The organism is Streptomyces sp. NPDC046805 (assembly GCF_040645355.1).
Taxonomy (GTDB): Bacteria; Actinomycetota; Actinomycetes; order Streptomycetales; family Streptomycetaceae; genus Streptomyces.
Map to the genome: position 1 here is coordinate 1 of NZ_JBEYYC010000009.1, position 56,422 is coordinate 56,422.

A 56,422-nucleotide genomic window follows, 5' to 3' on the forward strand; every position below is an offset into this window, starting at 1 on the left:
CCAGGCCCCGACTCCCCGGAAGGCGAGGGTGGTGGGGAGTTCGAGGCCGCAGCGGCGAGCGGGGGCCGTCCTCCCGCCCGGGGGCGCCCCCGGGCCACGCGGCATGATCTACGCGTCCGCTCACACGACGCGGATGGAGTTGCCCTCCACCGTGATGTGCTTCGCGGGCAGCGGCTTCATCGCCGGACCGTGGGCCACTGAGCCGTCGGCGACGCGGAACTTGCTGCCGTGGCAGGGGCAGTCGATCGTGCCGTCGGCGACCCTGGCCACCGTGCAGCCCTCATGGGTGCAGATCGCGGAGAAGGCCTTGAACTCGCCCTTCTTCGGCTGCGTGACCACGATCTTCTGCACCTTGAAGATCTTGCCGCCGCCGACCGGGATGTCGGCCGTGCTCGTCAGCGCCCGCCCGGCCGGTGCGCCCGGGGACTTGGTCGGGGAGGCGGCCGCAGTCGGGGACGCGGCGGAGCCGGAGCTCTTGCCGCTGTTGCTGCACCCCATGCAGCCGACGGCGAGCGTCGCGACACCCGTCGCGAGAACCGTGCGACGCGTCGAGCTGTTGGTCATGTCGTCACTCCGAACGTAACGAAAGGAAACGTAAGGGAAGAAAAGCCGTGTTCACGCGCATCTTGGCATCGAAGCCGTGCGGGACGAAGGAACCGGGATCTTGGCGTCACCGGGTCGGCCGTCCGGCCCCGACGGGCGGGCCGCCGTCTCAGCGGGTGGGTGTCGCGCGCCCGGTCCGCGGGCTCTGACTACGCTGGACGCACCAAAGCCGACAACAGTCGACACGCACGTCAGCAAGGAGCAACGCAGTGGCGGTACGAGCGGTCCGGGGGGCCGTCCAACTGGAACGGGACGAGGCCGGCCATATGGACGAGCAGGTCGGGGCCCTGCTCACCGCCGTCCTGGAGCGGAACGGGCTGATCACGGACGACCTGATCAGCATCTGGTTCACGGCCACGCCGGACCTGCACAGCGACTTCCCGGCGGCCGCCGCGCGCAAGCTGGGCATCGTCGACGTACCGCTGATCTGCGCCCAGGAGCTGGACATCGAGGGCGCCATGCCCCGCGTCGTCCGCGTCCTCGCGCATGTCGAGTCGGACCGGTCCCGCGCCGACATGGCCCATGTCTACCTCGGTGCCGCGGCCGTCCTGCGCAAGGACATCGCCCAGTGAGGACCGCACTCGTCATCGGTACGGGGCTCATCGGCACGTCCGCCGCCCTCGCCCTGTCGCAGCGGGGCGTGATCGTCCACCTCGCCGACCACGACCCCGAGCAGGCCCGCACGGCGGCCGCGCTGGGCGCCGGCACCGACGAGGCCCCGGAGGGGCCCGTCGACCTCGCGATCGTCGCCGCCCCGCCCGCCCACGTGGCCGGTGTCCTCGCGGACGCCATGCGCCGGGGCGTGGCCCGCGGCTACATCGACGTGGCCAGCGTCAAGGGCGGCCCGCGCCGCGAGCTGGAGGCGCTCGGCCTGGACCTCTCGTCGTACATCGGCACGCACCCCATGTCGGGCCGCGAGAAGTCCGGCCCGCTCGCCGCGAGCGCCGACCTGTTCGAGGGCCGCCCCTGGGTGCTGACGCCCACCCGGGACACCGACACCGAGGTGCTGAACCTCGCCCTGGAGCTGGTCTCGCACTGCCGGGCCGTGCCGGTCGTCATGGACGCCGACGCCCACGACCGCGCCGTCGCCCTCGTCTCGCACATGCCCCACCTCGTCTCCAGCATGGTCGCCGCGCGCCTGGAGAACGCCGAGGAGGCGGCCGTACGGCTGTGCGGGCAGGGCATCCGGGACGTGACCCGGATCGCCGCCTCCGACCCCCGGATGTGGATCGACATCCTGTCCGCGAACCCGGGTCCGGTCGCCGACCTCCTCGCGGACGTCTCCACCGACCTCGACGAGACCGTCCGCGCCCTGCGCGCGCTGCAGTCCTCCGACGAGTCCAAGCGGCGCGAGGGCGGCGCAGGCATCGAGGACGTGCTGCGCCGGGGCAACGCGGGGCAGATCCGCGTCCCGGGCAAGCACGGCAGCGCTCCGCGTGTGTACGAGACGGTCGCCGTCCTCATCGACGACCAGCCGGGCCAGTTGGCCCGCATCTTCGCCGACGCCGGGGTGGCCGGGGTCAATATCGAGGACGTACGCATCGAGCACGCGACCGGTCAGCAGGCCGGCCTGGTGCAGCTCATGGTGGAGCCGAAGACGGCCCCGGTCCTGAGCGCCGCGCTGCGGGATCGGGGCTGGGCACTGCGGCAGTGACGGGTCGGGGAGAGGTCAGGGACTCCGGCCGGGAGAGGTCGGGGAGAGGTCAGGGGCTCCGGCCGTGATGAGGGCTCGCGGGAGCCAGTAACCTTGTGCGGGGCGCACGTGCGCCCCGCATCCCACCCACCACCCTTCACCAGGAAGGTGTCCTCCGTGGAAAACGGCGCCGCCCGGACCGCCCTGCCCGTGATTGTCGCGATCGACGGCCCCTCCGGCACGGGCAAGTCGAGCACGTCGAAGGCCGTGGCCGCGCAGCTCGGCCTGAGCTACCTGGACACCGGGGCCCAGTACCGGGCGATCACCTGGTGGATGGTGAACAACGGGATCGACCTGGACGACCCGACCGCGATCGCCGCCGTGGCCGGCAAGCCGGAGATCATCTCGGGCACCGACCCGTCCGCCCCGACGATCACCGTCGACGGCACCGACGTGGCCGGCCCGATCCGCACCCAGGAGGTCACCTCCAAGGTCAGCGCCGTCAGCGCGGTGGCCGAGGTGCGCGCCCGGATCACCGAGCTGCAGCGCACGCTGGCCGCCTCCGCCGAGACCGGCATCGTCGTCGAGGGCCGTGACATCGGTACGACCGTGCTGCCCGACGCCGACCTGAAGATCTTCCTCACCGCCTCGCCGGAGGCCCGCGCGGCCCGCCGCAGCGGCGAGCTCAAGGGCACCGACGTGCACGCCACCCGCGAGGCGCTGATCAAGCGGGACGCGGCCGACTCCAGCCGCAAGACCTCGCCGCTCGCCAAGGCGGACGACGCGGTCGAGGTCGACACCTCCGAGCTCACGCTGCCGCAGGTCATCGAGTGCGTCGTCACCCTCGTCGAGGAGAAGCGGGCCGGTAAGTGACCATGCCTTCCGCTCCGTCGGAAAGAGGCGCCGAGGTCGGGCGGCGCATCGGCGTCGGCCTGATGTACGGGCTGTGGAGGCCGCGCGTGCTCGGCGCCTGGAAGGTGCCCGCGAGCGGCCCGGCGATCCTCGCCGTCAACCACTCCCACAACATAGACGGCCCGATGGTCATGGGCGTGGCGCCCCGGCCGACGCACTTCCTGATCAAGAAGGAGGCGTTCGTCGGGCCCCTCGACCCCTTCCTGCAGGGCATCGGCCAGCTGAAGGTGGACCGCAACGGCACCGACCGCACCGCCGTCACCCGGGCGCTCGGCGTCCTGGAGGACGGCGGCGTCCTCGGTATCTTCCCCGAGGGCACCCGGGGCGAGGGCGACTTCGCCTCGCTGCGCGCCGGGCTCGCGTACTTCGCGGTGCGCAGCGGCGCGCCGATCGTGCCGGTGGCGGTGCTGGGAAGCTCCGAGCGGCAGGGGCGGTTGATAAAGGCGCTGCCCCCGCTGCGCTCCCGCGTCGACGTCGTCTTCGGCGACCCGTTCGAGGCGGGCGACGGAAGCGGGCGGCGTACGCGCAGGGCACTGGACGAGGCGACCGAGCGCATACAGAAGCAGCTCACCGCCCACCTGGAAGACGCCAGGCGCCTCACCGGGCGTTAGGCGACACTTGAGTAGTGGATCACCGTATGTGCGGTGCTCCACCGATCACCACGATGAACGACGAGGTACGGACTTCATGAACGAGCAGAACCAGCCCGACGGCTCGGCCGAGCACGAGTACGACCACGGGGCGCTCGGCGACGCCGAGTACGCGGAGTTCATGGAGCTCGCCGCCGAAGAGGGCTTCGACATCGAGGACGTCGAGGGCGCCATCGAGGCGGCGGGTCATGGCCCGCTGCCCGTGCTGGCCGTCGTCGGCCGCCCCAACGTCGGCAAGTCGACCCTGGTCAACCGGATCATCGGCCGCCGCGAAGCGGTCGTCGAGGACAAGCCGGGCGTCACCCGCGACCGTGTGACCTACGAGGCCGAGTGGGCGGGCCGCCGCTTCAAGGTCGTCGACACCGGCGGCTGGGAGCAGGACGTCCTCGGCATCGACGCCTCCGTGGCCGCGCAGGCCGAGTACGCGATCGAGGCGGCCGACGCGGTCGTCTTCGTCGTCGACGCCAAGGTCGGCGCGACCGACACAGACGAGGCGGTCGTACGCCTGCTGCGCAAGGCCGGCAAGCCCGTCGTCCTGGCCGCCAACAAGGTCGACGGCCCGAGCGGCGAGGCCGACGCGTCCTACCTGTGGTCCCTCGGTCTCGGCGAGCCGCACCCCGTCTCCGCCCTGCACGGCCGCGGCACCGGCGACATGCTGGACGCCGTCCTGGAGGCGCTGCCTCAGGCCCCGGCGCAGACCTTCGGCGCGGCCGTCGGCGGCCCGCGCCGCATCGCGCTGATCGGCCGCCCGAACGTCGGCAAGTCCTCGCTGCTGAACAAGGTGGCCGGCGAGGAGCGCGTCGTCGTCAACGAACTGGCGGGCACCACCCGCGACCCGGTCGACGAGCTCATCGAACTCGGCGGAGTGACCTGGAAGTTCGTCGACACGGCCGGTATCCGCAAGCGCGTCCACCTCCAGCAGGGCGCCGACTACTACGCCTCCCTGCGCACGGCCGCGGCCGTCGAGAAGGCCGAGGTCGCCGTCATCCTGCTGGACGCCACCGAGAACATCTCGGTGCAGGACCAGCGCATCATCACCATGGCCGTCGAGGCGGGCCGCGCGGTGGTGGTCGCGTACAACAAGTGGGACACCCTCGACGAGGAGCGCCGCTACTACCTGGAGCGGGAGATCGAGACCGAGCTCGGCCAGGTCGCCTGGGCGCCCCGCGTCAACGTCTCGGCGCGCACCGGCCGCCACATGGAGAAGCTGGTCCCGGCGATCGAGACGGCCCTCGCCGGCTGGGAGACCCGCGTCCCCACCGGCCGCCTGAACGCCTTCCTCGGCGAGCTGATCGCCGCCCACCCGCACCCGGTCCGGGGCGGTAAGCAGCCGCGCATCCTGTTCGGCACGCAGGCCGGCACCAAGCCCCCGCGGTTCGTCCTCTTCGCCTCCGGCTTCATCGAGGCGGGCTACCGGCGCTTCATCGAGCGCCGCCTGCGCGAGGAGTTCGGCTTCGAGGGCACCCCGATCCACATCTCGGTGCGGGTGCGCGAGAAGCGCGGCGCGAAGAAGAAGTAGAGCCGGTACGACGTGAAGGGGCGGCCCCTGCCGAGGGGCCGCCCCTTCACGTCGTCGTCACCTCGTCCGCCGTACGTCACGCCCCCCGACGCGGGGCGGGCGGCAGCGCCGGGAGGACGTGGTGCATCCCGGTGTCCTGCCGCCCGAGTGTCCCGACCCGGTGCCACTGCGGCAGCTGCCCGGTGCCGTAGCGCGCGCTGTTCGCGCCCGCGCTGTACGCGCTGTACGAGTTCGAGCCGTACAACCCCGCGCCGTACGACCCCGCGTGCGTGCCGGTGCTGTGCGGGGCGTACCCGAAGGCCGTGAACTCCAGCTCCTCCTCGCCGCTGCGGTCGCCCGGCAGGGTCCGGAAGGCCTTGACCCACTCCGCCTTGAGCATGTCGTAGATCGGCGTGGCCGAGGGCGTGTTCCGGGAGTCCTGTGCCGTCCGGGCGGACGGCACGGCGGAGAAGGGGAGCCGGCGGGGAGGAACGTCGTATGCGTGCACGTATGTCCAAACGACCCCGCCCTCAAAGGGATGCGGTTGCGGGGCACCCCGTTGCGGCATGCCGTGCACGCCCTCAGGTGCCCGCGAGCGGCAGCGTGGCCGCGACCAGCATCCCGCCCGCGGCCGCCCGGTCCAGCGCGTCCCGCAGCAGGTCCTCCCTCGGCTGCCGCCCGATGGAGCCGACCGGCGCCGCGAACATGAGCACCTGCTGGTGCTTGTTGGCGGCCGCCCGCCAGCTGTCGGTGACCTGCAGCGGCTGGTGCGCCTGCCACCAGGCCACCGGCTGACCGCCGTCCGCCCCGGGCTGGAGCACCGCGTGGAGCTGACCGACGGCCAGCAGGACCGACCAGCCGTGCAGCACCGGAGGCGCCGCGGCCAGTGCGGTCACCGGCATGAACCCCTGCTCGATGAGCAGCGGCAGGAAGTCGTCGCCGCTCCCCATCGTGCCGGGGCGCACGATCGGCGCGGTCGGCTCCACGACGAGCGCCGGGTGCAACTCCCCGGCGATCAGGACGAGTCCGCTGGTCACCCCGAGCACGGCCTGCTGGGGCACGGCCGTCTGCGGCGCCCCGCCGCCGGCGGCGTCGCCGTTGATGGAGCGGACCGCGCCCTGCAGTTGCTCCTCGGTGACCTGAACGACCTGCGAGGGCAGGCAGCCGGCGTGGGCGAAGGCGAGGACGGCGGTCTCGTCCCCGATGAACAGGACGGTGCTGGTGCGCTCCTGCTCGGAGTCGCCCGGGGTACGGCACGACGTGCAGTCGTAACTGCCCGGGGCGTTCTCTCCGGCGAGCAGCCGGTCGGCTTCTTCGTCGCCGATCTCGGCGCGTACGGCGTCGCTGACGTCGAGCATGCGCGGCACGGTGGCTCCCTCGGGATGCGGTGCGGTGCGACCGGGTGGCTCCCGGCCCATGAGCCCCGGGGTTCCGGGCTCATGAAGGAGACAACGGGCGAGCTGTGGCGGGAGTCACGCATCGAACAGATCGGAATCGAACTGTCCGTCGCCCAGGGTCATCTGCGGCGCGGAATCGGTTACACCATGTCAACTCCTCGGAAAGTAATGGCATTTGACCCGGTGAAGTGAGTCACAGATCGACTGAGCGCCTGGTCGACAAATCGTGAAATCAGCGAATCAAACGGGTGACCGAAACGCGTTGATACCCGCGGTAACACCCAACTGGCCTGGAATGACAGGGCGTTGGTTGATATCAGCCCCCTCCGCTCTTTAGATTCCTCCGCCGTGTGCAACGAGCACCGCTCGGGAACGTCCGCCCGCCGCACCAGGCAAGCACGATCGCAGCACCGGCTCAGGCGGACGGGACGGAGCGCGACGACCGCGACCATGCGCGGGACGTCGCGCCCCGGCCTGGGGGACCCCGAGTCAGTGGAGAGGGATTTCCATGTCCGAATGTGCCGATACCACCCGCGACTTCGCCAGCGACACCGCCTGCGCCGACACCGCCCGCGACGCGTCCCGTGACGGCCGCGCCCGCAGGACGCGTACGGCAGCGGTCCTCGCCGGCGCTGCACTGCTCGCCCCGCTCGGACTGCTGGCCGCGACCGGCAGCGCCGCGGCGGCGGACAGCGGGGTGTGGGACCGCATCGCCCAGTGCGAGAGCGGCGGCAACTGGCACATCAACACCGGCAACGGCTACTACGGCGGACTGCAGTTCTCCGCCGGAACCTGGCGCGCGTACGGCGGCTCCGCCTACGCCGCGACGGCCGACGGGGCCACCAGGTCCCAGCAGATCGCCGTCGCCGCCCAGGTCCAGCGCGCCCAGGGCTGGGGCGCATGGCCGGTCTGCTCGGGGCGGGCCGGAGCATCCGGCGCCGCACCCGGGGCCGCCTCCGGTACGGCGGCCACGCACAGGACGTCGACACCGGCCAAGTCACCGTCCAAGGCGGCCCCGTCGCATCCGGCGAAGGCGCCGCAGCGCACGACGGCCCACGCCGACCGGGGCGCCTCCCGAGGCGACTACACCGTCCGTGAGGGCGACACGCTGAGCGGCATCGCCACCCGGCACGGGACCACCTGGCAGCGGGTCTACGCCGTCAACAAGTCCGTCATCGGCGGTGATCCCGACCTGATCGTGCCCGGCCAGCGCCTCGCGCTCTGATCCGCACGAGTCCCGCACGAGCCCCGCCCGGCCGCCCGGCCCGGCGGGGCTCGTCCTTGCCGTGACCGGCGATGCCGTATCCGGCGATGTCGCATCCGGTGATCAGGCCGGCTCGGGACCGGCCGGCTCGGGCTCCGGCGCGGGCCGGGCCGCCTCCAGCGCCGCGTACTCGGGATGGTGCAGGTCGAACGCCGGGGACTCGGAGCGGATCCGGGGCAGCGTGATGAAGTTGTGCCGGGGCGGCGGACACGAGGTCGCCCACTCCAGCGAGCGGCCGAAGCCCCAGGGGTCGTCGGTCTCGACCTTCTCGCCGTACTTGGCGGTCTTCCAGACGTTGTAGAGGAACGGCAGCGTCGACAGGCCGAGCAGGAAGGCGCCGATCGTCGAGACGGTGTTCAGCGCCGTGAAGCCGTCCGCGGCCAGATAGTCGGCGTACCGGCGCGGCATGCCCTCGGCCCCCAGCCAGTGCTGCACCAGGAACGTGGTGTGGAAGCCGACGAAGAGCGTCCAGAACTGGATCTTCCCGAGCCGCTCGTCGAGCATCTTGCCCGTGAACTTCGGCCACCAGAAGTAGAAGCCGGCGAAGATCGCGAAGACGACCGTACCGAAGACGACGTAGTGGAAGTGGGCGACCACGAAGTACGTGTCCGTGACGTGGAAGTCGATCGGCGGCGACGCCAGGATCACTCCGGTCAGCCCACCGAACAGGAACGTCACCAGGAAGCCGCAGGACCACAGCATCGGCGTCTCGAAGGACAGCGACCCCTTGATCATGGTCCCGGTCCAGTTGAAGAACTTCACGCCCGTCGGCACCGCGATCAGGAACGACATGAAGGAGAAGTACGGCAGCAGCACCGCGCCCGTGGCGAACATGTGGTAGGCCCACACCACGACCGACAGGCCGGTGATCGCCATCGTCGCGGCGACCAGCGTCAGATAGCCGAAGACCGGTTTCCGGCTGAAGACCGGCAGGATCTCCGTGATGATCCCGAAGAACGGCAGCGCGATGATGTACACCTCGGGATGCCCGAAGAACCAGAACAGGTGCTGCCACAGCAGCCCTCCGCCGTTGGCCGCGTCGAACACGTGCGAGCCGAACCGCCGGTCCGCCTCCAGCACCAGCAGCGCGGCCGCGAGCACCGGGAACGCCAGCAGGATCAGGATCGACGTGAACAGCGTGTTCCACGTGAAGATCGGCATCCGGAACATCGTCATGCCCGGGGCGCGCATCCCGATGATCGTGGTGATGAAGTTGACCGCGCCGAGGATGGTCCCGAAGCCGGCCAGCGCCAGCCCCATGATCCACAGGTCGGGGCCCACGCCGGGGGAGTGGGCGCCGTCGTTGAGCGGCGCGTAGGCGAACCAGCCGAAGGCGGCGGGACCCTCGGGCACCGCCAGCGAGCCCAGCACGATCAGGCCGCCGAACAGGAACAGCCAGTACGACAGCATGTTCAGCCGCGGGAACGCGACGTCCGGGGCGCCGATCTGGAGCGGCATCAGCTCGTTGGCGAAGCCCGCGAAGCTCGGCGTCGCGAACAGCAGCAGCATGATCGTGCCGTGCATGGTGAACAGCTGGTTGAACTGGTGGTTGTCGACGAGCTGCAGCCCGGGACGCGCGAGTTCGGCGCGCATCAGCAGCGCCATGACCCCGCCGGCCAGGAAGAAGACGAACGAGGTGATCAGATAGAGGTGGCCGATCTTCTTGTGGTCGGTGGTGGTGAGCCAGTCCACCACCAGCCGGCCCTGCCGGTGGCCCCGCGCGGGCCGCTGTGCCGCGTCCACGGTCTCGGTCCCCATCGCTCGCTCGCCCCTCCGCTTCTCGCGCCCGGCTCCGCCGCCCCTCGCGGCCTGCCTGCCCGCGGCACGCCGGCCCGCGAGCTCACGCCATGATGCTCGCGTCGGCCTCCGCTCCGACAGGGGGCGTCGGGACGTTCTGTGCCGGAGCCATGAAATTCCTGTCCGGCGTCTGTTCCGGTCGATGCCGGGTGGATTCGGAATGGAATGGGCGCCCGGAACCGTACGCGATCGTTCCTTCCGGCGCTTTCCGCCGGATTGTTCGAAGGGCCTGTCGGGGGTCTGTCCGGTACACGGGAATTACGTTCGAAAGCGCCGGTAAGGCGCGCGGATACATTCGTATGCGTGACGGATTTCCGCCGAAACGACTGTCGAGGTCCTGTGACAGAAGTGTGACCGGAGGGGGACGCGTGCCCTCGGTGACCGCCCACTTCCGTGGCCGTCGGCTGGGGCCTAGCGTGGCCGCATGGCATCGATACCGACTCCGCCCGCGGAGCCCCAGGACAGCCCGGCCGGGTACGTCGGCCTCGACGCGGCGGACGCCGAGCGGCTCGCGCGGGAGCGCGGATGGTCGACGGTGCGGTCGCTGCCGCCGGGCGCGATCATCACGATGGAGTACCGGACGGGGCGGCTGAACTTCGAGGTGCGCGACGGCCGGGTGGCCCGCGCCTGGAAGGGCTGAGCGACGACGGCCGAGCGGCCGACGGCCGAGGGACGACGAAGGCCCCGCTCCTGGAACCCGAGGGATCCAGGAGCCGGGGCCTTCGTCGCCGTGCGGGGGTGGTGGTGCGTACCGGCCCCGCCGACGTGGTCGCCGTCGGCCGCCCGTCAGGGGCGGGCCGCCGGGGCGGGGCCGCGCGGGACGCGGTCCGCGTGCGGTGGGCGGCGGCTGCCGGCCGGGGTGACCGGGCTGCGCTCCGAGCGGGTCGTGTGCGGGCCCGGCGCCAGGTGGATCGGCGCCCGGGGCGAGCGGACCGAGGCGACCGGCTCGGGCGCCGGGTCGGCGGGGGCGGAGCGCGGCTTGAGCACCACCGGGACCGGGGCGGTCGGCGTGGCCGCGGGGACTCCTCCGGGCCGAGCGGGTTCGAGCGCGGGAGCGGGGACCATGCGGCCGCGGCGGGCGCGCCAGCCATCGCGCAGGTCGAAGAGCGCGGTCTCGATCCTGGCGATCACCGGCTCGACCCACGGCAGCGCCAGCAGGATCAGCAGTCCCGCGGCCCAGCCCAGCAACACGTCGCTCAGCCAGTGCGTACCGAGGTAGACGGTGGTGAGACCGACGCCGAGCGACGTCACCGCCGACAGCGCGGACAGCCAGCGGCGGGCGCGCGGCGTGGAGGCCAGATAGGCCAGGATGCCCCAGGTCACCACCGCGTTGGCGGTGTGGCCGCTGGGGAATATATCGCCGCCCAGGACCATCTCGTTGGCGCCGATCGTGGTGGCGTAGTGCGGTCCGAGCCGCCCCATGCCGAGCTTGGCGGCGCCGACCGTGATGTTCAGCAGCAGAAGCGAGGCGCCGAGGGTCAGCAGCGGGCGGAGGGTGTGCTGCCGCCAGGAGCGCCAGCCCAGCCACGCCGCGACCATCACGGCGGTGGGGCCGCGCTGGCCGAGCACCACGTAGTAGTCGAGGAAAGCGTGGATCTGCGGCCACTGCTGGTACGGCCGGAAGAACATGACCTGCCAGTCGAGCCGGACCAGCCACGAAGTGGTGACCACGGCCCACACGATGGCGACGTAGAAAGCCAGGGTCGCGGAGAACAGCACGACCCGGTGGCGGCTCATCTTCGGCACATCGATGTGGGCCGGTCGTTCCGGCTCACGGTCCAGCCTGGCGAACACCCGGTCCAGACGGGTGAGGTTTCGTTCGGTACGCACCCAATGGACGTTACAGCGAGTGAGCTCGCGCTCTGGTCGAATCAGGGGCTTTGTGATGACGATGTGATGTGGGAAACCTCTCAGAAGGGTCGGCATTACCGGGAAATCGGCAATCCCCGGCGGGCGTCCGCGCCAATTCCTTTGATCATTCCGGTTGGCGATTTTATGCCACTTATGAATTCGTTCACCGAATGATGGGGCTGAATTACCCGGGCGCTCATCGATCGCCCGGCGGCGATCACGGTGGACCGGAGCCGTTCAGCCAGAACGCGCCGTAGACCGCCGAAGCCACCGCGACACCGACCGTGACCAGCACGGATCTGGACGTGCGCAGGCGTGCGAGGGCCAGCGCGAGCGGCAGCAGCAGAGGGAAGGCCGGCAGCAGCAGACGCGGTTTCGACCCGAAGTAACTCGACGCGCACAGGGCGAGCGCGGTGACGACTCCCGTGTACACCAGCAGCGGAAGCGTCTGACGCTGCCGTATGCCCGTCACGTACAGGCGGATCACCAGGACGACCCCGATGATCAGTGCCACTCCGGTGAGGGCCGACGGAATTGACGTGAACTTGTCGGCGATGAAGCGGGCGAAGGCGTACCCGCCGTCGAAGCCGTTGCGCCAGCCCGCCTGCACGTCCAGATAGCCGAGCGGGCCCTTGCCGGTGCGCCGGCCGACCCACAGGACATAGGCGGCGGTGCCGAGGGGAGCGATGAGCATCCCGAGGGCCCGGCGCCAGGGCGGGGCGGCCGGGGCGGGGGAGAGGGAGGGGGCGCGTGTGGAGCTCCACGCGCCGGTCGGTGCCGGCACGCGCCCGTCGTGGGCCTCGTCGGCCGGATCGGGGGCGCGTCCGTCGCTGCGCGCGCCCGGTGAAGCGGCCACGCGCCGATCTCGCACGAACGGGGCAGTGCCCGCCACCCACACCGCCGCGGCCACGGCGAGGCCCACCGGCCGGGTCAGCCCCGCCAGCGCGGCCAGTGTTCCCGCGGTCAGCCACCGGCCGGTCAGCACCGCGTACAGCGACCAGGCGGCCAGCGCCGTGAACAGTGACTCGCTGTACGCCATCGACTGCACGATCCCCACGGGCAGCACGGCCCACAGCAGGACGGCGCACATCCCCACCCGGCCGCCGTACACGTGCTCCGCGACCGCGAAGATCCCTCCGGCCGCGGCGAGCGAGGCGAGCAGGCTGACCGCGAAACCGGCGTCGGCGTACGACAGCGGCGTCAGCGCGTGCAGCAGCCGCTCCAGCCAGGGCAGCAACGGGAAGAAGGCCAGGTTGGAGTGGACGTCGCCGTTCGGCAGCCGCACCTCGTAGCCGTAGCCCAGGTCGGCGACCCGTGTGTACCAGAGCGCGTCCCAGCGGGCGGTGAGCAGCGTGTACGCGTTCTTGCCGCGCGCCGCGCTCCACACCGCCAGCACCACCAGACCCAGGGCGCGCACGGCCGCGTACCCGAGCAGGGCCGGGGCCGCACGGCGCGGCAGGGGGAGGGCGCGGGTCGGTGGCACGCGCGTCACGAGATCGGTCACGGGCTCGATTATCGACCGGGCGCGAAGCCTGACCGCCCGCCGGAACGTGGTCAAGGGGAGGGGAAGTGGTGTACACCACATGGGTTCCCTGAGGAGTCTGAGAGGTCCACCACGTGCCCGGGGAGCGAACTCGCGTACGCTGACGTGTCACTCGCGCTGGTACGGCGCGGGCCGGAGCCGCCCCGCTGCTCCGGCTACGACGGGGAAATTCCCACCCCGCCGGTTCGCCGCACGCGAGGGAAAGTCTGGGAGGTACGTACATGTCCGGGACGACCGCGGCCGCCATTCGGCTGCGCCGTCGGCCGGCCGGAGCCGGTGCCAACCGCTGGGTCGTCCTCGTCGTCCTCTGCGTCAGCCTGCTGCTCGTCGCCGTCGACGCCACCGTGCTGCACGTGGCGGTACCCGCCGTCAGCGAGGACCTCAAGCCCAGCGCGATAGAACTGCTCTGGATCGTCGACATCTATCCACTGGTCTGCGCGTCGCTGCTGATCCTGTTCGGCACGCTCGGCGACCGGGTGGGCCGCAGACGCATTCTGCTGCTCGGTTACGCCCTGTTCGGCGTCGCGTCCGCGGTGGCGGCCCTCTCCACCAGTGGCGAGATGCTGGTCCTCGCGCGCGCGATGCTCGGCGTCGGCGGCGCGATGATCATGCCCGCCACGCTGTCGATCCTGCGCCAGGTCTTTCCCGACCGGCGGGAGCGCGCGCTGGCCATCGGCGTCTGGAGCGCGGTGGCCGCGGTGGGAGCCGCGGTCGGTCCGCTGCTCGGCGGCCTCCTGCTGGAGCACTTCTGGTGGGGCTCCGTCTTCCTGGTCAACATCCCGCTGATGCTGGTGAGCCTGCCGGTCGGCCGTCTTCTGCTGCCCGAGTCGACGGGCGAGCGCGACGGTCCCTGGGACGTGGTCGGTGCGCTGATGGCGGCGGCCGGACTGTTCGGTGTCGTGTTCGGCGTCAAGCGGTTCGGCGGCGGCGAGCCGGTGCTGAGCGTGCTCACGCTGCTGCCGCTGGTGGCGGGCGCGGTGCTGCTCTGGCTGTTCGTACGCCGTCAGCGGCGCCGTCGGTTCCCCCTCATCGACCTCGGGATGTTCGCGCGTCCCGCCTTCACCACGTCGGTGGGCTGCATCGTGCTGGCGATGCTCGCGCTCGTGGGCCTCGAACTGATCGCTGCGCAGTATCTGCAGCTGGTGCTCGGGCTGTCGCCGCTGGCGACGGGCCTGCGGCTGCTGCCCCTGACCCTCGCGGCGATGGCCTCGGGCCTGACGGGCGCGCGGATGCTGCGCAGCCTCGGGCCGCGGCGCATGGTCTGCTTCGGCTTCTGTCTGACCGCCGTGGCCGTGCTGACGCTGACGGCGATGGGTGACGCCGACAACACGCTCCTGATGCTCTCCGGCTTCGTGCTGCTCGGCTTCGGTCTCGAGACCACGCTCTTCGGAGCGTACGAGTCGATGCTGAGCGAGGCGTCGACCGAGCGCGCGGGCGGGGCGGCGGCGATCGGCGAGACGTCGTACCAGCTGGGCGCCGGCATCGGCATCGCCCTGCTCGGCAGCGTGATGAACGCGGCCTACGCCCCCCGGCTCCACTCCGTCCCCGGGGTGCCCGCGTCGGCCTCCGCGTCGGCGGGGCATTCGCTCGGGGAGGCCTACGAGGTCGCCGGATGGCTCGGCGGCCCGGCCGGCGCCGCGCTGCGCCAGGTGGCCCGGGACTCCTTCGTGCACGGCCTGCACGTGACGCTGTTCGTGAGCGCGGGCCTGCTGCTGCTCGGGGCCGTGATGGCGCTGCGCCTGCCGCGCGTGATGCAGTGCGAGGAGCCCGCGGTGGTGGAGCTGCCCGCGCCCCGGGAGGTCGAGGTCACGGAGTCCCGCGTCTCGGCGTAGCCCGGCTCGCCGGGGTGGGTCTGGACGTGCGGCACACTGCGCCGTAACGTCAGCGGCGATGACGTAACTAGCGCTGCTAGTTTTCAGCGTGCAAGCGTGCCGGAGGGTGTCCGAATGTCTGCGTCCGCGTCCGCGAAGTCCTCGAAGGTGCCCCCGTTCGATCCCGGCGACCCGCTCGGCATCGACGACCTGCTCGATCCCGAGGACCTGGCCATCCGCGGCACCGTGCGCGCCTGGGCGGCGGACCGCGTCCTGCCGTACGTCGCCGAGTGGTACGAGAGCGGCGAGCTGCCCGGTATCCGGGAGCTCGCCCGCGAACTCGGCGGCATCGGGGCCCTCGGCATGTCGCTCACCGGGTACGGCTGTGCCGGGGCCTCCGCCGTGCAGTACGGGCTCGCCTGCCTCGAACTCGAGGCCGCCGACTCCGGCATCCGGTCCCTCGTCTCCGTGCAGGGCTCCCTCGCCATGTACGCCATCCATCGCTTCGGCAGCGAGGAGCAGAAGCAGGCGTGGCTGCCGCGCATGGCCGCCGGCGAGGTCATCGGCTGCTTCGGGCTCACCGAGCCCGACCACGGCTCCGACCCGGCCGCCATGCGCACCTACGCCAAGCGGGACGGCGGCGACTGGGTGCTGAACGGGCGGAAGATGTGGATCACCAACGGGTCGGTCGCGGGCGTCGCCGTCGTGTGGGCGCAGACGGAGGACGGGATCCGGGGGTTTGTCGTGCCCACGGATGCGCCCGGTTTCTCCGCGCCCGAGATCAAGCACAAGTGGTCCCTGCGGGCCAGCGTGACGAGTGAGCTGATTCTCGATGACGTACGACTGCCCGCCGATGCAGTCCTGCCCGAGGTCGTGGGGCTGCGTGGTCCGCTGAGCTGTCTGTCACACGCTCGGTACGGCATCGTGTGGGGAGCCATGGGCGCGGCCCGCAGCTGCTTCGAGGCCGCGGTGGAATACGCGAAGACGCGGGAGCAGTTCGGGCGGCCCATCGGGGGATTCCAGCTCACCCAGGCCAAACTCGCCGACATGGCGGTCGAACTGCACAAGGGAATTCTGCTCGCCCATCACCTGGGGCGGCGCATGGACGCCGGCCGCCTGCGTCCCGAGCAGGTCAGCTTCGGCAAGCTCAACAACGTACGGGAGGCCATCGAGATCTGCCGTACGGCGCGGACCATTCTGGGGGCCAACGGGATTTCCCTGGAATATCCCGTGATGCGGCACGCGACCAACCTCGAATCGGTGCTCACCTACGAGGGCACCGTCGAGATGCATCAGCTCGTGCTGGGCAAGGCGCTCACCGGACTCGACGCCTTCCGGTAGACCCTGCGGGGAGGCAGGGCCGCGGTGAGCGGCCCTGCCTCAGCTCTGGTTGAAGAAGCCGTCCGAGCGATGGGCGGACGCGTCGCCGTTGACGATCTCGGTGTCGGCGGGGGACAGCAGGAACACCCGGGTGGACACCCGGTCGATCGAGCCGCGCAGGCCGAAGATGAGCCCGGCCGCGAAGTCGACGACGCGCTTGGCGTCGGAGGCCTCCATGGCCGTGAGGTTCATGATGACCGGGACTCCCTCCCGGAACAGCTCGCCGATGACGCGCGCGTCCCGGAAGCTGTCCGGGGTGACCGTGCCGATGCGGCGGCCCTTCTCCTCGGCCGTGTCCGAGGCCACCTTGACCCGCGGGTCGGTGACCCAGGCATCCCCGGGGTCGGTCCCTTCGGAGTAGTCGTCGTCGTAGTAGCGCTCGTCATCGTTGTCGTCGACGAGGCCAAGCCAGGCACTCGCCTTGCGTACCGATCCCATGGACGCCTCCTCTCACAGCGGTCTTTCATCCTTTCCACATCTATGGTCTTCCATGATGTGGATGGCGCGCCAAGTGAATAGACGCCGCACGGGGGGTTTGTGACGGTACTGGTGCGCGGCTGGTACGTCGAGAGCCCGGGCGCCCCAAGGGTCGTACCGCGTACGGCTGCTGACTGTGAGTGAAATATGATTCTTCTCGGCGTACGGGTGATGAATGGTGCGTCTGAGTGACCCGGGTCTGATGGTTTGTCAGTTCATCTGTGTCGGTGGCGAATCCCTCGGCGCGGCTCGGGTGCAATCGCGCACAGCTCACACACAGTTCGGGCATTGCCCGCTCACAGGTGCGCGGCCGAAAGGCCCCCTTGCGCCGACCGGCCGTTCGGCCGAATACTCCCCCTCAGCGCTTGTCAGGGGCACGACGTGTTCGAAATCCGGACGCCGCACGTGTTTCTGACTGCGCCTCACGGGCCCCGACCCCACGGGGGCCCCCGACTTCCCGGGAGGGAACGAAAAGTGAGGATCAAGCGCACCATCCCCAGCAGCGGTCTCGCGAGACGGACTCGGCTGATCGCCGTGGCCACCGGCCTCGTGGCCGCAGCCGCGTTCGCCGTCCCCACCGCGAACGCGAGTGACGCCCAGACGTTCAGCGCCAGCCGGCTCGCCAAGGCGAGCGACTCCGTCCGCGCGGCCGACATTCCCGGCACGGCCTGGGCGGTCGACAGCAAGACCCACCGCGTCCTCGTCACCGTCGACAGCACGGTCTCCCCGGCCGAGATCGCCAAGATGAAGCGGCAGGCGGGTGCCGACGCCGGCGCCCTCACCATCCGGCACACACCGGGCAAGTTCAACAAGCTGATCTCCGGCGGCGACGCCATCTATGCGAGTAGCTGGCGCTGCTCGCTCGGCTTCAACGTCCAGGACTCCGCGGGCACCTACTACTTCCTGACCGCCGGTCACTGCACCGACGGCGCGGGCACCTGGTGGTCGAGCTCGTCGCACACGACCACGCTCGGCACCACCGCCGGCTCCTCCTTCCCGGGCAACGACTACGGCATCGTGCGCTACACCAACAGCTCGGTGACCAAGTCCGGCACGGTCGGCAGCCAGGACATCACCAGCGCGTCCACGCCGTCCGTGGGTACGTCCGTCACCCGGCGCGGCTCCACGACGGGCATCCACAGCGGCGTCGTCCAGGCGCTCAACGCGACCGTCAACTACGGGGGCGGCGATATCGTCTCCGGTCTCATCCAGACCAACGTCTGCGCCGAGCCCGGCGACTCCGGCGGTCCGCTGTACGGCGGCACCCGGGCGTACGGTCTGACGTCCGGTGGCAGCGGCAACTGCACCTCCGGCGGTACGACCTTCTTCCAGCCGGTCACCGAGGCGCTGAGCGCCTACGGGGTTCACGTCTACTGACGGCGTTCGCACATGAGTTACGGGTCCCCCGCACGCAACCCGCGTGCGGGGGCTTCCTGCTTGCCGGGTGACGGAGCAGATGGAGGAAACGCCTGCGGCGCTGCAACTGCGGCTGCTGCAGACGGTGGTGGCGGTCGCCGCCGAGAAGAACTCGACCCTCGTGCTGCCGTTTCCGGTGGAGCTGCTGCGGTTCCTGGAAAAGGCGCAGCAGCAACTGCCGTCGGTGGGCGAAGGGGCGAGTTCAGGACAGGGCTAGAAGTCGCTGTCGGCCTCGGAGTTACTCGTACGTAGTGTTTGCAGTGCGAATCGTTCGAGGCCGGGCGGCGGGCGGTTGACGGCGAAGGGGGCGGGTGATGCCGGCGTACGCGCGTCCTGAAGTCGACCTTGTGTGCTCCCTGTGGACCTCGGAATAGTAGGCGCCCGTCAACCATCCTTCCGGTCCGCCAGGCCCCCACAGCCTGTCGGGTCGACCCCCCACAGGAGGACGTGAGTTGAAGCATCGACGCATATCCGGGCGGCGGGCTGCCGTGGCCGGTGCGGGCGTTGCCGCACTGGTCGCCGCGGGCGTCACCTTCCAGAGTGCGAACGCCAGTGAGCCATCGAGGAACGCGGCGCCCGACGTCCTGTCGGCTCCCGCGGCTGGAAAGCTCGCCTCCACGCTCGTGAAGGACCTCGGCGGCGACGCGGCGGGCTCGTACTACGACCCGCAGGCGAAGAACCTCGTCGTCAACGTGCTCGACAGGAACGCGGCGGACACCGTCGAGGCGGCCGGGGCCAAGGCCAGAGTCGTGGCCAACTCCCTTGCCGCGCTGGACGGCGCCCGTACGACGCTGAAGGAGGACGCGACCATACCCGGCACCTCGTGGGCGACCGACCCGGTCACCAACAAGGTGCTCGTCACCGCCGATCGCACGGTCTCGAAGGCCGAGTGGGCCAAGCTCGGCAAGGTGGTCGACGGGCTGGGCGGCACGGCCGAACTCCAGCGGTCGAAGGGGGAGTTCGAGCCCTTCGTCGCGGGCGGTGACGCGATCACCGGCTCGGGTGGGCGCTGCTCGCTCGGCTTCAACGTGGTCAAGGGCGGGCAGCCGTACTTCCTGACGGCCGGGCACTGCACCCAGGCCATCTCCAGTTGGTCGGACTCGTCCGGCAGCGTGATCGGGAAGAACGAGCAGTCCAGCTTCCCGGACAATGACTTCGGGCTGGTCAAGTACACGGCGAGTGTGGATCACCCGAGCGAGGTCGACCTCTACAACGGGTCCGCACAGGCGATCACGGGTGCGGCCGACGCCACCGTCGGCATGAAGGTCACCCGCAGCGGGTCGACCACGCATGTGCACTCCGGCACGGTCACCGGTCTGAACGCCACCGTGAACTACTCGGAGGGTACGGTCAGCGGGCTCATCCAGACCGATGTGTGCGCCGAGCCCGGTGACAGCGGTGGCTCGCTGTTCTCGGGTGACAAGGCGGTCGGCCTGACCTCGGGTGGCAGCGGTGACTGCTCCTCCGGTGGGGAGACCTTCTTCCAGCCTGTGACGGAGGCGCTGTCGGCTACCGGGGCCTCGATCGGGTGACCTGATCTGACCTGGTTCGGCCTGATCGACTTCAGTCCCGCCCCGCGCGCGCGGGGCGGGGCTTTTTTATGCCTGCGGCGGCTCCGTGCTGTGCTTCGTGGCTTGTGTCGCGCCTGCGGTGCGTCGTGGGTGGGTCGGGGCGGCATCGGGGGTGTCCGTCCTCGGTCCGGCGCACTGTCTCTTCAAGAGGTGCCCTGTGTTTCCGCCGGCCGCTGCGGGCGGACACCCCCGCCACGTCTCCTGCCCGCCGTACGCGGGTGCGGGCCGTCGGTGGCGGTTGTGATGGCGGTCCGTTTGCGCGTTTGTGCAGGTGAGAGGCCTGCGTGGCGGTGTCGCACAAGTGTTCGGGAATGGGGGTATGGTGGGGGTGAGGTAGTTGGGAACTGGTGTTCGAGAGGCTGTACGGGAGGTGTGTGTGCCTGGGTTCGCGCATCTGCACACCGTCTCCGGGTTCTCCCTGCGGTACGGCGCCTCGCATCCGGAGCGGCTGGCCGAGCGCGCCTCGGAGCGGGGTATGGATGCCCTCGCCCTCACCGATCGCGACACGCTCGCCGGCGCGGTTCGCTTTGCCAAGGCCTGTGCGACGGCGGGTGTCCGGCCTCTGTTCGGGGTGGAGCTGGCGGTCGGCGGGACGGTGGGGCGGCGGGAGGACGACTCCGTGCGGAGGGAAAGGCGTCGTACCCCTGTACGCGGTGGTGCCTTTCTTGACGAGTCGGCTCCCCGTGTGACCTTCCTCGCCCGTGACGGGGGGCGCGGGTGGGCGGATCTGTGTCGCCTGGTCAGTGCTGCTCATGCCGGGGACGGCACGCCCTTGCTGTCGTGGGCCGACAACCACGGTGAAGGGGTCACCGCCCTGCTCGGTCCCGGCTCGGATGTCGGCCTTGCTCTTGCGGCGGGGCGTCCGGACCGTGCCGCCAGGCTTCTTGTTCCCTGGCGTGAGGTCTACGGCGATGCCCTGCGGCTGGAGGTCGTCTGGCATGGCCGTTCGGGGACGGGGCCCGGCTCTCTCAGGCTGGCCGCTCGGACCGTCGGTTTTGCTGTCGAGCAGCGGGTTCGGCCGGTGCTCAGCAATGCTGTTCGGTACGCCGATCCTGGGCAGGGGCGCGTTGTCGATGTTCTGGATGCCGCGCGTCGCCTGGTGCCGATCGACCCGCGCAAGGAGCTGGACTCCGGTGAGGCCTGGCTGAAGGATGCGGGCGCTATGCGGCACGTTGCCGAGCGAGTGGTGGAGGCCGCGGGTTATCGGCGCGACACCGCCCATCGGCTGCTGGAGCAGACGGGGGCCACTGCCGCCGAATGTGTGGTCGACCCCGAGGACGACCTCGGTATGGGGGCCGTCCACTTCCCTGAGCCGCATCTTGTGGGCGCCGGTCACCGTACTGCCCAGCGGGCGCTGGCCTCGCGGGCGGCGGCGGGGATGGTGTTGCGCGGGTACGACAGGCGGCGCGTGTACTGGGAGCGGATGCATCAGGAACTGGACATCATCGCTCACCATGGATTCGCTTCTTATTTTTTGACGGTTGCTCAAGTTGTCGATGATGTACGGGAGATGGGGATTCGCGTTGCCGCGCGGGGGTCCGGTGCGGGATCTCTCGTCAATCATCTTCTGGGTATCGCGCATGCCGATCCGGTCGAACATGGGCTGTTGATGGAGCGCTTCCTGTCCAAGGAGCGGGTTGTGCTGCCGGATATCGACATTGATGTGGAGTCCGCGCGTCGGCTGGAGGTTTATCGGGCCATCATCGGGCGGTTCGGGGCCGAGCGGGTCGCCACCGTTTCCATGCCGGAGACCTATCGGGTGCGGCATGCCATTCGGGATGTGGGGGCCGCCCTGTCCATGGACCCGGCGGAGATCGACCGTATCGCCAAGTCCTTTCCGCATATCCGGGCGCGTGATGCCCGTGCGGCGCTGGAGGAGCTGCCCGAGCTGAAGCAGCTCGCGGGGGAGGGGGAGCGGTACGGCAGGTTGTGGGAGCTCGTCGAGGCCCTTGACGCTCTGCCGCGTGGCGTCGCGATGCATCCCTGCGGGGTGCTTCTTTCCGATGCCTCACTGCTCTCCCGTACGCCGGTCGTGCCGACCAGCGGGGAGGGGCTGCCCATGTCGCAGTTCGACAAGGAGGACGTGGAGGATCTCGGGCTGCTCAAGCTCGATGTGCTGGGCGTGCGGATGCAGTCGGCGATGGCGCATGCGGTCGCCGAGGTGGAGCGGGCCACGGGAGAGCGGATCGACTTGGACGGGGTGGCCGAGGGGGATCCGGCTACGTATCGGCTCATTCGGTCTGCCGAGACGTTGGGGTGCTTCCAGATCGAGTCGCCGGGGCAGCGGGATCTGGTCGGGCGGCTCCAGCCTGCCGATTTTCATGATCTCGTCGTTGATATCTCGCTGTTCCGGCCGGGGCCGGTCGCCGCCGACATGGTGCGGCCGTTCATCGAGGCGCGGCACGGGCGGGCGCCTGTTCGTTATCCGCATCCGGATGTGGAAGGGCCGCTGCGCGAGACGTACGGGGTCGTTGTCTTTCATGAGCAGATCATCGACATCGTCGCCATCATGACCGGCTGCGGGAGGGGCGAGGCCGATCGGGTGCGGCGTGGGCTGTCCGATCCGGAGTCGCAGGGGCGGATCCGGGTCTGGTTCGCGCAGCGGGCGGAGACGCGCGGGTACGACGCAGAAACGATTCGGCGGACCTGGGAGATCATTGAGGCGTTCGGTAGTTACGGGTTCTGCAAGGCGCACGCGGTCGCCTTCGCCGTGCCGACGTACCAGTCGGCATGGTTGAAGGCGCATCATCCGGCCGCCTTCTATGCCGGGCTGCTCACGCATGACCCGGGGATGTATCCGAAGCGACTGCTGCTGGCGGATGCGCGGCGGCGTGGGGTGCCGATCCTGCCGTTGGATGTGAACCGGTCGGCGGTCGATCATCGAATCGAACTGGTGTCTGAGTCGCCCGCGGTGTGGGGGCTCCGGCTGGCTCTCGCCGATGTGCACGGCATCAGCGAGGCCGAGGCGGCGCGGATCGCGGACGGGCAGCCGTACGCCTCGCTGCTGGACTTCTGGGAGCGGGCGCGGCCGAGTCGTCCGCTGGCCGGACGGCTTGCGCAGGTGGGTGCGTTGGACGCGTTCGGGGCCAATCGTCGTGATCTGCAGCTGCACTTGACCGAGCTGCACCGGGGTGCCCGGGGCGCGGGCGGTGGCCAACTGCCGCTGGGCGGGGGGCGGAAGACGGCCTCCGCCGGGCTGCCGGATCTGTCCTCCGCCGAGCGGCTCAGTGCCGAGCTGGGCGTGCTGGCCATGGATGCCTCGCGCAACCTGATGGACGATCACCGGGAGTTCCTGGAGGAGTTGGGCGCCTGGTCGGCGCGGCGGCTGCGTGAGGCGAGGCACGGTGAGACGGTGCTGGTCGCGGGGGCCAAGGTGGCCACCCAGACTCCGCCGATCCGCTCCGGGAAGCGGGTCATCTTCACCACGCTGGACGACGGGACGGGCCTGGTCGACCTCGCCTTCTTCGACGACTCCCATGATGCGTGCGCGCACACGGTTTTCCACTCCTGGTTGCTGCTGGTGCGTGGGGTGGTGCAGCGGCGCGGCCCGCGCAGCCTCAGCGTGGTGGGCGCCGTTGCGTGGAACCTCGCCGAACTCGTCGAGCTCCGTGCGGAAGGGGGCCTCGGTGAGGTGGCGGCGCGGCTGGCGGAGCCGGTGCGGGAGGGCGGGGACGGCGATCCGACGCACGGCCGTCGCATCCACATGCCCACCGGATACGCGATGCACCCGTGGGCCGATCTGCGGCCTGCGGGTCAAGAGCCTTCACAAGTACGGAAGTTGTGGCACCAGAGTCCGGGGAGTGCGGGATGACCATCCTCTGCGTACGTTTCCAGCTGCCTCCGCTGCACGAGGGCGCCCTGCCGGGGCTGCTCGGCCTGCTGGAGGAGTTCACCCCGGTCGTCGAGGCGCTGCCTCCGGACGGGGCGCTGGCCGATCTGCGCGGGGCCGAGCGCTACTTCGGGCGCAGCGCCGTCGAGTTGGCGGCCGTGATCCGCGTCCGCGCCCTCGCGCTGTACGGCGTCGACTGCGTGATCGGCGCCGGGCCCGGCCCGATGCTGGCCCGCGTAGCGCTGCGCGACGCCCGGCCCGGGGTGACGTGCGCGGTGCCCGAAGCGCCGGACGCGATCGCGGAGTTCCTCGCGGGGAAGCCCGTCGTCGCGCTCCCCGGCGTGGGGAAGGCCACCGCCCGGATCCTGTGTGAGTACGGCCTCGACACCCTGGGCCGGGTCGCCGCCGCGCCGCTCTCCACGCTTCAGCGCCTGGTCGGCGCGAAGGCGGGCCGTGAGGTGTACGAGAAGGCGAACGGCGTGGACAGGGGACGGGTCGTGCCGAATGCCGTCTCCCGCTCCCTGTCCGTCGAACGCCCCTTCTCCTTGGACGAGTTGGACCCCTCCTGCCATCGTCGCGCCATGCTCTCCGCCGCCGGCGAACTGGGCGCCCGGCTGCGCTCCCTGGAGAAGGTCTGCCGCACCCTGACCCTCACCGTGCGCTACGCCGACCGCTCCTCGACCACCCGCACCCGCACGCTCACCGAACCGACCGCGCACTCCGCCGCACTGACGAAGGAGGCGTACGGCATGTACGAGTCCCTCGGTCTGCAACGCGCCCGGGTCCGCGCGCTCACCCTGCGAGCCGAGGGCCTCGCCGCAGCCGAACACGCCTCCCACCAGCTCACCTTCGACCCCGTGGACGAGAAGGTCCGCCGCATCGAGGAGGTGGCGGACCGGGCACGGGCGAAGTTCGGTCCGCGGGCGGTGATGCCGGGGGCGCTGGCCGCGTGACACCTCTCCCGAGGCGTGGGGCGAAGCGGTAGGGGAGGGTGAAATGGGCGTGTTGCGTGGGTGTTTGGTGTGCGTCTGACCTACGGTCCGGTCAGGCCTTCGTGGTGAAGATTCGGCGGGGCTGGTGATTGTTACCGGAAGTTTTTACTGACGCGTAACTTCACAGGCGCGCTACTCGCCCGTAACTTGACAGATGAACAGCATCCCGTGATCCGGATCGCAGGGCGCAAGGCCGCAAACCCCCCTCCCTTGAGCCGCAAGGAGATCACCCGATGCTGCCTTGGAAACGTGTGTTAAGACCCCTCGCCGCGCTGCTGTTGGTCGGTGCCATCGCCCTCGTGCCGGCCGCCACCGCCTCCGCCGCCCCGACCAGCGGCTGGAACGACTACTCCTGCCGGCCGTCCGGTGAGCATCCCCGTCCCGTCGTACTGGTTCACGGCACGTTCGGGAACTCGGTCGACAACTGGCTCACCCTCGCGCCGTATCTGAAGGATCGCGGGTACTGCGTCTTCTCCCTGGACTACGGGCAGTTGCCCGGCGTCCCCGTCTTCAACGGCCTCGGGCCCGTCGACAAGTCGGCCGGGCAGTTGTCGGCCTTCGTCGACAAGGTGCTCTCCACGACCGGAGCGGCCAAGGTCGACATGGTCGGGCACTCGCAGGGCGGCATGATGCCCCGCTACTACCTGAAGTTCCTCGGCGGAGCCGCCAAGGTGAACGACCTCGTCGGCCTCGCCCCCAGCAACCACGGCACCGACCTGAACGGCCTGACCAACCTGCTGCCGTACTTCCCCGGCGCCGAGGACCTGCTCAAGGCCACCACCCCGGCCCTCGCCGACCAGATCGCCGGATCCCCCTTCCTCACCAGGCTCAACGCGGGCGGCGACACCGTCCCCGGGGTGCACTACACGGTCATCGCCACCAAGTACGACGAGGTGGCCACGCCGTACACCAGCCAGTTCCTCAGCGGTTCGGACGTCCATAACGTCCTGCTGCAGGACCTGTGCCCGCTCGACCTCTCCGAGCACGTGGCGATCGGGACCTTCGACCGGATCGCCTTCCACGAAGTGGCCAACGCGCTCGACCCGGCGCACGCCACGCCCACCACCTGTGGGTCGGTGTTCCACTGAGCCGGTTCCCGACACGACCCGGGGCCTGTCCGGCCTGAGCCACCGGACGGGCCCCGCGGTCGTGGGATGAGCGGCGGGGGCAGTACCAAGAAACCTTGAAATCCCCTGCTGGGGGCGGATCGCAGAGATCCTTAGGGTCCGCTTAAGCCCGTGCTCAGACTGCGATCAGGTGGGTACTGTGCCCGGCATGACGAACGAGGACGCCGCCGCGATCCGCGCGGCCGTCGCCGCCGACGTGCCCGCCGTGAAGACGGTGACCGACGCGGCGTACCGCCACTACATCGAGCGCATCGGTGTGGTGCCGCAGCCCATGGAGGCGGACCACACGGCGAACGTGGCGGACGGGAAGGTCTTCGTGACCGGGGCGCCCGTGATCGGGCTCGTGGTGATCGAGGCGTTTCCCGACCATCTCTTCCTCGACAGCATCGCCGTCCGTCCCGACGCGCACGGCAGCGGCGTCGGACGACGGCTGCTGCGGTTCGTGGACGCACACGCGCGTGCCCTGGGACTGGCCGAGGTCAGGCTCTATACGAACGCGATGATGTGGGAGAACCAGAAGGTCTACCCGAGGTACGGCTACGAGGTGGTGGAGCGGCGCGTGGACGGGCCGTACGACCGCATCCACTACAGCAAGCGGCTGGACTGACGGGCGGCGGTGGACCGTCGGTGGTCGCCCATCGATTGTCAGTGGTGGCTGTCACTCTGAGGGCATGGCGAACGAGAACGACTTCACCGCCGCCGTGAGCGTCGACTGGGACGCCGCGGCCGGCTCCTTCGACGACGAGCCCGACCACGGGCTGCGCGCCCCCGCGGTGCGCGCGGCCTGGGCGGACAGACTCGCGGCGTGGCTGCCCGCACGCCCTGTCGACGTCCTCGATCTCGGCTGCGGCACCGGCAGCCTCTCGCTGCTCGCCGCAGAGAAGGGGCATCGCGTCACCGGCGTCGACCTGTCCCGGCCCATGGTGGAGCTGGCCCGCGCCAAGCTCGAACTCGCCGGACGCGGCGCGGTGTTCCTCGTCGGGGACGCGGCCATGCCGCCGGTGGGAGAGCAGCGATTCGACGTCGTGCTCGTACGGCATCTGCTGTGGACGCTGGCCGATCCCGCCCGTGTCCTGCGGTACTGGCGGGGGCTGCTGCGGCCGGGGGGACGGCTCGTCCTGGTCGAGGGCGTGTGGGGGACGGTCAGCCCGGTCGGGATATCCGCGGACCGGCTCACCGCCCTCCTCGCGCCGCTCGCCGGGCACGTGTGCGTGGAGCGGTTGTCGGACGACGCGCTGCTGTGGGGGCGGAGCGTGGACGACGAGCGGTACGCGGTGGTCGCGACCGTGTGAGACGCGCCGACGCGTCACGCGAGCAGCGCTTCGAAGCCGGTCCCGCGGGCCAGTTCCTCCAGCTCGTCCAGCGCTGCCACCGCGGCTGCCGCCGCCCGCGGGTCCCGCTCCGCCAGGCCGCTCTCCGCGAACTCGTCCTCGTCCAGGCGCCGTACGTCCCTGCCGTCGGCCGAGCGCCACAGGTCCAGGTCGAGGTCCTCTACGACCAGCTCCGAGCCGGAGAGGGTGGCGGGGCGGGTGATGTCGCAGTACCAGCCCTTGACGGTGCCGTCGGCGGCGCGGACCTCCTTCACGGAGTACCAGCGGTCGCGCCAGTAGTACTCGGTGAAGACGTCACCGGGTTCGAAGCGTACGAAGCCGAAGTCACGGACGCCGCCGCCTGCCCACGGTGCGCGTACGGCGATCCGCGTGCCGTCGTCGCTCAGCAGCGCGCTGCCGTAACGGATCTTCGTACGGCCGCCCTTGACGAGGACGACCTCCAGGTCGCGTGTCGGCTCAGCCGAGTTCGCGGACATAGCGCACCTCCGTTCCGCAGATCTCGTATCCGAGCCACTTGTTCACCGCGAGCATCGGGCCGTTGCCGGTGTCGTTGCCCGTGAGCGCCTCCGTGTAGCCGGCGGCGCGGGCGCGGTGCAGGGTGGCGTTCTTCGCGAGCTTGGCCAGACCGCGGCCGCGGAAGGTGCGGGCGGTGCCGGTCATGGCGGTGGCGAGGGGGGCAGCTCCGGAGCGAGGAAGGGTGCCGTCGTCGGTCCACGCCACGCTGAAGGCGGCCGGGCGGCCGTCGACCAGGGCGACCGAGGTCAGCTCCCGGTCGAGGAGCGGGTGCTTCCAGTTCTCCTCCACCCAGGCCTCGTAGTCCGTGAACGCGGTGTCCACGTCGCTCGGTTCGTCCGACATCGTCTCCGCGTCCAGCGCGAACAGCGGGCGCGGATCGTCCGCGAAGTCGGCGCCGGTGCGCAGTTCGACGCCGCGCGGAGGCGTCTGCAAGGGAGGCAGTGCGCCCTGGGTCAGGTCCCGGCGGAGGAAGTGGGCGGAGCGGGCCGCCCGGTAGCCGCGTCGCTCGGCGAAGTCGCGGTTGGCCGGCTCGTCCAGCACCCAGGCGAACAGTTTCGTCGCTCCGTGCTCGGCCAGGTGCTCCTCGCAGGCACGGACGAGGGCGTCGCCGGCGCCGCGGCCGGTCCGGTCCGGGTGGACGTAGATGTTGAGGTAGCCCTGGCCCGGCTCGGGGCTGTCATGGACGAGGCCGATCTGGGCGGTGCCGATCACCTCGCCGTCCCGCTCCGCGACCAGGCACCGGGAGCGGGCCTGCGGGGGCGTGTGGACGAGGCGGTGGAGGATGGCGGACGGCGTCCACAGGATGTAGGGGAGGGCCAGGCGGCGGACGTGGGCGAAGGCCTCCACGTCGGCCGGGACCTCGGGGCGGAGGTCGCGCACGGTCACTGTCATGAAGGCGCACGTTACGGCGGGAGAAGCGACGGATGCCTCCCATTTTCCGGCGGGTGCGGGACAATCGCCGCGTGACCTTGAAGATCCACATCGATGACAGTGCTCCGCCGTTCGAACAGGTGCGGGCCCAGATCTCCGAGCAGGCCCGGTCCGGGACGCTGCCGGTGGGATACCGGCTGCCGACCGTGCGGGGGCTCGCCGAGTCGCTGGGCCTGGCGGCGAACACGGTGGCCAAGGCGTACCGCGCGCTGGAGACGGACGGCGTGATCGAGACGAGGGGGCGCAACGGAACGTTCGTGGCTGCCGCCGGCTCGGCCGCCGAGCGGGAAGCGGCCTCGGCCGCGCAGGCCTACGCCGAGCGCGTCCGGCGGCTCGGGCTGGACGAGGACGCGGCCCTCGCCGCCGTACGGGACGCCCTGCGCGCGGCCTACGAGGAGAGCTGACCGGGCCTCGGTACGCCCCATCGCGGCGCGGGCACCTCAGCGCTGTGCGGCGAGTTCGGGAATGCGCGTCACCGTCAGCCCCGCCTTCTCCGCCGTCCTGCCGAAGGCCGCCGCGTCCTTCACCGCGCCCCCGCGCGCGTCGTTGTTGAAGTAGGCGTACACGTCGTCGGCGTCGGACCAGGTGGTCGCGATCCGGTCGACCCAGGACTCCAGGGCCCGCGTGCCGTAGCGCGGCCAGGGCCGGGCGCCGCCCTCGTGGAAGCGGACGTACCCCCAGTCCGTGGTGCGCCACAGCGGGGTGACGGGGCGGCTCTTGACGTCGGCCCAGCACAGGGCCGCGTCCCGGGAGGCCAGGACGTCACGGGTCTCCCGCGTCCACCAGGAGTCGTGCCGCGGCTCCACCGCGACCCGCGTCCCGGACGGGAAGCAGGCGAGGCAGGCGTCCAGGAGGGGCGGGTCGGCGCGCAGCGTCGGCGGGAGCTGGAGGAGGATCGGGCCCAGGTGGGGGCCGAGGCCCACCGCGTGGGACATCAGGCGGTGCACCGGCTCCTCGGGATCACGCAGACGCTTGATGTGGCTGAGATAGCGGCTCGCCTTCACCGCCACCACGAAGCCGTCCGGCAGCCGCTCGGCCCAGGCCTCGAAGTTCTCCCGGGTCGGCAGCCGGTAGAACGCGTTGTTCAGCTCCACCGTGGCGAAATGCCGCGCGTACTCCTCCAGCCACAGCCGCATCGGACATCCGGCGGGGTAGAGGACGCCCCGCCAGGACTTGTACTGCCACCCCGACGTGCCGACGAACAGGGTCATACATCCATGAAAGCACGCTCACCCGGCATGCTCACGACTCACAGATACAGCCCCGCGTCCGCCTCGTCCCGCGCCCCCGGCACCGACGTCGGCGACGTGCCCCGGCGCAGCGCGTACAGCTCCGCCAGCGTCGCGCCCTCGCGGGCCACGCCCTCCTCCGTGCCCAGCCAGTCCACGGCCTCCCGCCGGGTCAGCGGGCCCACCTCGATCCGGGCCAGGCAGCGGCCGGGGCGCACCACGGCGGGGTGGAGGCGCTCCAGGTCCTCGTTGGTGGTGACCCCGACGAGGACGTTGCGGCCCTGGCCGAGCAGGCCGTCGGTGAGGTTGAGCAGGCGGGACAGGGCCTGGCCCGCCGTGTGCTTGGCCTCGCCCCGGATCAGTTCGTCGCAGTCCTCGAGGAGCAGCAGCCGCCAGCGGCCGTTGCCCGTCGAGTCGTCCTCGCCGATCGCGATGTCCATGAGATAGCCCACGTCGGAGAAGAGGCGCTCGGGGTCGAGCACGCAGTCCACCTGGCACCAGTCGCGCCAGGAGCGGGCGAGCGTGCGCAGGGCCGAGGTCTTGCCGGTGCCCGGCGGGCCGTGCAGCAGCAGGAGGCGGCCGGCGATGTCCTGTGGGGTCGTCTTCATCAGGCGGTCCATCGCATCCGCCACCGGTGCCGTGTAGTTGGACCGCACCTCGTCCCAGGTGCCCGCCGAGATCTGGCGGGTCGTGCGGTACGGGCCGCGTCTCGGGGACACGTACCAGAAGCCCATCGTCACGTTCTCCGGCTGCGGCTCCGGCTCGTCCGCCGCGCCGTCCGTCGCCGCGTTCAGCACCTCCGCGGCGAGTTCGGCGGTGGTCGCGGTCACGGTGACGTCGGCGCCCCGGTTCCAGCGGGAGACCAGCAGGGTCCAGCCGTCGCCCTCCGCGAGCGTCGCACTGCGGTCGTCGTCACGGGCCACGCGCAGCACACGGGCGCCCCGCGGCAGCAGGGTCGCGCCGGAACGCACCCGCTCGATGTTGAGGGCGTGCGCGTACGGCTGCTCGCCCGTCGCGAACCGGCCGAGGAACAGCGCGTCGACGACGTCGGACGGCGAGTCGGAGTCGTCGACGTGGAGCCGGATCGGCAGAGCGTCGTGTGGGTTCGCAGACATGCCGTAATGATCTGTCACGCGGACGCCCGGCGCACCCGGTTTCCGCAGTGCGCGCGGAGTGTCGCCTGTGTCCTGTGCTTCCGCTGTGCCCGGCCGCGCCCCATCCGCACCTGTTACGAACCTGTGTGCCTTCGACACCTGCCCGGCGGTCGACCTCCGCCGCCACTGTCGTCCTTGACGGGACGTCATGGGTGGGTATCGGAAACTCGGCGGTGGCGGCGGCTCTCAGGTCTCTCCCCGGGCCCGGTCTCGCCCGCTCGGCGCCGTCCGACGAAGGTGTCTTGATACGTATGGTCCGCATGGGCGACTTTGCCCTTCAAAGTACCGGATGCTGGGTCTCGATGTCGCGCAGCTCCACCGAGACCGCCAAGACGCCTGATTGACGATGTATCTGATTGCGCCATGAACGCCCAGTTGGGAGACGGTGGGCCCTGCGGCGACCGATCTCGTCGAGTCCTAAAAAGTTTTGACATGGACACTTCCCATCAACGCGCGTAGTTGCTACCACAGTTGTGGCAGAGATCCTGCTAAAGGGAGGTTCCATGAGACGTTTCCGACTCTCGGCATGCGTGACCTCGCTCCTCCTCGCCGCCGGCCTCACCCTCACCGGGGCGGCCTCGGCGCAGGCCGCAACAGGCCCCTATGTGTCGCTCGGTGACTCCTACGCCTCCGGTGTGGGGGCGGGTAACTACATCAACGACGGCACCAGTTGCGACCGCAGCACCAATGCGCACCCGTACCTGTGGAAGAACGCACACGGCCCGTCGTCGTTCGCCTTCAACGCCTGCTCGGGCGCCACGACGGACGATGTGCTCGCCAACCAGCTCGGCTCGCTCAACTCCTCGACGAGCCTTGTCTCGGTCACCATCGGAGGCAACGACGCCGGCTTCTCCGACGTCATGCTGACGTGTGTCGTCGGGTCCGACAGTGACTGCGTCAACCGCATCAACCAGGCCAAGGCGTACATAGATACGACGCTGCCCGGCAAGCTCGACAACGTCTACACGGCGATACGGAACCGGGCCCCGTCCGCCCGTGTGGTCGTGCTCGACTACCCCCGCTTCTACAAGCTCGGCGTGACGGGGTGCATCGGCCTCTCCGAGACCAAGCGCTCCGCGATCAACAGCGCGGCCGACTACATAGACGCCGCCATACAGAAGAGGGCCCTCAACCACGGCTTCGTCTTCGGTGACGTCCGCTCGACCTTCAGCGGCCACGAGCTCTGCACCGGCGACGACTGGCTGCACAGCGTCAACTGGTCGAACTTCGGCGAGTCGTACCACCCGACCGCGCTCGGACAGGCCAGCGGTTATCTGCCCGTGCTCACCAACGCGGCCGCCTGAGGCGTCACGGCCGCGCTCGGCCCGCCCGTCAGGGTGAGGCCGAAGGAGAAGCGGAGGCCCCGCCCGTCGGGGTCTCCGTCGTCGCGCACGTCACCGAGAACGGCACCGTGTCGGATGCCGTCCGCACCGGGGCACGCACCTCCACGCTGATCGCGTTCTCGATCGTCCCGCTCGTGGCCTGCGTCGTCACGACCACCTTGTCCTGCTTGGACTTCCCGCCTCCCGCCGGGAACGACAGCGCATTCCACCCCGGGTCCGCGACCGACCCGTGCGCCGCCACCCACCGGTACTTCACCAGCGCGGGCAGCCGGCCCACGGTGAACGTCGCAGTGAAGACGGGCGACTGCGCGGCCGGAGGCGGACACGTACCGGAGTACGCGGTGTGCGCACCCGTCAGCGTGACACGCACCGACTGCGCGGGCCGGCTGGCGGGCGAGTCACTGCTCTCGCCGGGCGGTATGGCACTCCTCGTGTCCGTGGTCGTGCTACCGCTCGGGGAGGCCGAGTTCATGCTGCTTCCGCCCGCTCGGCCGTGGGTCCCTCCCGCGTCGCTTCCCCCGCCGCCGTCGGGATGCAGCAGCGCGTACGTCAGTCCGGCCAGCGCGAGTGCCAGGGCGACCGCGCCCGCGACCAGCACGCCGACCGCGCTGCGGTTGCGCTGCGGTGCGGGAGCCGAAGTCTGCGGCGCCGTCGACCGGTTCGGGACGGGCATCGGTGGCGTGGGGGACTCTCCGTGCGGCGACTGCGGGTGCGGCGGGGCCGCGACCGTCGGGGCGTACGGCCCCGCCGCCCGCATGGTGTCCGCGCGCGGCGCACCGCCCGCCGCGACGAGCCGCAGGTCCCGCTCGGCCACGTCGGCGGGCAGCCGCTCGGCGGGGTCCTTGCGCAACAGGCCCTCGATGACGGGGGCGAGCGGGCCGGCACGGAGCGGGGGCGGCAACTCCTCGTCCACGACGGCTCGCAGAGTGCTGAGCGGCGTGTCCTGCCGGAACGGCGAACTGCCCTCGACCGCCGCGTACAGCAGCACACCCAGCGACCACAGGTCCGACGCGGGTCCGGGCGTACGGCCCAACGCCCTCTCGGGAGCCAGGAATTCGGGCGAGCCGATCACCTCGCCGGTCATGGTCAGCGCGGAGCTGCCCTCCACCGTCGCGATACCGAAGTCGGTGAGCACGACCCGGCCGTCGTTCGACAGGAGCACGTTGCCCGGCTTCACGTCCCGGTGCAGCACCCCGGCGGCGTGCGCGGCGCGCAGCGCGGCCAGCACCTCGGCGCCGACGTGCGCGGCACGCCGCGGGGACACCGCACCCTCCGCCTCCAACTCGTCGGCGAGGGACAGCCCGCGCACCAACTCCATGACGACCCATGGGCGACCGCCCTCCATCGCCACGTCGTACACCGTCACCACGTTGCGGTTCGAGACCCGCGCCGCCGCCCACGCCTCGCGCTCCAGGCGGGCGTACATCCGCTCGACGTCCGGGGCGGGCAGCCCGGCCGGGGCCCGTACCTCCTTGACGGCGACCTCGCGGTGCAGCACCTCGTCGCGAGCCCGCCACACCGTCCCCATGCCGCCCTCGCCGAGCGGCGACAGCAGACGGTAGCGGTCGGCGATCACACGTTCACTGCCCGGCTCTCCGGTCACGGGCGCCCCCCACGGCATCTCACGCGATGTCTCCACAAAGTAGCTCAACCGAGGGCGGATGCGGCCCCCTTGAGCACCAATCCGACCCCCAGGGCCACGACGACGAACGCGGACGCCAGGGGCACCGACCGGCGCACACGCACGGCCGACGGGTGGGTGGTCCAGCGGGGGCGTGCCTCCAACACCCGGGTCATTCCGGCACCCAGCCTGACGACGGCGAACCCGGCCGCGGTGAGCGTCAGGGCGAGCCCGACGCCGTACGCGACGACGAGCAGCAGCCCGAACCAGGCCTGCCCCAGCGCCGCCGCGCCGACGAGGACCACCACGGCGGAGGGGCTGGGCACGAGCCCGCCCGCGAAGCCGAGCAGGATCGTGCCGCGGAGAGTGGGGGCGGTGGAGTGGGTGTGGGTGTGCCCGCCGTGGGTGTGGGTCAGGGCGTGCTCATGAGGGTGATGGTGCGGGGGTTCGGCGGCCGGAGTCGCTCCGCCGTGCGCGCCCACCAGGGTCAACGGACGCTCAAGGGGCGTCCGGTGCGAGTGAGGGTGAGGAGCGTGCGCGTGCGCACGGGTGCGCCAGGCCCGGCGTACCAGGTTCGCTCCCGCGCACATCACCAGGACGCCGCTCGTGATGCCCAGCCAGGCGATCACCGAGGGCGTCGCCGCCGAACCGGCCGTGACCAGCAGCCCCAGCGCGACGACGCCCAGGGTGTGGGTGACCGTGACCGAGGCGGCCAGCGGAAGGACGTCCTTCAGGCGGGCCCGGCCACCGCGGGCGGCCGCGGTCGCGGCCATCAGGGTCTTGCCGTGGCCGGGGGCGAGGGCGTGCATCGCGCCCAGGCCGATCGCGATGACCAGCGCGAGGGCGGCGAAGCCGGCGGTGAGGTCGTGGCGGGCGACGAGACCGTCCAGGGCGCGGGTCCAGCGGTCGGCGCCGCGCGGCAGGACCGAGGCGACGGGAGAGCGCCGGTGCTCCGCCTCGGTGAGCGCCGGACCGCCGACGCGGGCGCGCACGGTGGCGGCGGCGGTGTCGGCCGGAGAGGAGAGCAACTCCTTGGGATAGCCGGTCAGTTCCCGCGAGACGGACTTCGCGGGCACGTCCGAGGCGGTGAGTGTCATACGGTCGCCGCGCGCGGTGATCTCCCGCCAGCCGGGCCCGGTGGACGTGCCCGCACTGTGGAATCCGAGGGCCACGGTGGGGGCCTGGGGGAGCCGGGCGGTGAACCGGCACTCCACGCGCAGGGTGTGGAGCCCCGCCTGCCCGGGCCGCAGGCGCGCCGTGCCGCTGCCGACGGTCAGGGCGGCCCTGCGGCCGTCGACGTCGAGCCTGCTGCCCTCGGCGGCGTCGGCGCACCGCCGCCGGGCCCACCCGGTCGGGCCCAGCCGCTCGATGCCCGGCTCGGCCTGGGTCGCCGGGATCTCGGCGAGGTCCTCGACATGGTCGACGCGGAGCTCGCCGGGGGCGACGACCAGGCCGTCGTAGCGGTTGACGGTGAAGTTGCCGAGGGGGTGCGCACCCGCGCTCGCGGCGGGGCCCAGGGCGAGCGCGCAGCCGGCGGCGAACACGGCCGCGGCGGAGGCGAACAGCCGTCGACGGGGCTTCACTCGGCGGCCTCCGAACTCTTCAGCGCCGTACGGGCGTTGCGCGCGCCCAAGGGGGAGAAGTCAGGGTTGAGCCGCAGGGCCGAGGTGAGGGCCGCGCGGCCCTCCTCGCGGTGGCCGGCGGCGAGTTCGATCACGCCGCGGTGGTAGCGGAAGAGCGCGTTGCGGTAGCCGGTGGCGGTGGCCCGGCGCGCGTACGGAAGGGCCTGCCGGTCCTTGCCGTTGACGTGCAGCGCCCAGGCGAGGGCGTCCGCCGTGTGCACGGTGTGGCGCCGGGCCCACTCGGCGCGGGCGGCGCGCAGGGCCGACGCCCTGTCGCCGTGGTCGGCCGCGGCGAGCGCGGTGTCGAGGTCGGCGTTGACGCCGCCGGCGCGGGCGAGGGCGATCCAGGCGTCGACGAGGGCGTACTGCTCGCGAGCCCTGGCCCGGTCGCCCTTGGCGCCGCGTGCCTCGTACAGCTCGCCGAGTTCGACGAGCGGGCCGGGCAGCGGATACCGCGCGACCACGGCCTCCATGCCCCTGACGGCCGCGGCCCGGTCACCGCTCGCGTCCTGTGCGCGCGCCCGGCCCTCCAGGGCGGGGAGGTAGGTGGCGTCGGCGGCCAGGGCGCGGGCGTAGGAGTGCAGCGCGGCCTTGTAGTCGCCCTGGCTCCAGGCGAGTTGACCGAGCTGGGTGGCGACGTAGGCCACGTCTCCGGGTGAGGTGGCGGTGTCGAGGGCCTGTTTCAGCACGCGGCGCGCCGTCGTCACGTCGCCGCGCAGCTCGTGCACGTACGCGTACCGGGTGAAGACGGGCACGCCGGGGCGCCGTGCGTCGGCGGTGTCGGCGGCCTCGGACGCCTCGCGGTAGCGGCCGAGTTCGACCAGGGCGTCGATACGGGAGGACAGGGCGCGTTCGCTGTACGGGTTCTGCTTCAGGGCCCGGTCCGCGTAGGAGAGCGCGTCCGCGAAGTCGTGCCGGGCGGCGGCGAGCGCGGCGCGCCCGGCCAGGGCCCGGTCGTCGGCGGAGGCCAGCCGGAGCGAGCGGTCGAGCGCCTTCTGTGCCTGCGGGTAGCGCGAGGGGTCGCCCTTGGTGCGGGCCTGCTCGACGTAGGCGAGCCCGAGGGTGGCCCAGCTGTCGGCGTCCTTCGGCTGGCCGCGCAGATGCGCCTGCAGGGAGGCGATGCCCGCGTCGAGGTCCCCTCCGCTCAGCAGGCCGGGGGAGACGGCATCGCCGGCGGCCGCGACAGGCATGGGAGCCCCGTCCGGCACGGCACCGACGGCGATCGCGCCGCCGGTGAGCGCCACCGCCAACAGGGTTGCACATGCGGCCAGTTGAGCTGCCCTCCAGCGTCGGCCCGCGGCGCCGGTACGTCGTACGGCGGGCTCGTGGTCGGTCGTGCGCGGGGCCATGACCTCTCCTCGGTCGGCTGGTGAGTGGTCGGTTCCTGGATGGAGGCGCGGCCCGCGCGTGGGGGATGAGAGTGAGCGGGCCGCGCCGGTCGGTGGGTGCGGATCAGCGCGGGATCGGCTCGGGGCCGGTCAGGGATCAGTACGGGCGCCGCATACGGCGGCGCCACCACGCGAGGGCGGTGCCGATCAGCAGGATCCCGGCCGCGCCCGAGGCAGCCGAGGCGGCGATCAGGACCGTGGTGTCGGAGCCGTCGGACGACGTGCCCGCGGGCTGCAGCGCGTCCCCCAGCTGGCTGCGCACGTCGGCGCCGTCGGTCGTGCCCTTGGCGAGCGGGCCGCGCGAACCGGACGTCGGCTCGGCCACGTACGGGAAGTACTTCTCGAACTTCTTGTCGTTGGCGTCGACCGCGTCGCCCAAGTCGTTCTTGGAGCCGACCAGTTCACCCTCGACCACCTGGAGGGACGCGTCGATCACGTCGTCGGTCAGCCGACGGCCGTTCGGAAAGCCCGCGTTGTCGCCGTCGAGCACGCCGAGCCGCTTGGGGTGCTCGCTCGGCTTGATCGAGGTGTTGAGGCGCAGCTCCTCCGCCGGGCGCACGTGGGGCGGCTGGTTGAGTCCCTTCACGCCCTTGAGGAAGACGTCCACCAGGTCGTTGCGCGGCTCGGCGGGCGCCTTGATCTTGTAGATCCCCTCGATGAGCTTGGGCAGCTCGGGGTTGGTGACGTTCTTCAGGAACTGGGCGTCGTTCCACGGGGAGGACGCGTTGAACGTGTCCTTGTCCTTCTGCGGGTTGACGACCTCGTTGACGAGCGGGCTGCCGAGGCGTGACACCTGGGTGTAGGAGCCCTGCGCGTTCCGGCGCTGCGTCGTCGACCAGACGCCGACGACCGGCTGCTTCGACGACTCACGGATCATGTCGTTCGGCACCTGCAGGGCGATCGTGTTGACGTTGTAGCCCTTGAGCGTGTCCCGGCCGACCTCGGAGAGGTTCCCGCCGTAGAGGAGATCGAAGACGCGCAGGTCCAGGAAGAAGGGGTCGTCGGCCTGGCCGGCGAAGGTCGAGGCACCGCCCGCCGTCTTGTAGACGGCCTGCGAGCGCAGTTTGCCGTAGTCCGGCATCGACGCGTTGCCCACGTTCGACGGGGCCACGGGTATGTCGTCCGCGACCTTCGTCTTCGACACCACGTGCTGGTTCCTCAGCTTGATCAGGTCGATGTCGTACGTCTGCGTGATGTTGAGGTCCGGGTCGTCGAGGCTGGTGACCGGGCCCGTGTTGTACAGGAAGGTGTTCCCGTTCTTCCGGTGCGTCCTGAAGGTGTAGCGGAAGAGCAACTCGCCCTGTGCGTCGCCGTTGTTGTCGATGTGCAGGTCGTACTGGGCGTCGTCCGCGAACGTGTAGAAGTTCGGCCCGCCTGCCGGATCCTCGAACGGGATCCAGTCCGCCACGATCGTCGTGGTGTCGGGCTTGTCCGGGCTGACGAACGCGTACACGTCCGTGTTGTCGTACTGCGGGGTGCCCGAGATCAGCGGGGCCTCCCGGTGGGAGGAGGCGGAGGCCGCCCCCGGTTCCAGCGTGGCCACGCCGGCGGCTGCGAGCCCCCCGGCGGCCAGCGCACCACAGATGAGGGTGACGAGGCCCTTGCGTCCCGCACCGCTCCTGGAGAGTAGAGGTGTCATGCCGTCCGTCCTCGATGTCAACTTGCCTGACGAACCGGGATTCGGAGTCGGCGGCGGGGCGGATTGGCCGGTCGCGGAAATTCTTTCGAGACGCCCCGAATTCCCGGGTCGACCCGCGTTTTCGGGCCGCTGATCCGTAACACCGTCCGGAGGTGCGTTCGGTGCGAATGCCTGGTGTGACGGGACGGCCCGGTTGCGGCCGCGGAGAGGGGGACCCTGTGGAGGCGGACGAGCTTCTGGTGCTCGTGGCCGGCGGTGACCAGAGGGCCTTCGAGGAGCTGTACGGGCTGGTGTCCGGGCCGGTGTTCGGGCTGGTACGGCGCGTCGTGCGCGACCCGGCCCAGTCGGAGGAGGTGGCCCAGGAGGTGCTGCTCGAACTCTGGCGCTGTGCCGCCCGGTTCGACCCGGGCCGGGGCAGCGCCCTGTCCTGGATCCTCACCCTCGCGCACCGCCGCGCCGTCGACCGGGTGCGCAGCGCCCGCGCGGCCGGGATGCGCGAGCAGCGCGAGGCCCGCCGTGCCCACGCCCCCGCCTTCGACCAGGTCTCCGAGGAGGTCGAGGCGGGCCTGGAGCGCGAGTGGGTGCGCCGCTGCCTGGACCGGCTCACCGCCCTCCAGCGCCAGTCCGTCACCCTCGCCTACTACGACGGCTACACCTACCGCGAGGTGGCCGAGCGCCTTTCGCTGCCCCTGGGCACGGTGAAGACGCGGATGCGCGACGGACTGACCCGGCTGCGCGAGTGCCTGGGAGGCGTCGCATGAGCATCCTCGACCGCCTGTTCCACCGCGAGGACCTGCACTCGCTCGCCGCCCCCTATGCGCTCGACGCCCTCGACCCTGGTGAACGGGCCCGCTTCGACAAGCATTTGGGGCGGTGTGAGCGCTGCGCAGCCGAGGTGCGGGGCCTGTCCGAGGACGCGGTGCGCCTCGCCTGGTCCACGGCCGCCCCGGCACCGGCCGCGCTGCGCGACCGGGTGCTGGCCGCCGTACGGACGACTGCGCAGGAACCGGCTGCAGGGCGCGAGCGCGCCCCTCAATTGCCTCCGCACGTCTGGGGTATCCAGCCACCGCCGGATCGCATCCGTGCGCCCCGGATGCGATCCCTGTTCGTTCCGTTCGCCACGACGACGGCGGCGGCCGCGCTGGTCGTCGCCGGGCTGTTCGCGGTGCAGGCCCATCGGTCCCAGGACGAGCTGAACGCCGAACAGGCGCGCTCTCGTGACATCGCCCACGTCCTCGCGGCCCCCGACGCTCGCGCGATCAGCGGAAAGGGCAGCCGGGGCGGTAGCATCGCGGTCGTCGCGTCCGCCGCCGAGGGACAGGCGGTTGTCACGCTCAGCGGATACGGCGCACCGCCCGGCGGCCATGTCCGCCAGCTGTGGCTCATGCGCCCTCACGTGCGACCACGCTCCCTCGGTCTTTTCGAGGGAGGCGACACGCCCTTGGTCGCGACCGGTCTCGGAAAGTCCGCCACGTCACTCGCCGTGACCGTCGAGCCCGATGGCGGTTCACCGCAGCCCACCGGCCAGCCATTTATCCAACTCGCCCTGAAATCGGTCGGATTCGGAGAGTAATCGTCAACCTCCCTGGGAAGAAGGTGAATCCTGTCCCCGGCATACACGAGTGCCTGTTTGGGGCGATAGGGTTACCCTGCCCGGGCCGGGTGGACTCGTACGGGTGGGGAGTGACATGGAGCAGATAACAGTGCGCAGCAGGGCCAGGGTCCCTGCGATCACCTGCGGTAACAGCGCGACCAGTTCGCGCCTCGACCGGCATCTGTCGGTCCTGGCGGGTCCCGCCATACCGCAGCAGAAGGCGGCCGAGGCCACCACGCTGATGCGTGAGCTGACCGCGCGTGACACCACGCACGAGCGCAGCGACCGGGGCGCCCGCGTGAGTCGCGTCTCGCTGTTCGCGCCGCTGCGGCGGCTCCGCCGCTCCCTGTTCGGCGGCAACAAGCACTGAAGGCCCGCGTTCAGGCCGACACACCGCCGCTACCCGGCGCTGCGACCCCACCGTCCGTCATCCCCGCGGCCGCAGCAGTGCCCCGGTGTGCTGCCCGAGCGCGGGCACCGCTCCCCGCGATGCGCCCGTGCCCGCCCGGCATCGATGAGGAATCCCCCGCTCGAGCGCAGCCGATGGGCCCGCGTCGGCCGAGGAGCCCGCGCCTGCGCTAGATGAGCGCGAACTGCCCCTCCGGGCCCTCTTCATGGTGATCCAGAACCGTCGCCGGCCTGCGAGCCGACGCCGAGGGCGGAAGCACGCCCGCCGCACGGAGATCGGCAGAAGTGAGGGACTCCGTCACCTCGAACTCCACCTGCGATGCCCGCAGTTCCGCCAGCAGAGTCAGGACCGTGATCAGCTCCAGCAGCTCCGACGTCCATGACTGCGGCCAGGTCGGCGGCCGGATCGCCGCCAGTGTGCGGGCCTCGGCCTCGGCCGTCCTCGTGGTGAACCACTCCTCCAGCACCCGCACCCCGGCCACCTCGAAGTCCCAGGCCTCCGGCGGCACCGGTGAGATACGGCCCTCGTCCAGATGCAGGGTCTCCTCGTCGCGGTCGTGGACGAGGGTCAGGGGGCGGGGCGGGAGCGGGGCGCGGACATACGGGCGGCGGCCGCCCGGGAGTTTGGGGCGGTCGCCGTCGCGGCGCATCAGCCACAGCAGGCGGTGGCCCAACCGCACGCCGTGCGACCAGAGTTCGGGGTCGGCGGTGAGCGGGACCGCGAGGCCGGGGCGTACCGCCGCCATGATCCAGGCGAGCACGTCCAGCGGGGTGGGGGACAGGCCCAGGCGGGCCGCCAGGTGCTCCAGCAGGCCCGGCGTCAGGTTGGGTTCCTCGCCGCCGGGGCGGCGGTACAGCGGGCGGATCCTGCCCGGACGCAGGGTCGGGACGAGCGACGTCGCCAGGAGCGGCGGCCCCGGACCGTCGGCGGCCGTCTCCACGGCGAACACCTGGTGCGCGTCCGCCACCCGCCACAACTCCGGCCGGGCGGCGTCGATCAGCCGGTGGTCCGGGATCAGCCACTGCTCGTCGAAGGGCGCCGCCAGGACCCGTACCGGCTCGGGGCAGGGCCCCGCGGCGCGCGCCAGCTTCTCCGTGCCGCCCGGCCGGCCGGGCAGCTGGCCGACCGCCGAGTGCAGGGTGCGCGAGCGCGTCGGCTCGAACAGGGCCCGGCGGTCCGGCCCTTCGGCCTTCAGCAGAGCGTCCCAGCGGGCCTTCAGGGACGCCGGGTCGGGTGCCGTCGGCCAGGCGCGGCCCGGTCGCAGCGGTGCGACGGACCACGGCATGAGGTCCGCGAGCAGCGGAGCGTCGTCGTGCGTCACGCTGTGCATCGTACGACGCGGTGACGGCGGCCGGGTCAGGTGGCGTCCAAGGTCACCGTGAAGGAGAAGCGGTCGCCCCGGTAGTGGATGACCGCCACGTCCAGCACCCGGCCGTCCCTGTCGTACGTCACGCCCGTGTAGTGCAGGATCGGGCTGAGCAGCGGGACTTGGAGAAGCCGCGCGGTCTCCGGATCGGCCAGGCGGGCCTCCACCGTGTCCGTGATGCGGCTGATGGGTGCCCCGGCCATGTCCCGCAGCACCTTCGTCATCGGCCAGCGGATCAGGTCGTCCGGGTCGATGCGCGCGGCCAGTTCGGGGCGGATGTGATTGCGGGCGTGGTTGGTCGGCTCGCCGCTCTGCTCGTCGCACCGCAGCCGGTGGTACGTCGCCACCTCGGCCAGGTCCGGGAAGTGGTCGGCGAGTTCGGGCGGCACCGGGGCCCGGCCGCGGTCCAGCAGCTCGGTCGTCATGCCGGACTGCTGGGCCACGATCGCGTCCACGGAGCCCAGCAGCCGCACCGGGGAGCCCCGCCGGGCTTCGGGCTCGATGAACGTGCCGCGCCGCCGGTGCCGGCTGATGAGGCCCTCGTCCTCCAGCTCCTTCAGGGCCTGCCGCATGGTCAGCACGCTCACCCCGTAGTGCTGCGCCAGCCGCTCCTCGGTGGGCAGGCGCAGCGGGTCCTGGGGTGAGCGGCCGAGTATCGACGCGCGCAACGACTGCGACACCTGGTACCAGAGCGGCAGCTTGCGGTTCAGGACGATCGAGTCCGGGGCGAAGGAGGTCACTTGATTATCCGTACCCGCCGGAATCGATCAGTGCAACGGACGGAAGTGGCGCTCCAGGCCCTGCCACACGTCGTCGTACCGCTGCTGAAGGTGCTCCGCCTGCGCCGCGTCCGGGGTGAGCGTGACCGGCCAGCGCGTCTCGAACATGAACGCCAGCCCGTCGTCCACCTTGTGCGGCCGCAGCTCGGCGGCGCTCGCCCGCTCGAACGTCTCCCGGTCCGGCCCGTGCGCCGACATCATGTTGTGCAGCGAGCCGCCGCCCGGCACGAAGCCCTCGGCCTTCGCGTCGTACGCGCCCTCGATCAGGCCCATGTACTCGCTCATCACGTTCCGGTGGAAGTACGGCGGCCGGAAGGTGTCCTCGCCCACCAGCCAGCGCGGCGCGAAGACCACGAAGTCGACACCGGCGAGTCCGGGGGTGTCGCTCGGCGAGGTCAGCACCGTGAAGATCGACGGGTCGGGGTGGTCGTAGGAGATGGTGCCGATCACATTGAAACGGCGAAGGTCATAGACGTACGGCACATGGTTGCCGTGCCAGGCGACGACATCGAGCGGCGAGTGGTCGTACGTCGCCGTCCAGAGGTTGCCGCAGAACTTGTTCACCACCTCCACCGGCCCCTCGACGTCCTCGTACGCGGCGACGGGTGCCCGGAAGTCCCGTGCGTTCGCCAGCCCGTTGGCGCCGATCGGGCCGAGGTCGGGCAGCCGGAACGGCGCCCCGTAGTTCTCGCACACATAACCCCGGGCAGAGGCATCCAGCAGCTCCACACGGAAGCGCACCCCACGGGGGATCAGTGCCACATGTCCCGGTTCCACATGCAGCAGGCCGAACTCCGTGTGCAGCAGCAGCCCGCCGCGCTCGGGCACGATCAGCAGCTCCCCGTCGGCGTCGCTGAAGACGCGTTCCATCGAGGAGTCGGCGTGGTACAGGTGCACGGCCATGCCCGTGCGCTGGGTCGCGTCACCGTTGCCGCCGAGGGTCCACAGGCCGGCCAGGAAGTCCGTCCCGGCCACGGGCTCGGGCAGCGGGTTCCAGCGCAGCCGGTTCGGGTCCGGCGCCGTCTGTGCGAACGGTGCCGTGCGGATCGTGCCGTTGCCGGTGCGGGTGAAGGCCGGGTGCGCGGCCGAGGGGCGGATGCGGTAGAGCCAGGAGCGCCGGTTGTGCGCCCTCGGCTCGGTGAACGCCGTACCGCTGAGCTGTTCCGCGTACAGCCCGAGCGGTGCGCGCTGCGGCGAGTTGCGGCCCTCCGGCAGGGCGCCCGGCACCGCCTCCGAGGAGTGCTCGTTGCCGAACCCGGAGAGATAGGTCAGTGCCTCGGCGGTCTTCCGCGCGTCCCCGCTCATGCTCGCTCCCTTGCCAACCCGATTCCTCTGCAGAACCGTAGGATTGCGCTTTCGTGGGCGCAAGAGGTCTTCGCCGCCGGTGGCGCGATATGGCCCGTGCGCGGGCGCGATGAGTGCACGGGGTACCCGCCTCCGTACTGTGTGGGTCCAGGTTCACCGGATCCCGTCGGAGAGGCATCATGAAGCCCGTGCCCCACGCGACATCGCTCCGCCGTGCGCCCGTCCAGCGGCGCAGTGCCGAACGGCTGACCCGGATCCTCGACGCGTGCGCCGGCCTCCTCGACGAGGTCGGCTACGACGACCTGAGCACCCGGGCCGTGGCGCTGCGCGCCGGTGTACCGATCGGCTCGGTCTACCGCTTCTTCGGCAACAAGCGCCAGATGGCCGACGCACTCGCACAGCGCAATCTGGAGCGGTACTCCGAGCGCGTCGTCGAGCGGATGAGCGGCATGCGGCCGGGTGACTGGCGGGCGGCCGTGGACGTGGTCCTGGACGAGTACCTGGCCATGAAGCGCACCGTGCCCGGCTTCGCCCTCGTGGACTTCGGCAACCAGATCCCGGTCGGCGTCCGTCACGCCGAGCCCAACCACCGCGTCGCCGAACGCCTCTCCGTCCTGCTCTCCGGCCACCTCGGCCGCGCCCCCGACGACGACCTGCGGCGCACCTTCCTGATCGCCGTGGAGGCCGCCGACACCCTGGTCCATCTGGCGTTCCGGGTGCACCCGCAGGGTGACGAGGCGATCATCGCGGAGACCCGGGAACTGCTGCGGGCGTATCTGGCGCGCGTGCTGGACTGAGCGCACCGGCGCCGACCCGCGGATTCCGAACCGGATCCCGTGCACCCCTCCCCTCCGTGCATACCGGTCGGTATGCTCGCCCTCGATCCGTGCGTCACCGCTGCCGCCGCCCTCCGGGAGGACCCGTGTCCCGCACCGCCCTGCGAATCTGCCCCCTGTGCGAGGCCACCTGCGGGCTGACGCTCACCCTCGATGGAACCCGCGTCACCGGCGCCCGCGGCGACCGCGACGACGTGTTCAGCAAGGGGTTCATCTGCCCGAAGGGCGCCGCCTTCGGTGCCGTCGACGGCGACCCGGACCGGCTGCGCGCCCCGCTCGTCCGCAGGGACGGCGAGCTGCGCGAGGCCACCTGGGAGGAGGCCTTCGACGCCGTGGCCGCGGGACTGCGCCCGGTCGTCGAGCGCTGCGGCCCCGACTCCGTCGGCGTCGTCCTGGGCAACCCCAACGTCCACACCGTGGCCGGGGGTCTCTACCCGACGGTGCTGCTCGGCGCGCTGCGCAGCCGCAGCCTGTTCACCGCCTCCACGCTCGACCAGATGCCCAAGCACGTCTCCAGCGGACTGCTGTTCGGGGACGCGAACGCCATCCCCGTGCCCGACCTGGACCACACCGACCATCTGCTGCTCATCGGTGCCAACCCCCTGGAATCCAACGGGAGTCTGTGCACCGCGGCCGACTTCCCGGGCAAGCTCAAGGCGCTCAAGGCCCGCGGAGGCACCCTCACCGTCATCGACCCGCGCCGCACCCGCACCGCCCAGCTCGCCGACCGGCACATCGCGATCCGCCCCGGCACCGACGCGCTGCTGCTCGCGGCGATGGCGAACGTCCTGTTCGAGGAGGACCTGGCCGACCCGGAGGATCTCGCCCCGCACCTCCAGGGCATGGCGGAACTCCGCGAAGCCGTAGCGGACTTCACTCCCGAAGCCGTGGCCGGCGCCTGTGACGTGGACGCCGCCCTGATCCGCACCCTCGCCCGCGAACTCGCCGCCGCGCCCACCGCCGCCGTGTACGCCCGCATCGGCACCTGCACCGTCCCGCACGGCACTCTCGCCAGCTGGCTGGTGGACGTCCTCAACATCCTCACCGGCAACCTCGACCGGCCCGGCGGCGCCCTCTTCCCGCAGGCGGCCACCGACCGGACGCCCCGGCCGGCCGGGCCCGGCCACGGCTTCTCCCTCGGCCGCTGGCACTCCCGGGTCGGCCGGCACCCCGAGGCCAAGGGCGAGTTGCCGCTCTCCGCGCTCGCCGAGGAGATCGACACCCTCACCGACGAGGGCGAGCCGGTGCGCGCCCTCATCGCCCTCGCCGCCAACCCGGTGCTGTCCGCCCCCGACGGCGACCGGCTCGACAGGGCCCTGGATTCCCTGGACTTCATGGTCAGCGTCGACCCGTACCTCAACGAGACCTCGCGCCACGCCCATGTCGTGCTGCCCCCGCCGCCGCCCTCGCAGAGCCCGCACCACGACTTCGCCTTCAACACCCTCGCCGTGCGCAACCAGGTCCGCTACACCCGCCCCGCCGTGCCGCTCGAACCGGGCCGGATGGCCGAGTCGGAGATCCTGGCGCGGCTCATCCTGGCCGCCACCGGCATGCACGGCGCCGACCCCGCCGCCGTCGACGCGATGGTGATCGACCAGACCCTCGGCAAGGCGGTCAGGGAACCGCACTCCCCGGTGCACCGCCGCGACCCGAAGGAACTCGCCGCCCGGCTCACCGGCGACAACGGCCCCGAGCGACGGCTCGACATGATGCTGCGCCTCGGTCCCTACGGCGACGGTTTCGGCGTACGACCGGACGGCCTGACCCTGGAGAAGCTGCTCGCCCACCCGCACGGCATCGACCTCGGCCCCCTGCGCCCGCGCCTGCCGCAGCCGCTGAAGACCCGCAGCGGCAAGGTCGAGCTGCTGCCGCAGTCCCTCGCCGACGACCTGCCCCGGCTGCGGGCCGCGCTGGCGGAGCGCCCGGACGGGCTGGTCCTCGTCGGCCGCCGTCACCTGCGCTCCAACAACAGCTGGATGCACAACGTGCCCGCCCTCACCGGCGGCACCAACCGGTGCACCCTGCAGATCCACCCGGACGACGCCGAGCGCCTCGGCGTGCGCGACGGGGGACAGGTGCGGGTCAAGGGCGCCGGGGGAGAGGTGGTCGCGCCCGCCGAGGTCACCGACAGCGTCCGGCGGGGCGTGGTGAGCCTGCCGCACGGCTGGGGTCACGACCGCCCCGGCACCCGGCTCAGCCACGCCGTCACCGCCCCCGGCGTCAACGTCAACCAGCTCCTCGACGGCAGCCTGCTCGACCCGCTGTCGGGCAACGCGGTCCTGAACGGCGTCCCCGTCGAGCTCACGGCAGCGGTGTGACCCCGGAGTCCGGCGCACCGGCGGCCGCCCTGGCGCACGACGCCCGTGCCGCCCTCGCCGACACGGCCCCCTACGCTGCGAGGAGACCTCTGGCGGCGAAAAACTAACGCCGCTAGTTTGTGAGCCGTAAGACGCAGCCCCGCCGGGAGGAAGCAGCATGAAGGCACATGACGGCCTGTACATCGACGGTGCTTGGCGGCCCGCCGTCGGCGAGGACCTGATCGAGGTCGTGAACCCGGCCGACGAGCAGGTCGTCGGCCATGTCCCGGCGGGTGACGCGGTGGACGTCGACGCCGCCGTACGTGCCGCCCGAGCCGCCCTGCCGGCCTGGGCCGCGACCCCGCCCGCCGAGCGGGCCGCCCGTCTCGCGGCCCTGCGGGACGTCCTCGCGGCCCGCAAGGACGAGATCGCCGAGACGGTCACCGCCGAGCTCGGCTCGCCGCTGCCGTTCTCGCAGATGGTGCACGCAGGCGTGCCGATCGCCGTCGCGGGCTCGTACGCCGAACTCGCCGCGACCCAAGCCTTCGAGGAGAAGGTCGGCAATTCGACCGTCCACCACGAACCCGTCGGAGTGGTCGGCGCGATCACCCCCTGGAACTACCCGCTCCACCAGATCGTCGCCAAGGTCGCCCCGGCGCTGGCCGCGGGCTGCACGGTGGTGCTCAAGCCGGCCGAGAACACTCCGATCACGGCCCAGCTGTTCGCGGAGGCGGCGCACGAAGCGGGCCTCCCCGCGGGCGTGTTCAACCTCGTCACCGGTCTCGGCCCGGTCGTCGGCCAGGCGCTCGCCGAGCACCCGGACGTCGACCTGGTCTCCTTCACCGGCTCCACCGCCGTCGGCAAGCGGATCGGTGCCCTCGCCGGCGGTGCCGTCAAGCGGGTCGCCCTCGAACTCGGCGGCAAGTCCGCCAACGTCATCCTGCCGAGCGCCGACCTCGCCAAGGCGGTGAACGTCGGTGTCGCCAACGTGATGTCCAACTCCGGCCAGACGTGCAGCGCCTGGACGCGCATGCTGGTGCACACCGACCGGTACGACGAGGCCGTGGAGCTGGCCGCCGCTGCCGCCGCGAAGTACGGCGACCGCATCGGACCGGTGGTCAGCGCCCGGCAGCAGGAGCGGGTGCGCGGTTACATCGACAAGGGCGTCGCCGAGGGTGCGCGCCTGGTCGCGGGCGGCTCCGAATCCCCCCGTGAGCAGGGCTACTTCGTGAGCCCCACCGTCTTCGCCGACGTGACACCGGAGATGACGATCGCGCAGGAGGAGATCTTCGGCCCGGTCCTCACGATCCTCCGCTACGAGGACGAGGAGGACGCCCTGCGCATCGCCAACGGCACCGTCTACGGTCTCGCCGGCGCCGTCTGGGCCGGCGACGACGCGGAGGCCGTGGCCTTCGCCCGCCGGATGGAGACCGGCCAGGTCGACATCAACGGCGGCCGCTTCAACCCCGTCGCCCCCTTCGGCGGTTACAAGCAGTCCGGCGTCGGCCGCGAACTCGGCGCGCACGGACTCGCCGAGTACCTTCAGACCAAGTCCTTCCAGTTCTAGGGGAGTCGAGCCATGGCCGTACGTGCCGCCGTCCTGCCCGCCATCGGCGCTCCCCTGGAGATCACCGGGATCGACCTGCCCGAGCCGGGCCCCGGCCAGGTCCGGGTGCGCCTCGCCGCCGCCGGGGTCTGCCACTCCGACCTGTCCCTGTCCAACGGCACCATGCGGGTGCCGGTCCCGGCCGTCCTCGGGCACGAGGGCGCGGGCACCGTCGTCGCCGTCGGCGAGGGCGTCACCCACGTCTCGCCGGGCACGGACGTGGTCCTCAACTGGGCGCCTGCCTGCGGCAGTTGTCACGCGTGCAAGCTCGGTGAGGTCTGGCTGTGCGCCAACGCACTCAATGGCGCCGCGGATGTCTACGCCCACCGTAGCTCCGACGGCGCCGAGCTCCACCCCGGCCTGAACGTCGCCGCGTTCGCCGAGGAGACGGTCGTCTCCGCGTCCTGCGTCCTGCCCGCCCCGTCCGGCGTCCCGCTGGCCGACGCGGCCCTCCTCGGCTGCGCCGTCCTCACCGGATACGGCGCCGTCCACCACTCGGCGCAGGTCCGGCCGGGGGAGACGGTCGCCGTGTTCGGGGCCGGCGGAGTCGGGCTCGCCGCCCTGCAGTCCGCCCGGATCGCGGGCGCCTCGACGATCGTCGCGGTCGACGTCTCCCCGGAGAAGGAGGAGTTGGCGCGCCGGGCCGGTGCCACCGACTTCCTGGTCGCCACCGAGAACACGGCCCGCGAGATCCGCGCCCTCTCCGGCAAGCAGGGCGTCGACGTGGCGATCGAGTGCGTGGGCCGCGCCGTCACCATCCGCACGGCCTGGGAGTCCACCCGGCGCGGCGGCCGCACCACGGTCGTCGGTATCGGCGGCAAGGATCAGCAGGTCACCTTCAACGCCCTGGAGATCTTCCACTGGGGCCGCGCCCTGTCCGGCTGCGTGTACGGCAACTCGGACCCGGCGCGGGACCTGCCGGTCCTGGCCGACCACGTGCGGGCCGGACGCCTCGACCTCGGAGCGATGGTGACCGAGCGGATCGCTCTGGACGGGATCCCGGCGGCGTTCGAGAACATGCTCGCGGGGAAGGGCGGCCGGGCGCTGGTGGTCTTCTAGCGCCGTTCCTCACCTCACCCCGGTCGCTCCGTGCGGCCGGGGTCCTCGGCGTGCCCGCCCCGCCGTTTTCGGTGCCATGTACAGGTAAAAACTGCTGCTGCGCGACCCGTTGACGCTCATACCGTCCGGTCAGTACGTTCCCCGAACCCGAGTCGCCCCCCGTCCCCGCACCCCTCGGAGTGTGCACGCATGGACACGGCACCTTCCGCCCAGCCGCTCACCCCCACCGCTCCCGCTGCTCGAAACCGTCGCAGGGTGGCCACCGCCGCCGCCCTCGCGTCGGCCGTCGAGTGGTACGACTACTTCGTCTTCGGCATTGCCGCGGCCCTCGTCCTCGGCGGCCTCTACTTCCCGGCCGGAAACCCCGCCGCCGGAGTCCTCGCCTCCTTCGCCACCTTCGCCGTCGGCTTCCTCGCCCGTCCGCTCGGCGGCATCATCGCCGGCCATCTCGGCGACAAACGCGGCCGCAAGCCCATGCTGGTCCTCGCGCTCACGCTCATGGGCCTGGCCACCACGGGCATCGGCCTGCTGCCGACGTACGACACGATCGGCGTCGCCGCTCCCATCCTGCTCGTCGCCCTCCGCGTCGTCCAGGGCATCGCGGTCGGCGCCCAGTGGGGCGGCGCGATGCTGCTGGCCACCGAGTACGCCCCCGAGGGCAAGCGCGGCATCTACGGCAGCCTCGTCCAACTCGGCGTCCCCATCGGCGTGGTGACCGCGAACACGGTCTTCCTGCTGGCCGGGGCGTTCACCACGGACTCCGCGTTCGCCGCCTGGGGTTGGCGCATCCCGTTCCTGGTCGGCCTGCTCGTGCTCGCCCTCGCCCGGTACATCCACACCCGTGTCGAGGAGACTCCCGAATTCCGCGAAGCCGAACGGGCGTTGGCCGAGCAGGAGAAGACCGGACACGCCTCCCCGCTGCGCACGATCCTCCGCGGCCACCTCGGCACGGTGTTCCTCGCCGGCGGCTCCTTCGCCGTGAACACCGCGACCTTCTACATCCTCATCACCGGCGTCCTGGACTACACGACCCGCGACCTCGGCATGCAGCGCAGCGCCGTCCTCACCGTCTCGCTCTGCGTCAGCCTCACCCAGGTGGTGCTGATCCCAGCGTCGGCCGCGCTCTCCGACCGCATCGGCCGCATCCGGATCTACGCGCTCGGTGCACTCGGCATCGGGCTGTGGGCCGTACCGATGTTCCTGCTGATCGACACCGGCTCACTGCTGTGGCTGGCGGTCGGCACCTTCGTCGGCAGTTGCTTCCTCAGCATCATGTACGGCCCGCAAGCCGCGCTGTTCGCCGAGCTGTTCACGCCGGAGATGCGCTACACCGGCGCCTCGCTCGGCTACCAGATCGCGGCCGTGTTCGGCGGCGGCCTCGCGCCGTTCGTGATGGTGCTGCTGCTGGAGACGACGGGCACCTCGATGGCGGTGTCCGGCTACATCATCGGGCTCACGGTCATCGCGCTCGTGTCCATCAAGATCCTCGCGGACCGGGCCAAGGCCCGTGGGGACGGGGCCAAGACCCCGGCCGGGGGTGCGAAGACGGTGGCGGACGGCGGGCGTTCAGACTGAGCCCGACGCCGCTTCGGGCTGCGGCTCCGGAGTCGGCTCCGGTGCCGCGGCCCGAGGCGCGCGCGGCCGGGACCGGGACACGGCCACGCCCGCCAGGCACAGCATCCCGCCGCCCAGCGTGAGCAGCCCCGGCACCTCGCCGAGCGCCAGCCACGACATCAGCACGACCAGCGCGGGCACGGCGTACGTCGTCGCGCCCATGCGGCTCGCGGTCGTACGAGCGAGGGCGTAGGCCCAGGTGGTGAAGGCGAGCGCGGTCGGAAAGACGCCGAGGTACACCATGTTGAGGGTCGCGGAGAGCGGCGCGCCGGCGGCCTCGTGGACCAGCTGACCGGCGAACGGCAGACAGGCCACGGCGCCGACCAGACACCCGAAGGTCGTCACCTGGAGCGGGCTGCCCTGGGCGAGGGCGGGCTTCTGCGAGACCACCCCGGCCGCGTACGCGACCGCAGCGAGCAGGCACAGCGCCACGCCGAGCACCGAGGACCCGCCGCCCCCGGCCGACATCGACAGTCCCACGGTCACCGCACCGGCGAACGACACCGCCATCCCGGCCAGCAGCCGGGGCGGCATCGGGTCACCGAGCAGCCGGGCGCCGAGCAGGGCGATCAGCAGGGGGCCGACGTTCACGACCAGGGCCGCCGTACCGGCGTCGACCTGCCGCTCGCCCCAGTTGAGCACCACCATGTAGAAGCCGAACCACAGCAGCCCGGATATCGCGATCCCGCGCCAGGCCCCTCTCGGCGGCAGCCCCTCCCGCCGTACGAGCCAGAGGGCCCCCAGCGCGAGGACCCCGGACAGCAACCGCCCGAGCGCCAGCGCGCCCGGCGAGTACGCGCTCCCGGCGCTGCGGATGGACACGAAGGCGGAGGCCCACAGGACCACGGTGAGGGTGGCCGCCGCGGTGGCGCGCGGATCGGGGCGGGACGGGGAGGACTTCACCATGCTCCTGAGGATGTCGGCCATGACCCCGAGGCTAGGAGTGCAGGGACACTGGCGGCTAGCGGATTTGCGACGTGGAGACCGGCGAACCGCACCGGTGAGCGGCGGCGGTGCGCCGCGCTGTCGTCACGTGGTCCGGGCGAGCCGCTCGTACTGCAGCGCCAGCCCGTCCAGCAGGGCCGTCAGGCCCGTCTCGAAGGCCCGCTCGTCGATCTTCTCCTGCTGTTCGGCGAGGAGGTGGGCCTGTCCGAGGTGGGGATAGTCGGCCGGGTCGTACGCGCTGGCGTCGTCCACGAAGCCCCCGGCGAACGAGCCGAGCGCCGAGCCCATGATGAAGTACCGCATCAGTGCGCCGATGGACGTGGCCTGCGCCGGCGGCCAGCCCGCGTCGACCATCGCGCCGTACACCGCGTCGGCCAGGCGCAGCGCGGACGGGCGGCGGCCGGGGCCGCGGGCGAGGACGGGGACGATGTTCGGGTGGTCGCGGAGGGCGGCCCGGTAGGAGACGGCCCAGTCGTGCAGGGCGGTCCGCCAGTCCCGGCCGCCGTCGAACATCGACAGGTCGACCTGTCCGCTCACCGAGTCGGCGACCGCCTCCAGGATCTCGTCCTTCGTGCGGAAGTGGTTGTAGAGCGAGGGCCCGCTCACGCCCAGCTCGGCGGCGAGCCGGCGCGTGGAGACCGCCGCGAGGCCCTCCGCGTCCACGAGTTCCCGTGCCGTCTCGACGATCCGGTCGGTGCTGAGGAGGGGCTTGCGCGGTCGGGCCATGGCGCACATAGTAGGGCTGCCGAGCAGAAACTAGCAGTGCTAATTTAAAGGTCCGGCTCTCAAGAACCATCTGGTGTGGGGTGATCTCGTGGTGAACCTGGGGCTCAGCGAGGAACAGGCCGCCGTGCGGCAGCTCGCCCGGGACTTCGTGGAGCGCGAGATCGCCCCGCACGTGACCGCCTGGGACCGGGCCGAGGAGGTGGACCGGGGCATCGTGAAGAAGCTCGGCGAGGTCGGCTTCCTGGGGCTCACCATCGACGAGCAGTACGGCGGCTCGGGCGGCGACCACCTGTCGTACTGCCTGGTCACGGAAGAGCTGGGGCGCGGCGACTCCGCGGTCCGCGGGATCGTCTCCGTCTCCCTCGGCCTCGTCGCCAAGTCCGTCGCCGCGTGGGGGAGCGAGGAGCAGAAGCGGCGCTGGCTGCCGGGGCTGACGTCCGGCGCGCAGGTCGGCTGCTTCGGCCTCACCGAACCGGGCACCGGCTCCGACGCGGGCAACCTCACCACCCGCGCGGTGCGCGACGGCGACCACTATGTCGTCAACGGCACCAAGATGTTCATCACCAACGGCACTTGGGCCGACGTCGTCCTCCTCTTCGCCCGTTCCACCGACGCCCCCGGCCACAAGGGCGTCTCCGCCTTCCTCGTCCCCACGGACAGCCCCGGCCTGACCCGCCGCACCGTCCACGGCAAGCTCGGCCTGCGCGGCCAGGCCACCGCCGAGCTGGTGCTGGAGGACGTGCGGGTGCCCGCGTCGGCGCTCGTCGGCGAGGAGGGCAGGGGCTTCGCGGTCGCCATGTCCGCTCTCGCCAAGGGGCGGATGTCGGTGGCGGCGGGCTGCGTGGGCATAGCCCAGGCCGCGCTCGACGCGGCGGTCAAGTACGCGGGCGAGCGCGAGCAGTTCGGCAAGTCCATCGCCCGCCACCAGCTCGTCCAGGAGCTGCTCAGCGACATCGCGGTCGACGTGGACGCGGCCCGGCTGCTGACCTGGCGGGTCGCCGACCTGATCGACCGCGGGCTGCCCTTCGCCACCGAGTCCTCCAAGGCCAAGCTCTTCGCCTCCGAGGCCGCCGTCCGCGCCGCGAACAACGCCCTGCAGGTCTTCGGCGGTTACGGCTACATCGACGAGTACCCGGCGGGCAAACTCCTGCGCGACGCCCGCGTGATGACCCTCTACGAGGGCACCAGCCAGATCCAGAAGCTGGTCATCGGGCGTGCGCTCACGGGCGTTTCGGCTTTCTGAGTACGTCACTTGAGTACGTCGGCGGATGCGGCGTGCGCCGGGTCCGCCGACCCTGATGGCCATGAGCGAGACACCGGTCAAGCAGCAGAACACGGGCGCCTTCTACGGCCAGGCCGTCGCGTCCTTCTCCATCGCCATGGCGGCGACCGCCATCGGGATCTATTGCCTGAGCGCCGACGCCTGGGTGCGCGGCTTCCTCGGGATCGCGGTCCTCTATCTCGTCACGTCCGCGTTCACCCTGGCCAAGGTGATCCGGGACCGCCAGGAGGCCGGACAGATCGTGAGCCGGGTGGACCAGGCCCGGCTGGAGAAGCTCCTCGCCGAGTACGACCCCTTCGAGAAGCCGTAGAGGACCGTCTCCGAGCGGGACGGCTAGGGCCTTTCCTTCCGGGTCGACGGGGGGGTCCCCCGCGCGAGCAAAGCCGAGCGTGGGGGAGCGTCGGCGAGTGACGACAACGCCGCAGAGGTGCGTGCCAGACCCCGCGCCCCCGGCAAGATCCGGAAGGGAGGCCCTAAGCGAGCGCTCACCGTCGGCGGTATGGTGGGACCTCCTGTCACCGAGAGGGGCGAGCGAGCGATGAGTACGGCGGAGGAGACGACCGGCGGCGAGGTCGAGCCGTGGGAACAGGTCACCCCTGACGCGGCCCGGCGGCTGCTGGTCGCCGCCGTGGAGGCCTTCGCCGAGCGCGGCTACCACGCGACGACGACCCGCGACATCGCGAGCCGTGCGGCCATGAGCCCGGCCGCGCTCTACATCCACTACAAGACCAAGGAAGAGCTGCTCCACCGGATCAGCCGCATCGGCCACGACAAGGCCCTGCAGATCCTGCGGGGCGCCGCACACGGCGCCGGCAGCCCGGCCGAGCGGCTCGCCGACGCCGTCAGCTCCTTCGTGCGCTGGCACGCCGGACAGCGCACCACCGCCCGGGTCGTGCAGTACGAGCTGGACGCGCTCGGGCCCGACGCCCGCGCCGAGATCCTCGCGCTGCGCCGCGAGGTCGACGCCGAGGTGCGCGGGATCATCGAGGACGGTGTGGCGTCCGGCGAGTTCGACGTGCTGGACGTGCACGGTACGACGCTCGCGGTGATGTCCCTGTGCATCGACGTCGCCCGCTGGTTCAACATCGACGGCCCCCGCACGCCCGAGGAGGTCGGCGTGCTCTACGCCGACCTCGTGCTGCGGATGGTGGGCGCGAAGTAGCCCACCCGCAGGGGCCTCGCCCGGCCTACAGGTAGTAGCGGGCCACCGACTCCGCGACGCACACCGGCTTGTCGCCGCCCTGCCGCTCCACGCTGAACGCGAGGGTCAGCTGGATCCCGCCCGGGACCTCGTCGACGCCGGCGATCTTCGCGGTGGCGCGCAGCCGCGAGCCGACCGGTACGGGCGAGGGGAAACGGACCTTGTTCGTCCCGTAGTTGACGCCCATCTTCACGCCCTCGACGCTGATCAGCTGCGGGCCGAAGAGCGGGAGCAGGGACAGGGTCAGATAGCCGTGCGCGATCGTGGTGCCGAACGGTCCCTGGGCCGCCTTCTCCGGGTCGACGTGGATCCACTGGTGGTCGCCGGTGGCGTCCGCGAAGAGATCGATCCGCTTCTGGTCGACCTCCAGCCAGTCGGTGTAGCCCAGCTGCTCGCCCACAGCCGCCTTCAGCTCGTCGGGGGAGGTGAAGGTCCTCGGTTCTGCCATGATCCCGGCCTCTCGCTCGCGTATCTAAGCAACTGCTTAGCATGGTAGGGGGTGAGAGCAATGTCAACGGACCGCGAGGGGAGCGGGTGGGTAGGCTCCGAGGGATGCCCCAGATTCCCGAGAAGATCCACGAGCTGACCGTCGGCCAGTTGTCCGCGCGCAGCGGCGCCGCCGTCTCCGCCCTGCACTTCTACGAGTCCAAGGGTCTGATCAGCAGCCGTCGCACCAGCGGCAACCAGCGCCGCTACGGCCGCGACACCCTGCGCCGCGTCGCCTTCGTCCGGGCCGCCCAGCGCGTCGGCATCCCCCTGGCCACGATCCGCGAGGCCCTCGTCGAACTCCCCGAGGAGCGCACTCCCACCCGCGAGGACTGGGCCCGCCTCTCCGAGGCCTGGCGCTCCGAACTGGACGAGCGCATCAAGCAGCTGAAC

General features: G+C 71.4%; 51 protein-coding genes and 1 pseudogene (1 of these 52 cut by a window edge). 31 read left to right on the forward strand and 21 right to left on the reverse strand.

The window, feature by feature from the left end:
- Positions 1–120 precede the first annotated feature (120 nt).
- A complete protein-coding gene (locus tag ABZ910_RS11930; RefSeq protein ID WP_361362299.1) occupies positions 121–564 on the reverse strand; it encodes a Rieske (2Fe-2S) protein in 444 nt (147 codons plus the stop codon).
- A gap of 248 nt (positions 565–812) precedes the next feature.
- Between ABZ910_RS11930 and aroH the strand changes: the two genes are divergently transcribed.
- From aroH to der, 5 genes are all read left to right on the forward strand, one after another.
- Positions 813–1,175 carry a chorismate mutase gene (gene aroH / locus ABZ910_RS11935; protein WP_361362301.1) on the forward strand — a complete coding sequence of 121 codons (363 nt, stop codon included), beginning with the start codon at positions 813–815 and terminating at the stop codon, positions 1,173–1,175.
- On the forward strand, positions 1,172–2,257 hold the full coding sequence (locus tag ABZ910_RS11940) for a prephenate dehydrogenase (RefSeq protein ID WP_361362304.1): 1,086 nt from the start codon (positions 1,172–1,174) through the stop codon (positions 2,255–2,257). Before aroH ends, ABZ910_RS11940 begins: the two co-directional genes overlap by 4 nt.
- Before the next feature lie 156 nt (positions 2,258–2,413).
- On the forward strand, positions 2,414–3,109 hold the full coding sequence (cmk, locus tag ABZ910_RS11945; protein ID WP_361362307.1) for a (d)CMP kinase: 696 nt from the start codon (positions 2,414–2,416) through the stop codon (positions 3,107–3,109).
- 2 nt (positions 3,110–3,111) lie between these two features.
- The gene (locus ABZ910_RS11950) at positions 3,112–3,759 is read left to right on the forward strand and encodes a lysophospholipid acyltransferase family protein (protein ID WP_361362849.1); all 648 of its coding nucleotides are present in this window, start codon (positions 3,112–3,114) and stop codon (positions 3,757–3,759) included.
- Between the two features lie 76 nt (positions 3,760–3,835).
- Entirely contained in the window at positions 3,836–5,317 is a 1,482-nt protein-coding gene (der, locus tag ABZ910_RS11955; protein ID WP_361362310.1) for a ribosome biogenesis GTPase Der, read from the forward strand.
- Between the two features lie 76 nt (positions 5,318–5,393).
- On the opposite strand, the gene ABZ910_RS11960 is transcribed toward der, so the two are convergent.
- Entirely contained in the window at positions 5,394–5,804 is a 411-nt protein-coding gene (locus ABZ910_RS11960) for a hypothetical protein (RefSeq protein ID WP_361362313.1), read from the reverse strand.
- Positions 5,805–5,877: 73 nt separating this feature from the next.
- The gene (locus ABZ910_RS11965) at positions 5,878–6,663 is read right to left on the reverse strand and encodes a hypothetical protein (RefSeq protein WP_361362317.1); all 786 of its coding nucleotides are present in this window, start codon (positions 6,661–6,663) and stop codon (positions 5,878–5,880) included.
- Between the two features lie 538 nt (positions 6,664–7,201).
- Here ABZ910_RS11965 and ABZ910_RS11970 point away from each other — a divergent pair.
- Positions 7,202–7,918, forward strand: coding sequence for a transglycosylase family protein (locus ABZ910_RS11970; RefSeq protein WP_361362320.1), 717 nt, complete (start codon positions 7,202–7,204; stop codon positions 7,916–7,918).
- Between the two features lie 102 nt (positions 7,919–8,020).
- Here ABZ910_RS11970 and ctaD read toward each other — a convergent pair whose 3' ends face one another.
- Positions 8,021–9,715: a cytochrome c oxidase subunit I gene (gene ctaD, locus ABZ910_RS11975; protein ID WP_361362323.1), complete on the reverse strand. Its 1,695-nt coding sequence runs from the start codon at positions 9,713–9,715 to the stop codon at positions 8,021–8,023.
- Positions 9,716–10,178: 463 nt separating this feature from the next.
- On the opposite strand from ctaD, the gene ABZ910_RS11980 reads away from it, so the two are divergent.
- Positions 10,179–10,394 (forward strand): I78 family peptidase inhibitor, encoded by a 216-nt coding sequence (locus ABZ910_RS11980; protein WP_361362325.1) that lies wholly within the window; start codon positions 10,179–10,181, stop codon positions 10,392–10,394.
- 146 nt (positions 10,395–10,540) lie between these two features.
- Here the strand turns inward: ABZ910_RS11980 and ABZ910_RS11985 are convergent, their stop codons facing one another.
- The gene (locus ABZ910_RS11985) at positions 10,541–11,584 is read right to left on the reverse strand and encodes a phosphatase PAP2 family protein (RefSeq protein ID WP_361362328.1); all 1,044 of its coding nucleotides are present in this window, start codon (positions 11,582–11,584) and stop codon (positions 10,541–10,543) included.
- A 238-nt stretch (positions 11,585–11,822) separates the two neighbouring features.
- Positions 11,823–13,109 (reverse strand): mannosyltransferase family protein, encoded by a 1,287-nt coding sequence (locus ABZ910_RS11990; RefSeq protein WP_361362331.1) that lies wholly within the window; start codon positions 13,107–13,109, stop codon positions 11,823–11,825.
- Between the two features lie 260 nt (positions 13,110–13,369).
- Between ABZ910_RS11990 and ABZ910_RS11995 the strand changes: the two genes are divergently transcribed.
- The gene (locus tag ABZ910_RS11995; protein ID WP_361362334.1) at positions 13,370–14,980 is read left to right on the forward strand and encodes an MFS transporter; all 1,611 of its coding nucleotides are present in this window, start codon (positions 13,370–13,372) and stop codon (positions 14,978–14,980) included.
- 114 nt (positions 14,981–15,094) lie between these two features.
- Complete coding sequence (locus ABZ910_RS12000) at positions 15,095–16,300, forward strand: acyl-CoA dehydrogenase family protein (protein WP_361362336.1); 1,206 nt, start codon at positions 15,095–15,097, stop codon at positions 16,298–16,300.
- Positions 16,301–16,339: 39 nt separating this feature from the next.
- Here ABZ910_RS12000 and ABZ910_RS12005 read toward each other — a convergent pair whose 3' ends face one another.
- Positions 16,340–16,777 carry a cell division protein SepF gene (locus tag ABZ910_RS12005; protein ID WP_361362339.1) on the reverse strand — a complete coding sequence of 146 codons (438 nt, stop codon included), beginning with the start codon at positions 16,775–16,777 and terminating at the stop codon, positions 16,340–16,342.
- A 513-nt stretch (positions 16,778–17,290) separates the two neighbouring features.
- On the opposite strand from ABZ910_RS12005, the gene ABZ910_RS12010 reads away from it, so the two are divergent.
- The 8 genes and pseudogenes from ABZ910_RS12010 (at position 17,291) to ABZ910_RS12045 (ending at position 27,043) form a co-directional block, all read left to right on the forward strand.
- Positions 17,291–18,193, forward strand: a complete 903-nt coding sequence (locus tag ABZ910_RS12010; protein ID WP_361362342.1) for a S1 family peptidase — start codon at positions 17,291–17,293, stop codon at positions 18,191–18,193.
- Positions 18,169–18,449 (forward strand): annotated as a pseudogene (locus ABZ910_RS12015) (hypothetical protein); the annotation flags it as partial. The gene ABZ910_RS12010 and the pseudogene ABZ910_RS12015, both read left to right, overlap by 25 nt.
- 235 nt (positions 18,450–18,684) lie before the next feature.
- Entirely contained in the window at positions 18,685–19,764 is a 1,080-nt protein-coding gene (locus ABZ910_RS12020) for a S1 family peptidase (RefSeq protein WP_361362345.1), read from the forward strand.
- Positions 19,765–20,179: 415 nt separating this feature from the next.
- Positions 20,180–23,614: a DNA polymerase III subunit alpha gene (locus tag ABZ910_RS12025; RefSeq protein WP_361362348.1), complete on the forward strand. Its 3,435-nt coding sequence runs from the start codon at positions 20,180–20,182 to the stop codon at positions 23,612–23,614.
- Complete coding sequence (locus ABZ910_RS12030) at positions 23,611–24,585, forward strand: hypothetical protein (protein WP_361362351.1); 975 nt, start codon at positions 23,611–23,613, stop codon at positions 24,583–24,585. Before ABZ910_RS12025 ends, ABZ910_RS12030 begins: the two co-directional genes overlap by 4 nt.
- A gap of 272 nt (positions 24,586–24,857) precedes the next feature.
- Complete coding sequence (locus ABZ910_RS12035; RefSeq protein ID WP_361362353.1) at positions 24,858–25,712, forward strand: alpha/beta fold hydrolase; 855 nt, start codon at positions 24,858–24,860, stop codon at positions 25,710–25,712.
- Between the two features lie 187 nt (positions 25,713–25,899).
- Positions 25,900–26,358, forward strand: coding sequence for a GNAT family N-acetyltransferase (locus ABZ910_RS12040; RefSeq protein ID WP_361362356.1), 459 nt, complete (start codon positions 25,900–25,902; stop codon positions 26,356–26,358).
- A 64-nt stretch (positions 26,359–26,422) separates the two neighbouring features.
- A complete protein-coding gene (locus ABZ910_RS12045; RefSeq protein ID WP_361362358.1) occupies positions 26,423–27,043 on the forward strand; it encodes a class I SAM-dependent methyltransferase in 621 nt (206 codons plus the stop codon).
- Positions 27,044–27,057: 14 nt separating this feature from the next.
- Here the strand turns inward: ABZ910_RS12045 and ABZ910_RS12050 are convergent, their stop codons facing one another.
- Together ABZ910_RS12050 and ABZ910_RS12055 are read right to left on the reverse strand one after the other, a co-directional pair.
- Positions 27,058–27,558, reverse strand: coding sequence for a DUF402 domain-containing protein (locus tag ABZ910_RS12050; protein WP_361362361.1), 501 nt, complete (start codon positions 27,556–27,558; stop codon positions 27,058–27,060).
- Positions 27,539–28,489, reverse strand: a complete 951-nt coding sequence (locus ABZ910_RS12055; RefSeq protein ID WP_361362363.1) for a GNAT family N-acetyltransferase — start codon at positions 28,487–28,489, stop codon at positions 27,539–27,541. Before ABZ910_RS12055 ends, ABZ910_RS12050 begins: the two co-directional genes overlap by 20 nt.
- Positions 28,490–28,560: 71 nt before the next feature.
- Between ABZ910_RS12055 and ABZ910_RS12060 the strand changes: the two genes are divergently transcribed.
- Positions 28,561–28,932 (forward strand): GntR family transcriptional regulator, encoded by a 372-nt coding sequence (locus ABZ910_RS12060; protein ID WP_361362366.1) that lies wholly within the window; start codon positions 28,561–28,563, stop codon positions 28,930–28,932.
- Between the two features lie 36 nt (positions 28,933–28,968).
- On the opposite strand, the gene ABZ910_RS12065 is transcribed toward ABZ910_RS12060, so the two are convergent.
- Both ABZ910_RS12065 and ABZ910_RS12070 read right to left on the reverse strand, forming a co-directional pair.
- Entirely contained in the window at positions 28,969–29,739 is a 771-nt protein-coding gene (locus ABZ910_RS12065) for a DUF72 domain-containing protein (RefSeq protein ID WP_361362368.1), read from the reverse strand.
- Positions 29,740–29,777: 38 nt separating this feature from the next.
- Positions 29,778–30,872: a DUF5925 domain-containing protein gene (locus ABZ910_RS12070; RefSeq protein ID WP_361362371.1), complete on the reverse strand. Its 1,095-nt coding sequence runs from the start codon at positions 30,870–30,872 to the stop codon at positions 29,778–29,780.
- Positions 30,873–31,414: 542 nt separating this feature from the next.
- Between ABZ910_RS12070 and ABZ910_RS12075 the strand changes: the two genes are divergently transcribed.
- Complete coding sequence (locus ABZ910_RS12075) at positions 31,415–32,215, forward strand: SGNH/GDSL hydrolase family protein (RefSeq protein ID WP_361362374.1); 801 nt, start codon at positions 31,415–31,417, stop codon at positions 32,213–32,215.
- A gap of 28 nt (positions 32,216–32,243) precedes the next feature.
- Here the strand turns inward: ABZ910_RS12075 and ABZ910_RS12080 are convergent, their stop codons facing one another.
- The 4 genes from ABZ910_RS12080 to ABZ910_RS12095 all read right to left on the reverse strand — a co-directional run bounded on the left by ABZ910_RS12080 (position 32,244) and on the right by ABZ910_RS12095 (position 38,524).
- Positions 32,244–33,875 carry a protein kinase gene (locus ABZ910_RS12080; RefSeq protein ID WP_361362852.1) on the reverse strand — a complete coding sequence of 544 codons (1,632 nt, stop codon included), beginning with the start codon at positions 33,873–33,875 and terminating at the stop codon, positions 32,244–32,246.
- Positions 33,876–33,901: 26 nt separating this feature from the next.
- The gene (locus ABZ910_RS12085) at positions 33,902–35,458 is read right to left on the reverse strand and encodes a sulfite exporter TauE/SafE family protein (protein ID WP_361362377.1); all 1,557 of its coding nucleotides are present in this window, start codon (positions 35,456–35,458) and stop codon (positions 33,902–33,904) included.
- Positions 35,455–36,846, reverse strand: a complete 1,392-nt coding sequence (locus ABZ910_RS12090; RefSeq protein WP_361362380.1) for a tetratricopeptide repeat protein — start codon at positions 36,844–36,846, stop codon at positions 35,455–35,457. The genes ABZ910_RS12085 and ABZ910_RS12090 overlap by 4 nt, the downstream gene beginning before the upstream one ends.
- Before the next feature lie 136 nt (positions 36,847–36,982).
- A complete protein-coding gene (locus ABZ910_RS12095; RefSeq protein WP_361362382.1) occupies positions 36,983–38,524 on the reverse strand; it encodes a DUF4331 domain-containing protein in 1,542 nt (513 codons plus the stop codon).
- Positions 38,525–38,742: 218 nt separating this feature from the next.
- Here ABZ910_RS12095 and ABZ910_RS12100 point away from each other — a divergent pair, with 218 nt between their 5' ends.
- From ABZ910_RS12100 to ABZ910_RS12110, 3 genes are all read left to right on the forward strand, one after another.
- Complete coding sequence (locus tag ABZ910_RS12100) at positions 38,743–39,285, forward strand: sigma-70 family RNA polymerase sigma factor (RefSeq protein ID WP_361362385.1); 543 nt, start codon at positions 38,743–38,745, stop codon at positions 39,283–39,285.
- On the forward strand, positions 39,282–40,097 hold the full coding sequence (locus ABZ910_RS12105) for an anti-sigma factor (protein ID WP_361362387.1): 816 nt from the start codon (positions 39,282–39,284) through the stop codon (positions 40,095–40,097). The genes ABZ910_RS12100 and ABZ910_RS12105 overlap by 4 nt, the downstream gene beginning before the upstream one ends.
- A gap of 115 nt (positions 40,098–40,212) precedes the next feature.
- Entirely contained in the window at positions 40,213–40,488 is a 276-nt protein-coding gene (locus ABZ910_RS12110) for a hypothetical protein (RefSeq protein WP_361362390.1), read from the forward strand.
- Positions 40,489–40,696: 208 nt separating this feature from the next.
- On the opposite strand, the gene ABZ910_RS12115 is transcribed toward ABZ910_RS12110, so the two are convergent.
- The 3 genes from ABZ910_RS12115 to hmgA are packed head-to-tail and all read right to left on the reverse strand — an operon-like array spanning position 40,697 to position 43,977.
- Positions 40,697–41,857 (reverse strand): type ISP restriction/modification enzyme, encoded by a 1,161-nt coding sequence (locus ABZ910_RS12115; RefSeq protein WP_361362393.1) that lies wholly within the window; start codon positions 41,855–41,857, stop codon positions 40,697–40,699.
- 26 nt (positions 41,858–41,883) lie between these two features.
- Complete coding sequence (locus ABZ910_RS12120; RefSeq protein ID WP_361362396.1) at positions 41,884–42,633, reverse strand: GntR family transcriptional regulator; 750 nt, start codon at positions 42,631–42,633, stop codon at positions 41,884–41,886.
- Between the two features lie 27 nt (positions 42,634–42,660).
- Positions 42,661–43,977, reverse strand: coding sequence for a homogentisate 1,2-dioxygenase (hmgA, locus tag ABZ910_RS12125; RefSeq protein ID WP_361362399.1), 1,317 nt, complete (start codon positions 43,975–43,977; stop codon positions 42,661–42,663).
- Positions 43,978–44,156: 179 nt separating this feature from the next.
- Here hmgA and ABZ910_RS12130 point away from each other — a divergent pair, with 179 nt between their 5' ends.
- From ABZ910_RS12130 to ABZ910_RS12150, 5 genes are all read left to right on the forward strand, one after another.
- A complete protein-coding gene (locus ABZ910_RS12130) occupies positions 44,157–44,774 on the forward strand; it encodes a TetR/AcrR family transcriptional regulator (RefSeq protein ID WP_361362401.1) in 618 nt (205 codons plus the stop codon).
- 125 nt (positions 44,775–44,899) lie between these two features.
- On the forward strand, positions 44,900–47,131 hold the full coding sequence (locus tag ABZ910_RS12135) for a molybdopterin oxidoreductase family protein (protein WP_361362405.1): 2,232 nt from the start codon (positions 44,900–44,902) through the stop codon (positions 47,129–47,131).
- Positions 47,132–47,288: 157 nt separating this feature from the next.
- Positions 47,289–48,677, forward strand: coding sequence for an aldehyde dehydrogenase family protein (locus ABZ910_RS12140; protein ID WP_361362408.1), 1,389 nt, complete (start codon positions 47,289–47,291; stop codon positions 48,675–48,677).
- 12 nt (positions 48,678–48,689) lie between these two features.
- Positions 48,690–49,775, forward strand: coding sequence for a Zn-dependent alcohol dehydrogenase (locus ABZ910_RS12145; protein ID WP_361362411.1), 1,086 nt, complete (start codon positions 48,690–48,692; stop codon positions 49,773–49,775).
- Positions 49,776–49,964: 189 nt separating this feature from the next.
- Positions 49,965–51,350 (forward strand): MFS transporter, encoded by a 1,386-nt coding sequence (locus tag ABZ910_RS12150; RefSeq protein ID WP_361362413.1) that lies wholly within the window; start codon positions 49,965–49,967, stop codon positions 51,348–51,350.
- On the opposite strand, the gene ABZ910_RS12155 is transcribed toward ABZ910_RS12150, so the two are convergent.
- Both ABZ910_RS12155 and ABZ910_RS12160 read right to left on the reverse strand, forming a co-directional pair.
- Positions 51,342–52,295, reverse strand: a complete 954-nt coding sequence (locus tag ABZ910_RS12155; protein WP_361362855.1) for a DMT family transporter — start codon at positions 52,293–52,295, stop codon at positions 51,342–51,344. The two genes, ABZ910_RS12150 and ABZ910_RS12155, sit on opposite strands and share 9 nt — an antisense overlap.
- Before the next feature lie 123 nt (positions 52,296–52,418).
- Positions 52,419–53,060, reverse strand: a complete 642-nt coding sequence (locus ABZ910_RS12160; protein ID WP_361362416.1) for a TetR/AcrR family transcriptional regulator — start codon at positions 53,058–53,060, stop codon at positions 52,419–52,421.
- A gap of 91 nt (positions 53,061–53,151) precedes the next feature.
- On the opposite strand from ABZ910_RS12160, the gene ABZ910_RS12165 reads away from it, so the two are divergent.
- The 3 genes from ABZ910_RS12165 to ABZ910_RS12175 all read left to right on the forward strand — a co-directional run bounded on the left by ABZ910_RS12165 (position 53,152) and on the right by ABZ910_RS12175 (position 55,504).
- Positions 53,152–54,303, forward strand: a complete 1,152-nt coding sequence (locus ABZ910_RS12165) for an acyl-CoA dehydrogenase family protein (RefSeq protein ID WP_361362858.1) — start codon at positions 53,152–53,154, stop codon at positions 54,301–54,303.
- Positions 54,304–54,364: 61 nt separating this feature from the next.
- On the forward strand, positions 54,365–54,652 hold the full coding sequence (locus tag ABZ910_RS12170) for a YiaA/YiaB family inner membrane protein (protein ID WP_361362419.1): 288 nt from the start codon (positions 54,365–54,367) through the stop codon (positions 54,650–54,652).
- A 228-nt stretch (positions 54,653–54,880) separates the two neighbouring features.
- Entirely contained in the window at positions 54,881–55,504 is a 624-nt protein-coding gene (locus tag ABZ910_RS12175; protein WP_361362421.1) for a TetR/AcrR family transcriptional regulator, read from the forward strand.
- A gap of 25 nt (positions 55,505–55,529) precedes the next feature.
- Here ABZ910_RS12175 and ABZ910_RS12180 read toward each other — a convergent pair whose 3' ends face one another.
- Positions 55,530–55,991 (reverse strand): MaoC family dehydratase, encoded by a 462-nt coding sequence (locus ABZ910_RS12180; RefSeq protein WP_361362424.1) that lies wholly within the window; start codon positions 55,989–55,991, stop codon positions 55,530–55,532.
- Positions 55,992–56,095: 104 nt separating this feature from the next.
- Here ABZ910_RS12180 and soxR point away from each other — a divergent pair, with 104 nt between their 5' ends.
- Positions 56,096–56,422, forward strand: the 5' portion of a protein-coding gene (gene soxR, locus ABZ910_RS12185; protein WP_361362426.1) for a redox-sensitive transcriptional activator SoxR. The gene runs 141 nt beyond the window's last position; 327 of the gene's 468 nt are visible here — the first part of the coding sequence; its start codon is at positions 56,096–56,098; its stop codon lies off the right edge, out of view.

Bases quoted from the DNA above. Each gene is read 5' to 3' on its own strand.
- ABZ910_RS11930 (WP_361362299.1), bottom strand. From the start codon at position 564: ATGACCAACAGCTCGACGCGTCGCACGGTTCTCGCGACGGGTGTCGCG.
- ABZ910_RS11950 (WP_361362849.1), top strand. From the start codon at position 3,112: ATGCCTTCCGCTCCGTCGGAAAGAGGCGCCGAGGTCGGGCGGCGCATC.
- der (WP_361362310.1), top strand. From the start codon at position 3,836: ATGAACGAGCAGAACCAGCCCGACGGCTCGGCCGAGCACGAGTACGAC.
- ABZ910_RS11970 (WP_361362320.1), top strand. From the start codon at position 7,202: ATGTCCGAATGTGCCGATACCACCCGCGACTTCGCCAGCGACACCGCC.
- ctaD (WP_361362323.1), bottom strand. From the start codon at position 9,715: ATGGGGACCGAGACCGTGGACGCGGCACAGCGGCCCGCGCGGGGCCAC.
- ABZ910_RS11980 (WP_361362325.1), top strand. From the start codon at position 10,179: ATGGCATCGATACCGACTCCGCCCGCGGAGCCCCAGGACAGCCCGGCC.
- ABZ910_RS11995 (WP_361362334.1), top strand. From the start codon at position 13,370: ATGTCCGGGACGACCGCGGCCGCCATTCGGCTGCGCCGTCGGCCGGCC.
- ABZ910_RS12000 (WP_361362336.1), top strand. From the start codon at position 15,095: ATGTCTGCGTCCGCGTCCGCGAAGTCCTCGAAGGTGCCCCCGTTCGAT.
- ABZ910_RS12005 (WP_361362339.1), bottom strand. From the start codon at position 16,777: ATGGGATCGGTACGCAAGGCGAGTGCCTGGCTTGGCCTCGTCGACGAC.
- ABZ910_RS12030 (WP_361362351.1), top strand. From the start codon at position 23,611: ATGACCATCCTCTGCGTACGTTTCCAGCTGCCTCCGCTGCACGAGGGC.
- ABZ910_RS12035 (WP_361362353.1), top strand. From the start codon at position 24,858: ATGCTGCCTTGGAAACGTGTGTTAAGACCCCTCGCCGCGCTGCTGTTG.
- ABZ910_RS12040 (WP_361362356.1), top strand. From the start codon at position 25,900: ATGACGAACGAGGACGCCGCCGCGATCCGCGCGGCCGTCGCCGCCGAC.
- ABZ910_RS12045 (WP_361362358.1), top strand. From the start codon at position 26,423: ATGGCGAACGAGAACGACTTCACCGCCGCCGTGAGCGTCGACTGGGAC.
- ABZ910_RS12050 (WP_361362361.1), bottom strand. From the start codon at position 27,558: ATGTCCGCGAACTCGGCTGAGCCGACACGCGACCTGGAGGTCGTCCTC.
- ABZ910_RS12055 (WP_361362363.1), bottom strand. From the start codon at position 28,489: ATGACAGTGACCGTGCGCGACCTCCGCCCCGAGGTCCCGGCCGACGTG.
- ABZ910_RS12065 (WP_361362368.1), bottom strand. From the start codon at position 29,739: ATGACCCTGTTCGTCGGCACGTCGGGGTGGCAGTACAAGTCCTGGCGG.
- ABZ910_RS12070 (WP_361362371.1), bottom strand. From the start codon at position 30,872: ATGTCTGCGAACCCACACGACGCTCTGCCGATCCGGCTCCACGTCGAC.
- ABZ910_RS12075 (WP_361362374.1), top strand. From the start codon at position 31,415: ATGAGACGTTTCCGACTCTCGGCATGCGTGACCTCGCTCCTCCTCGCC.
- ABZ910_RS12080 (WP_361362852.1), bottom strand. From the start codon at position 33,875: ATGCCGTGGGGGGCGCCCGTGACCGGAGAGCCGGGCAGTGAACGTGTG.
- ABZ910_RS12090 (WP_361362380.1), bottom strand. From the start codon at position 36,846: ATGGCCCCGCGCACGACCGACCACGAGCCCGCCGTACGACGTACCGGC.
- ABZ910_RS12095 (WP_361362382.1), bottom strand. From the start codon at position 38,524: ATGACACCTCTACTCTCCAGGAGCGGTGCGGGACGCAAGGGCCTCGTC.
- ABZ910_RS12105 (WP_361362387.1), top strand. From the start codon at position 39,282: ATGAGCATCCTCGACCGCCTGTTCCACCGCGAGGACCTGCACTCGCTC.
- ABZ910_RS12110 (WP_361362390.1), top strand. From the start codon at position 40,213: ATGGAGCAGATAACAGTGCGCAGCAGGGCCAGGGTCCCTGCGATCACC.
- ABZ910_RS12115 (WP_361362393.1), bottom strand. From the start codon at position 41,857: ATGCACAGCGTGACGCACGACGACGCTCCGCTGCTCGCGGACCTCATG.
- hmgA (WP_361362399.1), bottom strand. From the start codon at position 43,977: ATGAGCGGGGACGCGCGGAAGACCGCCGAGGCACTGACCTATCTCTCC.
- ABZ910_RS12130 (WP_361362401.1), top strand. From the start codon at position 44,157: ATGAAGCCCGTGCCCCACGCGACATCGCTCCGCCGTGCGCCCGTCCAG.
- ABZ910_RS12140 (WP_361362408.1), top strand. From the start codon at position 47,289: ATGAAGGCACATGACGGCCTGTACATCGACGGTGCTTGGCGGCCCGCC.
- ABZ910_RS12145 (WP_361362411.1), top strand. From the start codon at position 48,690: ATGGCCGTACGTGCCGCCGTCCTGCCCGCCATCGGCGCTCCCCTGGAG.
- ABZ910_RS12150 (WP_361362413.1), top strand. From the start codon at position 49,965: ATGGACACGGCACCTTCCGCCCAGCCGCTCACCCCCACCGCTCCCGCT.
- ABZ910_RS12155 (WP_361362855.1), bottom strand. From the start codon at position 52,295: ATGGTGAAGTCCTCCCCGTCCCGCCCCGATCCGCGCGCCACCGCGGCG.
- ABZ910_RS12160 (WP_361362416.1), bottom strand. From the start codon at position 53,060: ATGGCCCGACCGCGCAAGCCCCTCCTCAGCACCGACCGGATCGTCGAG.
- ABZ910_RS12170 (WP_361362419.1), top strand. From the start codon at position 54,365: ATGAGCGAGACACCGGTCAAGCAGCAGAACACGGGCGCCTTCTACGGC.
- ABZ910_RS12175 (WP_361362421.1), top strand. From the start codon at position 54,881: ATGAGTACGGCGGAGGAGACGACCGGCGGCGAGGTCGAGCCGTGGGAA.
- ABZ910_RS12180 (WP_361362424.1), bottom strand. From the start codon at position 55,991: ATGGCAGAACCGAGGACCTTCACCTCCCCCGACGAGCTGAAGGCGGCT.